At 66.7% G+C, this 57,205-nt stretch carries 51 protein-coding genes (2 of these 51 running past the window's edge); 19 read left to right on the plus strand and 32 right to left on the minus strand.

Annotation, left to right across the window (positions count from 1 at the left end):
* Both AB0N24_RS14300 and AB0N24_RS14305 read left to right on the plus strand, forming a co-directional pair.
* Positions 1-123, plus strand: the final stretch of a protein-coding gene (locus tag AB0N24_RS14300; RefSeq protein ID WP_364125315.1) for an allantoate amidohydrolase. It extends 1,077 nt beyond the left edge of the window; 123 of the gene's 1,200 nt are visible here — the last part of the coding sequence; the start codon falls outside the window, past its left edge; it ends in the stop codon at positions 121-123.
* Positions 120-1,502 (plus strand): formimidoylglutamate deiminase, encoded by a 1,383-nt coding sequence (locus tag AB0N24_RS14305; RefSeq protein WP_364125318.1) that lies wholly within the window; start codon positions 120-122, stop codon positions 1,500-1,502. The genes AB0N24_RS14300 and AB0N24_RS14305 overlap by 4 nt, the downstream gene beginning before the upstream one ends.
* A gap of 49 nt (positions 1,503-1,551) precedes the next feature.
* Here the strand turns inward: AB0N24_RS14305 and atzF are convergent, their stop codons facing one another.
* Genes atzF through AB0N24_RS14330 form a run of 5 tightly spaced genes read right to left on the minus strand, consistent with a single transcriptional unit; the run spans position 1,552 to position 10,290 of the window.
* Positions 1,552-3,420 (minus strand): allophanate hydrolase, encoded by a 1,869-nt coding sequence (atzF, locus tag AB0N24_RS14310; protein WP_364125321.1) that lies wholly within the window; start codon positions 3,418-3,420, stop codon positions 1,552-1,554.
* Positions 3,417-7,136: an urea carboxylase gene (gene uca, locus AB0N24_RS14315; protein ID WP_364125324.1), complete on the minus strand. Its 3,720-nt coding sequence runs from the start codon at positions 7,134-7,136 to the stop codon at positions 3,417-3,419. The genes atzF and uca overlap by 4 nt, the downstream gene beginning before the upstream one ends.
* Positions 7,133-7,825: an urea amidolyase associated protein UAAP2 gene (locus AB0N24_RS14320; protein WP_364125326.1), complete on the minus strand. Its 693-nt coding sequence runs from the start codon at positions 7,823-7,825 to the stop codon at positions 7,133-7,135. The genes uca and AB0N24_RS14320 overlap by 4 nt, the downstream gene beginning before the upstream one ends.
* Positions 7,822-8,724 carry an urea amidolyase associated protein UAAP1 gene (locus AB0N24_RS14325; protein WP_364125683.1) on the minus strand — a complete coding sequence of 301 codons (903 nt, stop codon included), beginning with the start codon at positions 8,722-8,724 and terminating at the stop codon, positions 7,822-7,824. Before AB0N24_RS14325 ends, AB0N24_RS14320 begins: the two co-directional genes overlap by 4 nt.
* Positions 8,725-8,778: 54 nt before the next feature.
* The gene (locus AB0N24_RS14330; protein WP_364125329.1) at positions 8,779-10,290 is read right to left on the minus strand and encodes an amino acid permease; all 1,512 of its coding nucleotides are present in this window, start codon (positions 10,288-10,290) and stop codon (positions 8,779-8,781) included.
* Between the two features lie 240 nt (positions 10,291-10,530).
* Between AB0N24_RS14330 and AB0N24_RS14335 the strand changes: the two genes are divergently transcribed.
* Complete coding sequence (locus tag AB0N24_RS14335; RefSeq protein ID WP_364125332.1) at positions 10,531-11,244, plus strand: helix-turn-helix domain-containing protein; 714 nt, start codon at positions 10,531-10,533, stop codon at positions 11,242-11,244.
* Positions 11,245-11,272: 28 nt separating this feature from the next.
* On the opposite strand, the gene AB0N24_RS14340 is transcribed toward AB0N24_RS14335, so the two are convergent.
* The 10 genes from AB0N24_RS14340 to AB0N24_RS14385 form a co-directional block, all read right to left on the minus strand.
* The gene (locus AB0N24_RS14340; RefSeq protein WP_364125335.1) at positions 11,273-12,028 is read right to left on the minus strand and encodes a cupin domain-containing protein; all 756 of its coding nucleotides are present in this window, start codon (positions 12,026-12,028) and stop codon (positions 11,273-11,275) included.
* A complete protein-coding gene (locus AB0N24_RS14345; RefSeq protein WP_364125338.1) occupies positions 12,025-12,981 on the minus strand; it encodes a PmoA family protein in 957 nt (318 codons plus the stop codon). Before AB0N24_RS14345 ends, AB0N24_RS14340 begins: the two co-directional genes overlap by 4 nt.
* Positions 12,978-14,147 (minus strand): Gfo/Idh/MocA family oxidoreductase, encoded by a 1,170-nt coding sequence (locus tag AB0N24_RS14350; protein ID WP_364125341.1) that lies wholly within the window; start codon positions 14,145-14,147, stop codon positions 12,978-12,980. The genes AB0N24_RS14345 and AB0N24_RS14350 overlap by 4 nt, the downstream gene beginning before the upstream one ends.
* Positions 14,148-14,149: 2 nt before the next feature.
* Positions 14,150-15,463 carry an extracellular solute-binding protein gene (locus AB0N24_RS14355; RefSeq protein ID WP_364125344.1) on the minus strand — a complete coding sequence of 438 codons (1,314 nt, stop codon included), beginning with the start codon at positions 15,461-15,463 and terminating at the stop codon, positions 14,150-14,152.
* A gap of 225 nt (positions 15,464-15,688) precedes the next feature.
* Positions 15,689-16,738 carry a LacI family DNA-binding transcriptional regulator gene (locus AB0N24_RS14360; protein WP_364125347.1) on the minus strand — a complete coding sequence of 350 codons (1,050 nt, stop codon included), beginning with the start codon at positions 16,736-16,738 and terminating at the stop codon, positions 15,689-15,691.
* A gap of 69 nt (positions 16,739-16,807) precedes the next feature.
* Positions 16,808-17,656 (minus strand): PhzF family phenazine biosynthesis protein, encoded by an 849-nt coding sequence (locus AB0N24_RS14365; RefSeq protein WP_364125350.1) that lies wholly within the window; start codon positions 17,654-17,656, stop codon positions 16,808-16,810.
* Positions 17,657-17,878: 222 nt separating this feature from the next.
* Positions 17,879-18,220, minus strand: coding sequence for an oxidoreductase (locus AB0N24_RS14370; protein WP_364125353.1), 342 nt, complete (start codon positions 18,218-18,220; stop codon positions 17,879-17,881).
* 83 nt (positions 18,221-18,303) lie between these two features.
* Positions 18,304-19,722 carry an FAD-binding oxidoreductase gene (locus AB0N24_RS14375; RefSeq protein WP_364125356.1) on the minus strand — a complete coding sequence of 473 codons (1,419 nt, stop codon included), beginning with the start codon at positions 19,720-19,722 and terminating at the stop codon, positions 18,304-18,306.
* Positions 19,723-19,799: 77 nt separating this feature from the next.
* Positions 19,800-20,114, minus strand: coding sequence for an AzlD domain-containing protein (locus AB0N24_RS14380; protein WP_364125360.1), 315 nt, complete (start codon positions 20,112-20,114; stop codon positions 19,800-19,802).
* Positions 20,111-20,812 (minus strand): AzlC family ABC transporter permease, encoded by a 702-nt coding sequence (locus AB0N24_RS14385; protein ID WP_364125363.1) that lies wholly within the window; start codon positions 20,810-20,812, stop codon positions 20,111-20,113. Before AB0N24_RS14385 ends, AB0N24_RS14380 begins: the two co-directional genes overlap by 4 nt.
* A 65-nt stretch (positions 20,813-20,877) precedes the next feature.
* Here AB0N24_RS14385 and AB0N24_RS14390 point away from each other — a divergent pair, with 65 nt between their 5' ends.
* Positions 20,878-21,438: an XRE family transcriptional regulator gene (locus AB0N24_RS14390; RefSeq protein ID WP_364125366.1), complete on the plus strand. Its 561-nt coding sequence runs from the start codon at positions 20,878-20,880 to the stop codon at positions 21,436-21,438.
* On the opposite strand, the gene AB0N24_RS14395 is transcribed toward AB0N24_RS14390, so the two are convergent.
* Together AB0N24_RS14395 and AB0N24_RS14400 are read right to left on the minus strand one after the other, a co-directional pair.
* Positions 21,416-21,586 carry an SMR family transporter gene (locus AB0N24_RS14395; protein ID WP_364125368.1) on the minus strand — a complete coding sequence of 57 codons (171 nt, stop codon included), beginning with the start codon at positions 21,584-21,586 and terminating at the stop codon, positions 21,416-21,418. The genes AB0N24_RS14390 and AB0N24_RS14395 overlap by 23 nt on opposite strands.
* Before the next feature lie 31 nt (positions 21,587-21,617).
* The gene (locus AB0N24_RS14400) at positions 21,618-22,256 is read right to left on the minus strand and encodes an isochorismatase family protein (RefSeq protein ID WP_364125371.1); all 639 of its coding nucleotides are present in this window, start codon (positions 22,254-22,256) and stop codon (positions 21,618-21,620) included.
* Positions 22,257-22,389: 133 nt separating this feature from the next.
* Between AB0N24_RS14400 and AB0N24_RS14405 the strand changes: the two genes are divergently transcribed.
* Complete coding sequence (locus AB0N24_RS14405; protein WP_364125374.1) at positions 22,390-23,355, plus strand: helix-turn-helix domain-containing protein; 966 nt, start codon at positions 22,390-22,392, stop codon at positions 23,353-23,355.
* A 17-nt stretch (positions 23,356-23,372) separates the two neighbouring features.
* On the opposite strand, the gene AB0N24_RS14410 is transcribed toward AB0N24_RS14405, so the two are convergent.
* Together AB0N24_RS14410 and AB0N24_RS14415 are read right to left on the minus strand one after the other, a co-directional pair.
* A complete protein-coding gene (locus tag AB0N24_RS14410; protein WP_364125377.1) occupies positions 23,373-23,747 on the minus strand; it encodes a DoxX family protein in 375 nt (124 codons plus the stop codon).
* A gap of 44 nt (positions 23,748-23,791) precedes the next feature.
* Complete coding sequence (locus tag AB0N24_RS14415) at positions 23,792-24,832, minus strand: LLM class flavin-dependent oxidoreductase (RefSeq protein ID WP_364125380.1); 1,041 nt, start codon at positions 24,830-24,832, stop codon at positions 23,792-23,794.
* 95 nt (positions 24,833-24,927) lie between these two features.
* On the opposite strand from AB0N24_RS14415, the gene AB0N24_RS14420 reads away from it, so the two are divergent.
* Both AB0N24_RS14420 and dtd read left to right on the plus strand, forming a co-directional pair.
* Positions 24,928-25,422 (plus strand): MarR family winged helix-turn-helix transcriptional regulator, encoded by a 495-nt coding sequence (locus tag AB0N24_RS14420; RefSeq protein ID WP_364125383.1) that lies wholly within the window; start codon positions 24,928-24,930, stop codon positions 25,420-25,422.
* A gap of 63 nt (positions 25,423-25,485) precedes the next feature.
* Complete coding sequence (dtd, locus tag AB0N24_RS14425; RefSeq protein ID WP_364125385.1) at positions 25,486-25,938, plus strand: D-aminoacyl-tRNA deacylase; 453 nt, start codon at positions 25,486-25,488, stop codon at positions 25,936-25,938.
* 66 nt (positions 25,939-26,004) lie between these two features.
* On the opposite strand, the gene AB0N24_RS14430 is transcribed toward dtd, so the two are convergent.
* Positions 26,005-26,172, minus strand: a complete 168-nt coding sequence (locus AB0N24_RS14430; RefSeq protein ID WP_364125387.1) for a hypothetical protein — start codon at positions 26,170-26,172, stop codon at positions 26,005-26,007.
* Positions 26,173-26,410: 238 nt separating this feature from the next.
* Here AB0N24_RS14430 and AB0N24_RS14435 point away from each other — a divergent pair, with 238 nt between their 5' ends.
* Genes AB0N24_RS14435 through AB0N24_RS14445 form a run of 3 tightly spaced genes read left to right on the plus strand, consistent with a single transcriptional unit; the run spans position 26,411 to position 30,743 of the window.
* Entirely contained in the window at positions 26,411-26,941 is a 531-nt protein-coding gene (locus tag AB0N24_RS14435) for a LysR family substrate-binding domain-containing protein (protein ID WP_364125686.1), read from the plus strand.
* Between the two features lie 41 nt (positions 26,942-26,982).
* Positions 26,983-28,716, plus strand: coding sequence for an ABC transporter ATP-binding protein (locus tag AB0N24_RS14440; protein WP_364125390.1), 1,734 nt, complete (start codon positions 26,983-26,985; stop codon positions 28,714-28,716).
* A complete protein-coding gene (locus AB0N24_RS14445; protein WP_364125393.1) occupies positions 28,713-30,743 on the plus strand; it encodes an ABC transporter ATP-binding protein in 2,031 nt (676 codons plus the stop codon). The genes AB0N24_RS14440 and AB0N24_RS14445 overlap by 4 nt, the downstream gene beginning before the upstream one ends.
* Before the next feature lie 149 nt (positions 30,744-30,892).
* On the opposite strand, the gene AB0N24_RS14450 is transcribed toward AB0N24_RS14445, so the two are convergent.
* Positions 30,893-31,495: a TetR family transcriptional regulator gene (locus tag AB0N24_RS14450; protein WP_364125396.1), complete on the minus strand. Its 603-nt coding sequence runs from the start codon at positions 31,493-31,495 to the stop codon at positions 30,893-30,895.
* 83 nt (positions 31,496-31,578) lie between these two features.
* Between AB0N24_RS14450 and AB0N24_RS14455 the strand changes: the two genes are divergently transcribed.
* Positions 31,579-32,358: an SDR family NAD(P)-dependent oxidoreductase gene (locus tag AB0N24_RS14455; RefSeq protein WP_364125688.1), complete on the plus strand. Its 780-nt coding sequence runs from the start codon at positions 31,579-31,581 to the stop codon at positions 32,356-32,358.
* Positions 32,359-32,421: 63 nt separating this feature from the next.
* Positions 32,422-32,628 (plus strand): ATP-binding cassette domain-containing protein, encoded by a 207-nt coding sequence (locus tag AB0N24_RS14460; protein WP_364125691.1) that lies wholly within the window; start codon positions 32,422-32,424, stop codon positions 32,626-32,628.
* 4 nt (positions 32,629-32,632) lie between these two features.
* Here AB0N24_RS14460 and AB0N24_RS14465 read toward each other — a convergent pair whose 3' ends face one another.
* Both AB0N24_RS14465 and AB0N24_RS14470 read right to left on the minus strand, forming a co-directional pair.
* On the minus strand, positions 32,633-33,391 hold the full coding sequence (locus tag AB0N24_RS14465) for an SDR family NAD(P)-dependent oxidoreductase (protein WP_364125399.1): 759 nt from the start codon (positions 33,389-33,391) through the stop codon (positions 32,633-32,635).
* The gene (locus AB0N24_RS14470) at positions 33,388-34,791 is read right to left on the minus strand and encodes a DUF6421 family protein (protein WP_364125402.1); all 1,404 of its coding nucleotides are present in this window, start codon (positions 34,789-34,791) and stop codon (positions 33,388-33,390) included. Before AB0N24_RS14470 ends, AB0N24_RS14465 begins: the two co-directional genes overlap by 4 nt.
* Positions 34,792-35,586: 795 nt before the next feature.
* Between AB0N24_RS14470 and AB0N24_RS14475 the strand changes: the two genes are divergently transcribed.
* Both AB0N24_RS14475 and metH read left to right on the plus strand, forming a co-directional pair.
* Positions 35,587-37,143, plus strand: coding sequence for an amino acid permease (locus tag AB0N24_RS14475; RefSeq protein WP_364125405.1), 1,557 nt, complete (start codon positions 35,587-35,589; stop codon positions 37,141-37,143).
* Positions 37,144-37,735: 592 nt separating this feature from the next.
* A complete protein-coding gene (gene metH / locus AB0N24_RS14480) occupies positions 37,736-41,386 on the plus strand; it encodes a methionine synthase (protein ID WP_364125408.1) in 3,651 nt (1,216 codons plus the stop codon).
* On the opposite strand, the gene AB0N24_RS14485 is transcribed toward metH, so the two are convergent.
* The 6 genes from AB0N24_RS14485 to AB0N24_RS14510 form a co-directional block, all read right to left on the minus strand.
* The gene (locus AB0N24_RS14485) at positions 41,376-44,261 is read right to left on the minus strand and encodes an ATP-binding cassette domain-containing protein (RefSeq protein ID WP_364125410.1); all 2,886 of its coding nucleotides are present in this window, start codon (positions 44,259-44,261) and stop codon (positions 41,376-41,378) included. The genes metH and AB0N24_RS14485 overlap by 11 nt on opposite strands.
* On the minus strand, positions 44,258-44,815 hold the full coding sequence (locus AB0N24_RS14490) for a hypothetical protein (RefSeq protein ID WP_364125413.1): 558 nt from the start codon (positions 44,813-44,815) through the stop codon (positions 44,258-44,260). Before AB0N24_RS14490 ends, AB0N24_RS14485 begins: the two co-directional genes overlap by 4 nt.
* Positions 44,816-44,959: 144 nt before the next feature.
* Positions 44,960-46,525: an APC family permease gene (locus tag AB0N24_RS14495; protein WP_364125416.1), complete on the minus strand. Its 1,566-nt coding sequence runs from the start codon at positions 46,523-46,525 to the stop codon at positions 44,960-44,962.
* A 125-nt stretch (positions 46,526-46,650) separates the two neighbouring features.
* Positions 46,651-48,306: a GMC oxidoreductase gene (locus AB0N24_RS14500; RefSeq protein ID WP_364125419.1), complete on the minus strand. Its 1,656-nt coding sequence runs from the start codon at positions 48,304-48,306 to the stop codon at positions 46,651-46,653.
* Positions 48,307-49,845, minus strand: coding sequence for an aldehyde dehydrogenase family protein (locus AB0N24_RS14505; protein ID WP_364125422.1), 1,539 nt, complete (start codon positions 49,843-49,845; stop codon positions 48,307-48,309).
* A 103-nt stretch (positions 49,846-49,948) separates the two neighbouring features.
* Entirely contained in the window at positions 49,949-50,569 is a 621-nt protein-coding gene (locus tag AB0N24_RS14510) for a TetR/AcrR family transcriptional regulator (protein ID WP_364125424.1), read from the minus strand.
* Between the two features lie 238 nt (positions 50,570-50,807).
* Here AB0N24_RS14510 and AB0N24_RS14515 point away from each other — a divergent pair, with 238 nt between their 5' ends.
* Positions 50,808-51,473 carry a GntR family transcriptional regulator gene (locus AB0N24_RS14515; protein ID WP_364125426.1) on the plus strand — a complete coding sequence of 222 codons (666 nt, stop codon included), beginning with the start codon at positions 50,808-50,810 and terminating at the stop codon, positions 51,471-51,473.
* Positions 51,470-52,654: an MFS transporter gene (locus AB0N24_RS14520; protein WP_364125428.1), complete on the plus strand. Its 1,185-nt coding sequence runs from the start codon at positions 51,470-51,472 to the stop codon at positions 52,652-52,654. The genes AB0N24_RS14515 and AB0N24_RS14520 overlap by 4 nt, the downstream gene beginning before the upstream one ends.
* Positions 52,655-52,676: 22 nt before the next feature.
* Here the strand turns inward: AB0N24_RS14520 and AB0N24_RS14525 are convergent, their stop codons facing one another.
* Positions 52,677-53,600, minus strand: a complete 924-nt coding sequence (locus AB0N24_RS14525) for a LysR family transcriptional regulator (RefSeq protein ID WP_364125431.1) — start codon at positions 53,598-53,600, stop codon at positions 52,677-52,679.
* Positions 53,601-53,782: 182 nt separating this feature from the next.
* On the opposite strand from AB0N24_RS14525, the gene AB0N24_RS14530 reads away from it, so the two are divergent.
* Entirely contained in the window at positions 53,783-54,187 is a 405-nt protein-coding gene (locus tag AB0N24_RS14530) for a hypothetical protein (protein WP_364125433.1), read from the plus strand.
* Positions 54,188-54,196: 9 nt separating this feature from the next.
* On the opposite strand, the gene AB0N24_RS14535 is transcribed toward AB0N24_RS14530, so the two are convergent.
* Complete coding sequence (locus AB0N24_RS14535; protein WP_364125694.1) at positions 54,197-54,898, minus strand: SCO1664 family protein; 702 nt, start codon at positions 54,896-54,898, stop codon at positions 54,197-54,199.
* Between the two features lie 42 nt (positions 54,899-54,940).
* A complete protein-coding gene (locus AB0N24_RS14540) occupies positions 54,941-55,612 on the minus strand; it encodes an MSMEG_4193 family putative phosphomutase (protein WP_364125697.1) in 672 nt (223 codons plus the stop codon).
* Positions 55,613-55,732: 120 nt separating this feature from the next.
* Here AB0N24_RS14540 and AB0N24_RS14545 point away from each other — a divergent pair, with 120 nt between their 5' ends.
* The gene (locus tag AB0N24_RS14545) at positions 55,733-57,121 is read left to right on the plus strand and encodes a sigma 54-interacting transcriptional regulator (protein ID WP_364125434.1); all 1,389 of its coding nucleotides are present in this window, start codon (positions 55,733-55,735) and stop codon (positions 57,119-57,121) included.
* A 31-nt stretch (positions 57,122-57,152) separates the two neighbouring features.
* Positions 57,153-57,205: the 5' end (the start) of a VWA domain-containing protein gene (locus AB0N24_RS14550; protein WP_364125437.1), read on the plus strand. It continues 1,951 nt past the right edge of the window; only the first 53 of its 2,004 coding nucleotides appear in the window; the start codon lies at positions 57,153-57,155; its stop codon lies off the right edge, out of view.

Below are 57,205 nucleotides of genomic sequence, written 5' to 3' on the forward strand. Positions count from 1 at the left end.
TCCGCGATGCTCTTCGTCCGCAATCCCAGCGGCATCTCGCATTCGCCGGAGGAGTATGTTGCCGACGAGGACGCCGGCATCGGCGCCGTCGCCCTTGCGGATGTCCTGGAGGGTCTCCTGTGACCGGGCCTGCTGTCACCGGGCTCTGGTGCGAGACGGCTGTTGTGGCTGGCGCCGGTGGCACCGGCGAAGCCGACGGTGGCCCCGCAGTGCGCGCGTCGGTGCGGCTGGACGTGCGGGACGGCCGCATCGAGCGGATCACTTCCGGCGCGGAACCGCAGCCCGGCGACCACATCCTGAAGGGCGTCGTCTTTCCGGCTGCCGCCAACGCCCACTCCCACGCCTTCCACAGGATCCTGCGCGGACGGACACATGACGGACGCGGTGATTTCTGGGTGTGGCGGGAGCAGATGTACCGGAGCGCGGCCGAACTGACGCCGGAAACCTACGAAAAGCTTGCCAGGGCCGTGTTCGCGGAAATGGTGGTCGCCGGCTTCAGCAGCGTGGCCGAGTTCCACTATGTCCACCACCAGCCTGGCGGCGCTCCCTACGCGGAACCGCATGCCATGGAGCTGGCCCTGGCCCGGGCGGCAATGGCGGCCGGGATCCGCCTGACGCTCCTGGACACGCTGTATCTGGCGGGAGGGATCGGTACGCCGCTGAGCCCCGAACAGCAGCGGTTCGGCGACGCCAACGTCCAGGCCTGGCTGGAGAGGCTCTTTTCGCTCCGGAACGAAGTCGCGCAAAGCTTTCCACCGGAGATGGTCGGCGTGGGGGCCGCGCTGCATTCCGTGCGCGGCGTGCCCGCTACGGACTTGGCGGCGGTGGCCGAACAGCTGCCGGCGGATATGCCCCTCCACATCCACCTCAGCGAACAGCCGGCGGAGAACGAGGCCTGCCTGGAGGCCTACGGCGTCACCCCCGCGGGCCTGTTGGAGCGGCACGGCCTGCTGTCCGGGCGGCTCTCGGCCGTCCATGCCACGCACCTGACGTCCGGGGACATCGCCCTGCTCGGCAATGCCGGCGCCACGGTGGTGATGTGCCCGAGTACCGAAGCCGACCTCGCCGACGGGATCGGTCCGGCCCGCGCATTGTCCGACGCCGGAGCCACCATTGCGCTGGGCACGGACCAGCACGCCGTCATCGATCCCTGGATTGAAATGCGCACGCTGGAACACGGGGAACGACTCGGTTCCGGCCAGCGCGGCAGGTTCTCCCCGCAGGAACTGCTGCGGGCCGCTACGGATGGGGCCACCCGCTCCATGGCCACACCTATTGCCGCGTCTGCGCTGGCGGTCGGGGCGGTCTGCGATCTGATGGCCGTGACTCCCGACTCAGCCCGCACTGCCGGTTCCAAGGCAGAGCAGTTCCCGTTCAGTGCCACAGCCAGCGACGTCACCGACGTCGTTATTGCAGGGGAACTGGTGGCCTCCAATGGCGCTCACGTGCGGCTCGGCCAGCCGGGCCGCCTCCTGACGGAAGTGCTGAAGGAGTTTTCCTGAGGGTACGGCCGCCACCGCGAAACCGCGCCTCCGGCGCGAACCTCCGGAGCTAGCGGCGCCCCCGCTGCAGCCCCCGGATGAGGGCATCGCCGGCATCCCGCCAGATGCCCTGGCCGGAGGGCTCGGCGGAGGTGCCGGCCGCGGCCTGGGCAGCCAGCCAGTCCCCGAAGTGCGTGATGTCCCTGCCGTGGGATGCCGCCACCGCATCGCAGGCGAAACCCACCGCCGTCGAACCGTCATTCAGCAGAACCGACCCCAGCAGCATGGGTTCGGGGAGCTCCGCGAGGAAAGACCCCAGCGCAGCCTCGGACAGCAGCCAGCGCTCCGCCGCCAGTTCGGCGCCGTCGTCGGAACGAACGACGCCGGGCTTGGGCGGCTGCGTGTCCAGCGCGACCATCCGGTACCGGGGAGCCAGCGTGACCGGACCATCCCAGAACGCACCGCGCTGTTCCAGTTCGGCCATCAGCGGCTGACCCTTCCGATGGGCTCCCACCACCACGAGCGGCACGGCGGCGGCGCCAGCGGCCGCGGGCCACGGCAGCCGTTTTACGGCGGGGCGGCTTGGGGCTGCACCGGAAGCAAACAGCGCCGGGAGGTCCGGCGTCACCTCAATCCTTCGGGCAATGTCGGCCACGACGCCGTCGTCGAACGTCCGTCCCACCACGGTGAGGCCGAACTGGGCGACTTCACCGCCGCGGGACTCCTCCACTGTGCCGGCCGGCACCGCGACTGCGCACAAATCGAAGAGGTTGCAGAAGTTGGTGTACGTGCCCATTCGCGAGTTGACTCCCACGGGATCCGCGGCCACGTCGGCCAGCGTTGGGTGGAAGGGAGTGGTAGGCACAATCAGGGCATCAAATCCCTCGAGCCGGGACAGGGCTTCCCGTTTCAGCTCCTCCAGCGCCGCAGTGTCGGTTACATATTGGTGGGCGGGCACGCGGCCCGCTGCGCTGATGATTCCGGTGACTGTCGGGTCCAGCCCGACGGTGCCGCTTCCGGACTTGTTGCCCGCAACTGCGGCGTCAATGAATGTTCCGACGGCGCCGTGGCGCTCGGCGACAAGGGCGCCGTCGTAAAGCAGCCGGGCCGCCTGGAGGAAGACATCCAGTTCGATCGGCTCGGCGTCCACGCCGGTGGCGCGCAGCCGTTCGATCTGCGCGCCGAACTGCGCAGCCCATGCGGGAGGGAGCGCCGGTAACGAGGCCGGGTAGGCGATTCGGGGTCGCGACGGTGCCGCCAGCCGTACGTCTGCAGGCCACGTCCGGGATTCCCCGGCCATGATCCCCATGGCCAGTTCGGCAGTGTCGAGGTCGCGGGCCAGGATGGTGGCAGTGTCCCAGGACCGGCACGCCGGAACCATCCCGGCAGTGGAGACGACGTCCAGGGTCGGCTTGATGCCCACGATTCCCTGCAGCCCCGCCGGAACACGCCCGGAGCCGGCTGTGTCCGTGCCGATGGCAATGTCCACGAGCCCCAGGGCGACCGCCACGGCGGACCCTGAGCTGGATCCTCCCGAGATCCGGTCCGGCCGCCGCGAATCGCGGACGGCCCCATACGGGCTCCGGGTCCCCACCAGTCCGGTGGCGAACTGGTCAAGGTTGGTCGAGCCCAGCACCAGGGCGCCCGCCTTGCGCAGGCGTGCAACGGCCACGGCGTCCTCTGCCGGCTCATAGCCGAAACCGGGGCAGGCCGCCGTCGTGCTGATTCCAGCGACGTCCACGTTGTTCTTGACCGCGAGCAGCAGTCCCGCCAGAGGCAGGGAGGCGCCAGCCGCCACGGCCGCGTCGATGCCGGCCGCTTCGGCCAGGAGCTCGTCCCGGCCCCGGACCTTGATCCAGATCTCGGGCCGGTCGACGGCGTCGATTGCGGCGAGCGCCGCCATCACGCGCGCCGTGGTTGCCCCGCTGACGTCACTCATACCGCGCTCCCTTCGAGAACATGTTCGATTTCGTTCAGTTCCGCCGCCGCAAGGACCACCAGGGCCTCGCCGGCCACCACCTGGGTGCCGGCGGACGGCAGTACCCGGCGCACAATGCCGTCGCTCGGCGCGGTGAGGACCGTCTCCATCTTCATGGCTTCGATGGAGACCAGTGGCTGGCCTGCCACCACCTTGTCCCCGGGCGCGACGTCGACCTTCCAGACGCTCGCCGCGAACGGAGACGTGACCAGGGTTCCGCCGTCGGGAACCACCACTTCTTCTGACGGCGGGGCGATGGCGACGGCCTGCTCGGCACGGTCGAACTCGCCGGCGTCCTCCCATGCCTGACGTTCGATGGCGAAGGCCTTTTCCTGCCGCACCCTGAAATCCGCAATAGAATCGCTGTTGCGGGCCAGGAACTCCTCGTGTTCGGCCAGGGAGAACGTACCGTCCTCGATCTCGACGCCCCGGCCGCGGCCGGCCGCCATGTCCGCCCGCAGGTCCAGGAGTTCCTCCGGGCTGACGGGGTACCAGGAGATCCGGTCGAAGAACCTCAGCAGCCACGGCGAGCCGGGCTCGAACGGGGCGGCTGTGGCGTGCCGGGACCAGACCTGGGTGGTGCGGCCGACGAACTGGTAGCCGCCCGGACCCTCCATGCCGTAAATGCACATGTACGCGCCGCCGATGCCCACGGCGTTTTCCGGGGTCCAGGTCCTGGCGGGGTTGTACTTCGTGGTGACCAGGCGGTGCCGCGGGTCCAGCGGCGTGGCCACGGGAGCACCGAGGTAGACGTCGCCCAGCCCGAGCACGAGATAGTCGGCGTTGAAGACGGTGTCGAAGACGTCGTTCACCGAATCCAGGCCGTTGATGCGGCGGATGAACTCGATGTTCCACGGGCACCAGGGGGCGTCGTCGCGCACGCCGGCCATGTACCGTTCGATCGCCTCGCGGGTGGCCGGATCATCCCAGGACAGCGGGAGCCTGACCTTGCGGCTCGGAACAACGAGCTCAGAGCTGGCCGGCAGCTCCGCGTCGATCTCCCGCACGATGCCCAGGAGGCGGGAGGTGGGAAGAACAGACGGGTCAGCCTTGACCTGCAGCGAGCGGATGCCGGGAGTGAGGTCCACGATGCCGGGGATCCGCAGCTTCTCGAGCTCCCGATGCAGGGCGTGGACCCGGGCACGGAGGCCGAGGTCCAGCACCATGTCGCCATACTCCACGAGGAGGTTGTCATCCCCGGAGCGGCGGTAGGTGACGGCCGGCCGGCCATCACCTTCAGGCACCCGGCCCAGCACGCCGTCGTCACCGTCTCCTCTTGGCGCCCCGGAATGTCCGACGGCGGTCGGGGCACCCGGCAAGCTGCCGGCGCCTGCCGTGCTTGCGCCCGGAAGGATCTGCTGCCGGGCCGGTCCGAGCTCCTTGGCGGAAGGCGCCTGGACAGACTTGACCGGAACGAAGCGGACTTTGTCCCCCGGCCTGAGCTGGCCGAGCTTCCAGCGGTCGCCGGTCACTACGGTAACGGGGCAGACGAAGCCGCCCAGGCTGGGGCCGTCGGGGCCGAGCAGGATGGGCGTGTCGCCGGTGAAGTCCAGCGCACCCACCGAGTAGGCAGTGTCGTGAATGTTGGAAGGGTGCAGGCCAGCCTCGCCGCCGTCGTTCCGGGCCCAGCGCGGCTTCGGGCCGATGAGCCGGACGCCGGTCCTGGCCGAGTTGAAGTGCACCTCGTAGGCTGTCGCGAAAAGTTCGTCGATGTCCTCGCGCTGGAAGAATTCCGGGGCGCCGTGCGGCCCTTCCACCACCATGAGCTGCCACTGCGTGGTCAGTGCCGGGCGGCTTTCGACGGGGACAGCTGCGGGTACCGTTTCCGGTGCTTTGTCCGTGACCGTTCGCAGCACGTCCCCGGCCCGCAAGACACGGCCGCCGTGGCCGCCAAACTGACCCAACGTGAAGGTCGAGGCACTGCCGAGATACTCCGGAAGGTCGAGGCCCCCCTCGAATAGCACGTAGCCGCGCAACCCGGCCCCGTCGGCGGAGCCGATGTCCAGCACACCGCCGGCCGGTACCGCGACTGGTTCCCAGGCGGCAACTGCAGAGCCGTTGACTGTGACGGTCACGTCGGCGCCGGTGACGCAGACCGTGGTGGTGTGTGTGAAGCGCAGCGCCGGGCCGGCCACTGTGAATTCCAGGCCGGGCGTGCCCTCAGGGTTGCCTAGTGCCGTGTTGCCGAGGCGGAAGGACAGGTCATCCATGGGTCCGCTTGGCGGCACGCCCACCTGCCAGAGCCCGGTTCTGCCGGGCCAGTCCTGCACGCTGGTCTGCAGGCCGGGGCGCTCCACCGTGATGCGGGGTTCCGGGTCGCCCACGGTGTCCAGGGTTCCGGTGGAGTGTTCCGCGGAACGCACTACTCCCAGCCCGGTGACCGCGCGCAGCATGCCCAGGTTGGTCTCGATGCCGTCGATCCGGGTCTGGGCCAACGCTCTCGCCAAGGAGTCGAAAGCCTCCTCCCGGGTGCCGCCGGAGGTGATGAGCTTGCCCAGCAGGGGGTCGTAGTTGGTGGACACCTCGCTGCCGGTTTCCACCCAGGCGTCAACGCGGACGGCATAGCGTGCTGATTCCTCGCACGGCGGGTACTGGGCGTTGGTGACGGTTCCGGCGCTGGGTTGGAAGTTCCGGGCCGGGTCCTCGGCGTAGATCCGTGCTTCCACCGCGTGGCCCGTTACCGGAAGGCTGTCCGGGACGCCGTCCAGCACGGGCCGCTCCTGGGCCAGGCTCAGCATCCATTCCACGAGATCCACGCCGGTGACGGCCTCGGTTACGGGGTGCTCCACCTGCAGCCGGGCGTTCACTTCGAGGAAGGAGGCCTGTTGGCGGGCCGGGTCGTAGACGAATTCGACAGTTCCTGCGGAGCGGTAGCCCACCGATGCGCACAGGGCCCGTGAACTGCGGTGCAGTTCTTCGCGCAGCCCGGCGGGAAGGTCCGGGGCGGGTGCTTCCTCGAGCACCTTCTGATGGCGGCGCTGGAGCGAGCAGTCGCGGTCTCCCAGGCTCACCACCCGGCCTTCGCCGTCGCCGAAGACCTGCACTTCGACGTGGCGGGCGTGTTCGACGTACCGCTCAGCGAACACCCCGTCGGTGCCGAAACTGGAGCCGGCCAGCCGGGCGACGCGGGCGTAGTTCCCGGCGAGCTCTGCTTCGCTGCGGCACACCGCCATGCCGATGCCGCCGCCCCCGCCGGTGGCTTTGAGCATTAGCGGGAAGCCGATCTCCGAGGCTGCCGCGACGGCGGCGTCGAGGTCCGCGAGCAGTCCCGAGCCGGCGATCATGGGCACTCCGGCGCGCTGGGCGGCGTCGCGGGCGGTGTGCTTGGTGCCGAAGATGCGCAGCTGCTCCGGGGTGGGGCCCACGAACACCAGTCCGGAGGCTTCCACGGCCTCGGCGAACCCCGCGTCCTCGGAGAGGAAGCCGTAGCCGGGGTGGATGGCGCCGGCGCCGGTCGAGGCGGCGGCTGCCAGGATGGCGTCAACCCGGAGGTAGGACTCCTTGGCCGGCGCGGGCCCCAGCAACACGGCTTCATCGGCGAGGCGGACGTGCTTGGCGCCGCGGTCCGCCTCGGAGAACACAGCTACGGTCCGCAGCCCGGCCTTGCGGGCCGATTCGATGATGCGGCAGGCGATTTCGCCGCGGTTGGCTATGAGGAGGGTGTCAAAGCGGTTCATCGGGAAGCCTCCGGACGGGTGACGACCATCCGCACCGGCGTGGGATTGAAGCCGTTGCAGGGGTTGTTGATTTGCGGGCAGTTGGAGACCAGGACCAGGGTGTCCGTCTCGGCTCGGAGGGCCACTCGCTTCCCGGGTGCGGACAGCCCGTCCACAATGCCGAGGGCTCCGTCCGGGTCCACTGGAACGTTCATGAACCAGTTGATGTTGGAGACGAGGTCCGGCTTTCCGAGGCCCCATTTGGAGCCTTCGATGAGGAAGTTCTCCACGCAGGCGTGCTGTTCGTGGGTGTGCTGCCCATAGCGCAGGGTGTTCGATTCCTGCGAACAGGCGCCGCCGACGGTGTCGTGCACTCCCACTTCGTCTGCCATCACTGTCATGAGCGCTTCGCCGCTGTCCGCCCGGAGGGCGGATCCGGTGGTGAGGATGATGGACCGCTGCGAGGCGATGGTGACGGCGGCGGAGTAGCGCGTGCCGACGTCGCCGGCTGCGTAGAGCAGGCAGTCGACGGCCTGGTTGCCTTCGAGGTCAACGATGGTCAGAACGTCGCCGGCGGCAACGACGGCCGACCAGGGACCGCGGGCTTCGACGTATTCGTCCAGGATGACGTGTCCCGGGACCAGGGCGGCGGTCCCTGCGTCCGGTTGGAGCCGGGCGTCGGGCTTGCGGGTGGCGGCGGCGGTGCTCATGCGGAAGTCCTTGCTGCGTAGTCGTTTTCGGTGTTCTGCAGGGCAAGCAGGTGTTCGGGGGCGAGTTGGAATCCCAGGCCGCTTGCTGCCAGGGCCTCAAGGTCCTGGGGTGCCTGCCAGGCGACGATGTCCACGGTGCTCCCGGTGAAGGCGGGGCGGGGGTCCAGGGGGTGGGCGGTGTTGGCCAGTACCAGGACGGCGTCCATGTGCAGCAGCATTTCGACGGCAGTTCCTGCAGCGGAGCTGCCGGTAAAACGGATGCTTCCGTCCGGGTCAACCGTGATGCCCTTGAAGAAGGACACCGATGGCGGCACTTCCCGTTGGCTGATGCCGTGCTTGAGGGCGCCCAGGGTCAGCAGTTCACGGCCGGCGGGGGAGGCGCTGTGCGCGGAGCCTGCACCGTATTTGGCTTGGTTTCCGGCGAGGTTAGTGGTCCCGGTGAGGGCGTCGTGCCGCCCCGAGGAGTCGGCGACCACCGTGGCCATCAGCCGGCCGGCGTCTGACAGCAGCGGGTGGCCCTGCCCCAGGTACGCCTGCCAGGGGACCTTCACGGTGTCGGCGACGTTGATCCGCTCGTAGTGGGCGCCGCTACGGAACAGGGCAGCGTGGACGCAGGAGTCGCCGTCGGTATCCGTCAGGCGGATCCTGGTGCCCCGGGCCAGTTCCAGATGGGTGTACCGGCCAAAGGCGAGCGACTCGGCCCAGGTGAGCGATGCCGCGGCCTCCGCCGACAGTCCGGCCGTCAGGCGTTCCGGGGCTGCTGCCGCGGGCACGTGGATCATGGTGCCGGCCGTTCGTCCGTGCTGCGCACGGGCGTGCGCGCGGGCGCCCGCCGTCGTTGTCGTAGCGGCGGCTGTCTCTGTGGTTTCGAGGGTGTGGGTTTCGAGCGTCTGGGTCATGTCAGTCATTTCTTAGCGGTGTTGGCTGTGGTGGCGGGCATGCGGCGTCGGTGCCTAGGCAGCTGTTACTTCGGAGGTCTTGCGGCTCCGTACCCAGACGCCCAGGAGCAGAACGGCGCCCACCATGAGCGGGGCGGAATACAGCAGGAGCCCGTTTTCGCCGGAGGGGTCATAGACCTCGGGGCGTGGCCAGGCGAGGTTGACCACCATCACCGCGCCGTAAAGGACGGCCAGGAGATTGACCGGGAGTCCCCAGCGTCCCAGCGAGAACAGCCCGGCGGGCATGGTCTGGCCCACCCGGTCCCAGTCACCGCGGAGACGGCTGAGCAGCTGCGGCACGGTGACCAGGAGGTAGGCCAGGTAGACCATGACAATGCAGACGCTGCAGAGGGTGGTGAAGAGCGCCGCGTTGCCGATGTTGATGGCCAGGACGCCGACGGCGAGGGCGCCGATGGCGATGGACGGCCACATCGGAGTGCCGCGCTGCGGGTGGACCGCGGAGAGGAGGGCCGAGGCGGGGAGCTTTCCGTCCCGGGCCATCGAGAACACCAGGCGGGATCCAGCCGTCTGGATGGCCAGGGTGCAGACAAAGATCGCGACGGCGACATCCACCAGCAGGACCTTGCCCCAGAAGGTTCCCAGGACGGCGGTCAGTACGTAAGGCAGGCCCTCCGTGGCGAGGCGTCCGTCGTCGAGGCTGGGTGCGGCCATGAGTGCGGTGATGATCATGAGCCCGCCGCCGATGCCCGAAATGATCAGGGCCGAAAGGATGGTGCGCGGTGCTGTCCTGCGCGGGTTCTTCGTCTCCTCGGAGAGTTCACCGGCGGAGTTGAAACCGACCATGACATAGGCGGCCATGAGGCCGGAGACGAGGAAGGCGCCCACGGCACCGAGGTCCGAGCCGGTCACCACGCTGATGTCCGCGACGACGTCGGGTCCGCGCTGGGCGGCGGAAACAAGGGCGAGGATGACGGCGGCGACGCCGACGATCTCGCAGGTCACTCCGATGGAGTTGATGTGGGACATGAGCCTGACGCCGAGGCAATTGATCACGGTGGTTAGCACCAGGAGGGCGGCACCGAGGACCACGGCGTTGGCGGCACCGGTGACGGTGGTGAGTGCAGGGTCGCCGCCCACCAGCTGGAAGCCGTCCCAGAGCTGGGGAAGGACCACCTGCAGCGCGATGGCGGCAGCGGCCGCCGTGACCACCTGGGCGATGGCCATGAACCAGCCGGCGAACCAGCCCACCACTTCGCCTCCCATGCGGCGCGCCCACTGGTAGACGGCTCCGGAGAGAGGGTATCGGGCGGCGAGTTCGGCGAAGTTGAGGGCCACGAGCAGTTGGCCGACCAGCACGACGGGCCAGGTCCAGAAGAACGCCGGGCCGGCGAAGGAGTAGCCGAAAGCGAAGAGCTGAAAGATGGTGGTGAGGATGGAGACGAACGAAAATCCTGCGGCGAAGGAAGCATAGCGGCCAAGTTTGCGGTGCAATGACGGCTGGTAGCCGAGCGACGTCAGGTCTGCATCGTCTGCGTGGGCGGACGCCGTCGAAATGGTGGAAGTCATCGGTTTCTCCGTGTCTGGAACGGGGGCTGGTGACCACATTTGGGTAGCCGCTTGATGGCTCCTCCGAAATACCGGTCACTTGATAGTTTTCCAGTGAAGTGTCCCGGTTCCGTTTCGCCGATGTAAAAGCTGGATGACGCGGTATTTCGGTCCGGTAAATAAAAACTCACCACTTTGCCGCGCCGGTCGGAGGTGCGTGCGGCGGCGACTCGGCACCCTGCGCCGGTGTAAGAATGTGGGGTGACTTCAGCCGGACCGGGACGACCCCGCAAACAGCAGCCAGTGCGCCCAGGCGCCACCGCCCGGGACGAAATCCTCGATGCGGCGGCCGAGCTCTTCACCAGCCAGGGCTTTGCGAACACCTCCACCAGGGCCATCGCCGACGCCGTGGGAATCCGCCAGTCATCTCTCTACCACCACTTCGGCACCAAAGATGAGATCCTGGGCGAACTGCTCATGGGCACTGTGGCCGGCGGCCTGGACTTCGCGAGGGCCGTCCACGCGGCCCAAGGACCGGCAGGCGCCGTGACAGCGGCCGCTGCGCTGCACGCCGTCGCGCTCTATGACGGAGGCCTGCTGTGCAGTGCCCGCTGGAACCTCGGCATTCTCTACCACCTGCCCGAGGCGCGTGCGGAACGTTTTGAGCCGTTCATGGCGGACAGGCGGGAACTCCGGCAGCTGTACCGTAACCTTGGCCAGAGGGTCGAGGAGCTTAGTCCAGCGGCCAACGGCACCGGCAGGGCGCCCCTGGGTGAACTGGCATTCCGCCTGGTTGAGTCCCTGATCAACCTTCGCGCCGACGGGCTCGCGGACGAGGATTCAGCTTCCCAGACGGCCGACGCCGGCATCGTGCTGGCAGGACTCTCAACTGAACTGGACGAGGTCCGGGCACTAAGCAGGGACTTGATCGCGGTACATGGCCGTGAGCTCGCTGCACCGGACATCGCTGGCTGAGCCGGCGCCACGGCCAGTCCAGTCAAGGCTAGGCCGCCCCGCCCGCCCGCCAGGTCTGGAGCCGGCCGCACATGCCGTAAGGGCGCTCGCCAATGCCCTCACCACCCTGGGGTTCGGCCCGGGCCACCGATGCCCGGGACAGGTGCGGGGCCGCGCCGTCCGCCAGGTCCGCCAGCCACTGTTCGGCCGTGCGGGTCTCGGCCTGCACCGTATCGGCCCAGAGCTTCCTCCATTCCGGGACCCGCTCCCGAACCAGCTCGGCGGCGGCCTGGTGGAAGCCGTGCAGGGCAGAAGGGCCCTGGTGTTCGACGGCGGCACGCAGCTCCGCGTAACCGGCCAGCGCGGCGTCCCGCCGCGCCAGCGCCGCCATCGCCCGGGTTTCCTCACTGGTCTCCGGGTAGGGCAGGGTTGCCAGGCGCCGGTACAGGTCGTGGTCCCGGAGGACCTCCGGGACAAACGTGAGGACGGCGTCCCCCGCTTCCGGCAGCCCGGCATTCTGCATCACCACCAGCAGATCCAAGTCCCCGTGGTTGATCAGCCGGTGCACCGTTCCGGGGCTGAACCACAGCAGGTCCCCGGCCTTCAGCCCATGCGTTTCGAAGCCGGCGCTGCTGAGGGTCTCCACCTGGCCGCTCCCGTCGATCACCAGGTAGGCCTCGGTGGAAGCCGTATGCACGTGGGGTGAACCGCCGCAGGTGCCGTCGGCCGCTGCCCAGTTGTACACCGCCAGCCGCGTGAGTGCCGTCCCGCCCGGGAAGAACGGGAGGTCCCGCGCCGAACTCACCGCCGGGCCCCCGCCCGGATCGTCACTGCTGCCAGCTTCCGGAGCGCTTCTCCGCCTTCCGCCGTCAGAGCCGTGAGCCGCTCCGGGGTCGAGTCGCCGTCGGCCGCAACGAAGGAGTACCGGTTGGTCAGCGTCGCACCGTTGGTGAAGGGGACTTCCGCGCTGAAGAACGGTGCCGGACCCATGCAGGCAAACGGTTCGGTGCGCGTGAACCATTCGGGCGGGTGCTGCTCGTTGCGTGCATCGTCCACCATGACCACGGTGGAGAGGTTGCCGGTTCCGTCGTGCTGGCCCACGAAGGCGAGCCAGGGTCCGCGCCGGCCGCGAAGCTCCTCCCCGGAGGCGCCGTCGGGACCCAAGATCCTGCCGCCGGTGAAGTCGCGCGGGCCGCGCCAGAACAGCCCGCCGTAGCCGGCATTGTCCCGGCCTTCGGTGGTGGGCGACCCGATGCGGATGTCCACTCCGGACACATTCGTCATGGCAGTCTCGAAGGCTATGACCCAGGAGCCGCCGTCGGGGTTTTCGGAGATTTCAAAGGTGCGGATTTCATCCACCACGTGCTGGCCGGACTGTGTGATCCAGGCGAGCGAGTGGGAGAAGCGGAACCGCCCGTCCACCAAGCCGGCGTCGAGAATCTCCTGATGCTGCATGGAGCCGTTGTTGGGCAGCCACTGGTAGTCCTGGCCGCGACGGTAGCTGGGTCCACCCCAGAAGTTCTCGTCCCCGAAATGCGGCAGGGACCAGGCCAGGCCCTTGTGCCAGGTGTGATCGTGCGGGCGGAAAACGCTCAGCGAGTCCCCGGCCAGGGTGCGGAGCGGGTGGAAGCCCGGCCGCGGCGACTCCCGCTGCGCGTCGTCGGGCAGGAACGTGTAGCTGGTGACCTCGGCGCCGCCGATCCGGATGATGACTGCCTTGCCGTCGTTGTTCCAGCTGATTCCGTTTATGCCGCTCATGCGTGTGCACTCTCCTTCTGTGCCGGGGTCTCCTCTGACGCAGCCCGCGTCCACGGCTCCATGTGGCCGTCCATCCGGGTGAAGAACGCATGCCCTTCGCCGATTTCGTTCCTGCTGATGGTCTTACCGGTCACGCTCGAGGCGTAGATGGCGGCGGCCAGCTCCATGGTCGGATATGCCTCGGCCAGGGACACCGGCGGAACCTGCCCGGCCGCGAGCCGGGCCAGGATCACCGAGTACTGCGCGCTGTGCCCGCTGGGAATGTTGGCCTCGGTGGCCTGCCACAGTTCGGACAGCTCCTCTGAGCCGGGGGCGGGAGTGAGGGTCCAGTGGCCGTTGTCGTAGCCGTAGAGGTGTTCCAGTTCAAGGGTGGCCCGTTCGAAGTCGAGCCGCAGCTGGGACGTCTCGCGCGGGGAGATCACGGAATTCATCACCGTGGCGATGGCGCCGGATTCAAACCGGACCACCGCGGCGGACACGTCCTCGGTGTCCGTGTTGCGGGCCAGCTTGGACGCGAACGCGGACACTTCCTGCCACGGTCCCCACAGGTTCAGGAGCAGGTCGAACTGGTGGATGCCGTGGCCCATGGTGGGGCCGCCGCCTTCTACGTCCCACAGTCCGCGCCACGGGACGTCGAAGTAGGCCTGGTCCCGGAACCACAGGGTGTTGCACGTGCCCACCAGCGGCCGGCCCAGCGCTCCCGTTTCGGACAGTTCAAGGACGCGGCGTGCACCAGACCCGAAGCGGTGCTGGAAGACGCAGCTCACGGTTCCGCGGGACGCGGCCTCGGCCGCCATCAGTGCGCGCATCTGCTCGAGGGACAGCGCCGGCGGTTTCTCCACCACCACGTGCAGGTCAAGACCCAGCGCCTCGACGGCCAGGCCCATGTGGCTGGCCGGTGGCGTGCACACCACTACCAAGTCCAGCCCGCCACCGGCCGAACGCAGGTCTGCCTCGGACTGCAGGTCAGCTGCGATCCGGGGGATGTTCCATTTTGCGGCAAAGGCCTCGGCCCGGGACGGATCCAGGTCCACGGCCACTGCCAGCTCCACATTGTCCCGGCCGGACAGTGCTTCAGCATGGGCGTTGGCGATTCCCCCGGTTCCGATGATTCCTACGCGCAACGGTGCGCCGGTTGCTGTCATGGGTTGTGCTTCCTGCTTCATGGTCACTTTCTGATGGCTGACTGGAGTTCGGTGATGACCGCCCGGGCGGCCGTGGCCGGCGTCGTGCGTTCAAACAGGACGTCCGAGGTGTGGCGGGCCAGGATCTCCTGGATGGCGCTGCCGCCGGAGGGCGTGATGGGCGGGGCCTCGGTCACCTCGTCCGCGATGGAGTCGACGAAGTCGACGGCGGCCTTGTCCGTCGGAGTGATTTTGTCCGCGATGGCGTCCCGCACCTTGGTGTTGGCGGGGATGCCGCGTTCGGTCAGCAGGACGTCGCCCGCGGCCTGGCTGTTGGCCAGGAAGTTCAGGAAATTCTCGGCCGCCTCGGGGTGCTTGGTCCGTGACGAAACGGACCAGAACATGGACGGCTTGTAGTAGGCGCCGCGCTGTTCGGCCTGCGATTCGCCGGGCAGCCGGAGGAGCGTCAGGTTCTGGCCGCTGCTCTTGTACGCGGTGAGCTGGGTGTTGAAGATGCCGGCGAACGCCTGCTTGCCCTGGGCGAGCGTGCTCTGGTTCAGCGAGGCGGACGCGTTTTCGATGATCTCCGACGGCTTCGGGGCAGCCCCGGAGGTGGAAAGCTCCACGAGGTTTTCCCAGAACGATTCGAGCGTTTCGGGCTTGATCACCACGTTGCTGTTCTCGTCGTAGAGCCGGTCGCCGTGCTGGCGTGCCCAGATGTAGAGGTCGGTGTCGTTGTAGCCCACCCCGGTGCCGGTGACACCACGGGATTTTTCGCTGACCTGCTGGCTGAGTTTGCGGTAGTCGTCCCAGCTCCAGGTCTTGTCGTCCGGCATTTCGACGCCGGCGCTCTTCAGCAGTGCAGGATTGGCGGCGATGGAAAACGTGGCGATGCCCGTTACCAGCCCGAACATTTCCCCGTTGACGTCCCCGGTCTTGAGTGCGGTGGGGTCGATGTCAGAAGTCTGCAGGCCCTTGAGCTTGTTGAGGTCCAGCAGCGCACCGCGGTCCCCGTACTCCCGGACATATTTCTCGTCCATCTGGATGATGTCCGGGGCATCGTTGGCGGCCACCTGGGTGGCCAGTTTGTCCCAGTAGCCGTTCCAGTCACCGTATTCGGGCTTGATCTTGATGTTCGGATTCTCGGCTTCGAAGGCTTCGATGACCTTCTGGGTGGCTTTCTGCCGGGCATCGCCGCCCCACCAGGTGAAGCGCAGGGTGACCGTCCCGCCGTCGTCCGCGGCGTTGGTGCCTGTCCCGCCGCAGGCGGTCAGGGACAGCGCCGCGGCGATGAGGATGGCGGCGACCTTCGCGCCTTTGAAGCGGCGCGGGGTTTTCGCTTGGTTTGCGGATTTCATCGTCGAAACCTTTCGTCTTGGTGGATCCCGGCGTCGTTGGCGGAATCGGGTGGTGTATGCACATACAAAAGTGATCGATAACAAAGAAGTATGTTATCGATCACTATTTAAGTCAACGGCCCATTTTTTGAAGCCGACGACGGCGGGTCGGCTGTCCGGCGGTTGCGTCGCCGACGGCGGCGGGCTGGGTGAGCGGGCCCGCCGGGGCTGTTCGGAGGCCGGCTGCTAGCGGCGGGCCGGGCCTGTGGATTCGCGGATCACGAGGTCCATTAGCGGCAGCTTCTCGTCCTCCGCGGAGCCCTTGGGAGACTCCTTGCCCTGCACCACCGTCACCAGCTCGGTCATGGCCAGACGGCCCAGAGCCTCCAGGTCCATGCTCACGGTGGAGAGCGACGGCACCAGGAAGCGGGACTCGGGGAGGTCGTCCCAGCCGAACACGCTGATGTCCTCCGGGACTCTGAAGCCGCGTTCATGCAGGGCGCGCATCAGGCCGATGGCCATCTGGTCGTTGCCGGTGAACACCGCCGTCACGCCGGACTCCACCGGCAGGTTTAGCCCGGCGTCGTGGCCGGACTCGGCAGACCAGTCACCCTGGTATTCGCCCGCCGACGTGAGGCCGAGCTGTTCGACGGCCTCGAGGTAGGCGGCCCGCCTGTTCCTCGCGGATGGCCACTGCTCGGGGCCGGCCACGTGGAAGAATTTCCGGTGCCCCAGCGCTGCGAGGTGTTCCACGATCCGTGCGGCGGCGGCGCCGTCGGCCAGGGTGCCGCGGGCGCGCATCCGGTCGTCGTATTCGCCTGCGACCACCACGGGAAGTCCGGAGTGGGCGGCGTCCAGATGCTTCTGCATGCTACCGAGCGGGACGAAGGACAGCACACCGGCGAGCTGTTCGCTGCCGAGCAGGCTGAGGAGCCGGTTGGACCGGGTGGCCGCGGAGCCTTCCAGCGCGATGACGTCAACCAGGAAGCCTGCCTCGTGGGCTGCGGCGGCGGCACCGTTCAGCATCCGCACGGGGACGTACTGCGTGGCCTCCGGAACGATGATGACGATCCGGTAGACGCGCCGGGTCCGGAGGGACCTCGCCGCCATGTTGGGGCTGTAGTTGAGCTCCTCGATGGCTCTTTGGACCTTGGCAACAGTGGCCGCTTTGAGCCCTCCGTTGCCCCGGAGGTGCCGCGACACGGTCTGGTGTGAAACGCCGGCGAGCCGAGCCACCTCGTAGATGGTGGCCGGCTTGACCGGTCCCTGTCCATCCACGGTTTCGTCGGTTTCCACGGTGATTCCTTTGCAGTGTGCTGGCCAAGTTGGCTTGCTGTCAGGATAGCCGCGACCCGGCCGCCGTCCTCACAGCGAAACGCGGCCGCTCACCACGGTCCGGCTGGTCCCGCCGACCCAGATACTTTCGTCCTCGATGGTGACAGTCACTAGGCCGCCGCGTCCCAGGACGGTGCCTTGCTGGACGGTGTAATTGCCGTCCACTACTCCTTCGCTGAGGAGCCACTGCGCCAGCCCGGCGTTGAGGCTGCCGGTTACCGGGTCCTCGGGAACGCTGCAACCTGGCACGAACGCGCGGACCTCATAGTCCGCCGGACCGCCTTCGGCGTAGGCCCCGATGACGCCCGTGTTCAACGGGCCCATCACGGCGAAATCGGGCTCAAGCTCCAGAACCTGCTCGGCTGATTCCAGCCGGATTCCTATCCAGCCCGGGCCGTTGTCCACCCAGTTGCTGCCAAGGACCTGGGCGGCGTCGATGCCCAGGCTGGCGATGGCCTGTTCCAATAGCGCCGGTTCAACCGGGCCGGACCGGAAGAGCGGCGGTGCCGCGAAGGCCAGATCGCTACCGGTGCGGCGGATTTTCACCAGCCCTGCCTCACATTCCTGCACCAGCACCCCGTCGCGGCGTGCCTGGCCGCCCTTGTCCAGCCAGGCGTGGGCAGAGCCCAGCGTGGGATGCCCGGCAAACGGCAGTTCGGACGCCGGGGTAAAGATCCTCAGCTTGTAGTCCGCCTCCGGGTGGGTCGGCTTCTGCAGGAACGTGGTCTCCGACAGGTTGGTCCAGTTCGCGAAGCTCTGCATCTGTTCAGTGGACAGGCCTTCGGCGTCATGGACGACGGCGACCGGGTTGCCTGCCTTGGGCCCCGGGGCAAAGACGTCGACCTGGGAGAAGGGATATTCGTTCACAACGGTGGGCATGCTGGTCCGTCTCTGGATTTCGGGAAACTCCGCCGGGAGTACTTACCCGTCCACGGTAGGTGGCCGCGAAGCGGGCACACCATAGCCAATTCCGGAAAGTGGCCTTGTTCAGCCTTCGCCGAGCAGCCCGTCCCAGGACCACAGCGGGATGCGCAGCCCGTCGGGCACGTCGTCCGGGGAACGCTGGTACCGGGACATTGTGGTGTTCGTCGCCCAGGCGAATTAGTCGTGCAGCACTTTGCGGAGGGCGTTGTCGGCGGTGAGCCCGACGTCCGTCAGGGCTTGGTCGAAGCAGGCGGTTGCCCGCCGGTCCATCTCGTCGTGCGGACCGTTGCCGCTGTGGATCCGCACTACTGATGTCTCGTCGCCGTAGGAGCCCGAATAGTCCGGCGGGCCGCCCAAAGCCTCAGCCCAATAGGCAGCAAGCCGCATGCTGTGGTCGGTATGGAATCCGTGGCTGAAGGCATGGCTGACCACATCGTCGGCCATGACCCTGGCATGCCAGGCGTTGGCCAGGGCTAGGAAAAAGTCGGCACCGCCGGCCGCCTCATATACCGTCTGCATGCTGCAACGATGACACTCCGCACCCAAGCATGGAAGGTTCGGCATCCGGAATTCAACGGATGCCCCGGAACACGTGATGTTGGCTATACGCTCGGGCGGATGTTCTGGTTCGACCTGAATAGGTTGGTGGGGTCGTAAGCGGCTTTGACGGCGGCAAGACGATCATAGTTCGCCCCGTACGCGTCCCTGACCCTGCCCTCGCCTTCTTCACCCAAATCATTGACGTATACTCCGCCCGCCGCGAATGGCCGCATCGCCTCGAAGAAGGCTCGCGCCCAGCCAACGTTTCGCTCGGTCTCGGCCGGGTCCGCCCACTGTGCCAGGATGAGGAGTTCGCTCTGGCTCCGACGATGTGGAAATGCCGTGGCCGACGGGTCAACCCGGGCGGCCATTCCGTGGATTTGCTGCATACCGATGGCACTGTCCGGCGACGGCATTTCAGTCGCAAATTGCAGCAGGGTGTCGATGGCGCCGTCGGTGAGATCGGTGACGAAACGCGACTTCCAATAATGGTACCGACCGGACGGAAAGCCAGCATCATGCGCGCACTGGAGTGCGGAGTACGCTGTGGACGCGATTGAGTCGACAGTTGGGCCGAGGTCCCGGAGCGGACGGAGCGCCATGTCAGCTTCATGGTGCTCGCCGCTCCAGCAGACACCGACGCCGAAGACCGGGCGCCCCGATTCGTCACGCCCCAGACTCGCCGACATGGAGAGCCCGTCGGGACAGCCAGCGGCGAAACCGGGGTAGAACTGGAGGACCTCCCTCGTACGCTCGGCCGGGAACGAGAAACCACCGGCCAGCACAGGGCCGACAGGATGCAGCCGGTAAGTAAACGAGGTAACCGCGCCAAAGTTTCCTCCGCCTCCCCGGATCGCCCAGTAGAGGTCGGTGTCCCCTTCGGGGCTTGCCGTCACCAGGTTGCCGTCGGCCGTCACGATCTTGGCTGAGATCACGTTGTCGCACGCGAGCCCGTGCTTGCCGTTCAGCCAGCCGATCCCGCCGCCGAGGGTTAGGCCGGCGATACCGGTAACAGATACGACGCCCAGAGGTGTGGCAAGGCCAAATTGCTGGGTGGCGTAGTCGAGATCCGCCAGCAGCGCCCCGGCGCCAGCAACCGCGACGCGGCGTTTGGCATCTACCTGAACCCGGCTCATGCTTGAGCAGTCCAGCATGAGACCGCCGTCGCTGACGGCGCTTCCCGCCACGTTGTGACCGCCGCCTTTGATGGAGACTGGAAGGTTGTTTGCCCGGGCGAAAGTCACCGTACGCTGGACATCCTCGGCGCCGGCGGCGCGGACAATCGCGGCCGGCCGGCGGTCGATCATTGCATTGAAGACCTTCCTGGCATCGTCGTAAGGGTGATCTCCGGGACGGAACAGCGGGCCACGGAGGGTCGCGCTTAAGTCATCCAGGCGGGCTGGGTCCAGAGACGGGGAAGGGGTTTGGATCGCCACGAACGTCACCTTTCTGGATCCGGACGCCATCGTTCCGAAGGACATGCCGTCTCAGCGTGATCTCCCAACGTGCCATGAGCGTACGCCCCCTGCCCAGCCTGTCAATGGTCCGCGGACCGTCCTCAGCCCAGGCCCGCGAACCTGAGTCCGGCGGTCACTACGACGGCGGCACCGACAATTACCAGGAACGGCGCCTTGATCCAGCTGAGGACGGCGGCCACCGCCGCGCCGCCGATCAGCGCCCCGCCGGCCAGTTCGCCGTCGTGAAAGGTGCCGGACCGGGCGGCAACCGCCGCCAGCAGCACCACGGACGCCACCTCCAGAGTCCGCTGCAGGGCCGGGGACGGCTTCCACCGCTTGCGCAACAGCGGCCCGGTGGCCCGGAAGGCGTAGGTTCCTACGGCCAGGACGGCGATTGCCGCCAGAAGTTCAGTCATGAGGTCAGATCCGGTTCGGTTGTGGCGGGACGCCAGGGACGGGCGACGGCGACGGCGGCCAGGGAGAGCAGTTCCGGCAGTCCGGCGGGAAGGAACGACGCCGTTGCAACAGTGATTGCCGCGCCCAGCACGACCGCGGTGGTCAGGACAGCGCCGCCCGCCCGGGCCTTCGGAATGACCAGGGCGAGGATCATGGCGGGGAAGACGGCGTCGAGTCCCCAGCGGTCCAGGTCGCCGAGGAAGGCGCCGAGCCAGGTTCCCAGGGCTGTCCCGAGGGGCCAGACCAGGACAATGCCCACGCCGCACGCCCAGAATCCTAGGCGGCGCATGGCCGGGCTGCTTCCGGCGAGGGCAAAGGACGTGGATTCATCGTTTGTGGCGTGTGCGCCGAGGACGGAGGGGAGGCCGTGGCCCATGAGCGGGGCCACCTGAAAGCCGAAGGGAATGTGCCGGGCATTGACCAGCAATCCGGCCGCGGCCGCCAGCCATGGGCTGCCCCCGACTCCGATGATGGCAACGAACATCATCTCCGACGCGCCGGCCACCACTGCCACAGACAGAAGAACCGGGATCCACCAGGGCAGGCCGTAACCGATGGCCAGGGCGCCGTAGGAGATTCCGAGGATTCCTCCGGCCAGGCAGACCACCGCCACGGAGCGCAGGAGCGAATGCAGCTCTGTTCGGTTTATCGTATCCATGTTCAATAGAATGAACGCGTACACTGGTGACTGTCAAGCCGAACGATCGACCGATGGAGCGAACAGTGACCGAGCAGAGCAAAGCCCCGCTCAAGGCGATCGCGGCGGCCATCAAGCGTCACCGCGAGGCCGCCGGCCTGTCACTGACGGAAGCAGCCCGCCGCGCCCAGATTGCGAAGTCCACCCTGTCCCAGCTGGAATCCGGCGTCGGCAATCCCAGTGTTGAGACCCTGTGGGCGCTCGCGCTTGCTTTGGATGTTTCCTTCACAGACCTGGTGGATCCGCCGCGGGCCGGCGTGGTGATCATGCGGGTTGGTGAGGGCGAGCCGGTGCGCTCGGAGCACTCCGACTACGCCATCACGCTTTTGGCCCACGCCCCTGCCGGCTCGCGGCGGGACCTGTACAAGCTGGCGGCGGAGCCCGGGCCCGCCAGGGAGTCGGAACCGCACACGCCCGGGACGATTGAGCACGTCATTCTCACCGCCGGCTCCGCGAAGGTCGGCCCGTCAGGGTCCCCGGCCACGCTTCAGGCCGGTGATTACATCAGCTACCCCGGCGACGCGCCGCACATCTTCGAAGCGCTTGAGGCCGGGACGACGGCGATCATGATCCACGAACACCGCTAGGAGCGCGCAGCCCTGCGAGGAAACCGAAGGAAGCGGTGTAGCCGAGGACAACAACAATGAAGAAGGCAGGATCATCCAGGGCAGCCTTCAAGGAAAGGGACGCAGTCACCTCACTGAGGATCGCGCCGGCCAGAAGAATCCACTTCATTCAATAAGTCCTTGAGAGTTGTTGGTCTTGGTTATGCCTGGGGGACCAGCCGGGAGCCGGCCACCGCTGAGCTGCCGAGGTCACTCCGGGTCAGAGCCTGCCGGCTGTCCAGCGCCTCGGTCCATGCAGCAGTATCCGCCACGGCTGCCCAGTTCGAGTTCAGCAACGTCAGGAGTGTCGTGTGGACCGTCTTTGCGTCGGCGAAGCCTGCGTCGTTGGCGAGGTTGATCGCCCCGGTCGCATCTGAGAGAACCTCGGTGCTGAAGCCAAGGAACTCTGCCTCCACGGCTGAGGCGAGCACGCAGTTGTTGGTCATGTAGCCCGCCAGGGTGACCGTGTCGACGTCGTGCTGGCGCAGCCAGGCAGCGAGATCCGTATCGGCGTACACGGACCCGTACTGTTTGACCACCGACTTCCAGGCGGCGGTTTTGCGGCGTTCAATTTCCGGGTGCAGGTCGAACTCCGGCGTGCCGGGCGCAAAGACCGGCGCACCAACACCGGCGGAGTGCTGAATTACGGCGATGGGAATGCCCGCGGCAGTGGCAGCGTCCACTGCCCGCGCAATTGTGGGCAGCGACTCCTGGTGGGGCGGGTACTGGATCTCGAGCGGGCCGCCGAAGTACTGCTGCTGCACGTCGATGAGGATGAGGGCGCGGCGCGGGTTGGTCATGTTCTTGGTTCTCCTGATGGGTTGGGCCGCCTTCTGGCGACTTCTCCAGTCTTCCTGCTGCCGACGAAGGCCAACAGTGGCACGAAGGCGGATATACGATGGAATCGGGCCAATCTCCAGGAAGAGGTGCAGGATGAGGATCGCGGTCTACGCCTTCGACGGGGCAACCATGTTTCACCTTGCCGTTCCGCAGATGGTTTTTGACGAGGTGGCCCGCCAGGGCCTTGCCGGGTGGGAGACGGTCCTCTTTTCGGACCGGGCAGGCGAGATAACAACCGCTGAGGGGTATCGGCTGGGGGGAGTGAAGGGGCCCGAGGCCGCGGACAAGGCGGACATTGTGGTGGTGCCGTCGTGGTTCGACGACGGGCGCATGCTTGGTGATTCGCTGCGGCGTGTGCTCCAAGGGGCGCATGTCCGGGGCGTGCCGATTTTGGGGTTGTGCCTAGGCGCGATCCCGGTGGCGGACGCGGGGCTGCTCGCGGGGCGCCGGGCCGTCACGCATTGGCAGGCGTTCGATTCCCTTGCGGTGCGGCACCCCGATGTCCCGTTGGACCAGTCTGTGCTGTATATCGACCATGGTGACGTCCTGACATCGGCCGGCACCGCTTCTGCGCTGGACGCCTGCCTGCACGTGGTGCGCTCCCGGCTGGGGGCGGAAGCGGCGAACCAGGTGGCGCGCAGCCTGGTCATTGCTCCACACCGCGAGGGCGGTCAGGCGCAGTACATTGAGCGGCCCGTCCCGCCGAGCTCCACTGATGACCCGATCTCGCGGCTGCTTGAATGGGCCCTGGGCCGTCTGGGCGAACCCCTCACCATTGACCGGCTCGCGGTCCAGGCGCATTTGAGCCGCCGCACCTTTGTCCGTGCTTTCCGGGCAGCAACGGGGACGACGCCGGCAGCCTGGATCCGCGCCCGCCGCCTCGACGCCGCCCGGCGGCTGCTCGAGACCACCGACCTGCCGGTGGACCAGATCTCTGCCGACTGCGGATTCGGAAATACCGTCACGCTGCGCCAGAACTTCGCTGCCGCCTTTTCCACGACACCCACGGAATACCGTCGGCGCTTTGACACCCGGGTTGGTGCAGCCACTTCGCCCTAACCTTGAATGCGTAACAATCAGAAGCCGTACGGTCCGAATCGGGCGATGGCTACACCGGCGGCGAGGATGCCCAGGATTGCGTTGATGAGGACGCTGGGCTTTTCGCCGCGTCGGGCGTGCGTAATCGCAGCACCGACCATGAGGACGGCGAGCCCTGCGGCAGCCAGGGGAACCAGTACGGTAGCGATGTTGAGAAGCGCAGGGAGGACAAGCCCCAGCGCCGCGAGGACTTCCAAGCTGCCGATGCCCTTGACGGTACCGTCGGAGAAGTCCTCGGCCCATCCCTGGCCGGCGGCGGCCAACTTTGCCTTGGGCTGGGCGATTTTCATGGTTCCGGCGGCAAGGAAAAGAAGTGCCAAAACTGCTGTGACGATCCAGAGGGTGATGTTCATGGTGTTGTTCTTTCTCGGGGAATGATTGTTACTTGGGAGGGGTGTTATGCGCCTGCTGCGTGGCCGCTGTCAGCGAGGATTTCGCGGACCAGGGGAACCACTGTGCTGCCATAGAGTTCCACGGCTTTCAGCCGGGCGCTGATGGGCTGGGCTCCGGAGGTGAAGATAAGGTCAAAGCGCCCAATGTCCAGGGCTGCAACCGCGCGGGCGATCTTCTTGGCTACCGTTTCCGGGGAACCGATGTACATGGAGCCGTGCTCAATTTCCGCTTCAAAGTCTTCGCGGCGGACCGGCGGCCACCCCCGGAGTGCTCCGATGCGGTCCCGGACCACTTTGTAATGTGGCCAGAAGACCTCCTTGGCCTCGTTGTCGGTGTCTGCAATGAAGCCGGGGGAGTGCATCCCCACGGGCCAGGCCGTCGTTCCGAATTCTGCAGATGCCCGCTTGTAGAGGCCGATAAAGGGTGTAAACCGCTCCGGCTGGCCGCCGATGATGGCGAGCATCAGGGGGAATCCGTATTTCGCAGTCCGGACTACTGACTCGGGTGTACCTCCAACGCCTACCCAGGTCTTAAGGCCGTTTTCCGTCTTCGGGTACACATCGGCGTCGACCAATGGTGCCCGCATGGTGCCGTTCCAGGTGACCGGTTTCTCCTTGAGGAGTTGTGCGAAGAGTTCGATCTTCTCCTCAAACAGGACGTTGTAGTCCTTGAGGTCGTAGCCGAAGAGCGGAAAGGACTCCGTGAAGGATCCCCTTCCGAGAATGACTTCGGCACGCCCGTTGGACAGGGCGTCCACAGTGGCAAACCGCTGGAAAACCCGCACCGGATCGTCGGAACTGAGGACCGTTACGCCCGATCCCAAGCGGATCCGGGAAGTCACCGTAGCCATGCCGGCCAGTACCGTCTCCGGTGTTGACACCGAATACTCGGGGCGGTGGTGTTCTCCCACCGTGAAGACGTCCACGCCGAGCTGATCGGCAATGACGGCCTCGTCCACCAGCTGCCGGATGGCCCTGGCATGGCTGACGGGTACGCCGGCGTCGTCCAGGGGGACATCGCCAAAGGTATCCAAACCAAAGATCATGATCGCATCGCCTTCGTAATTGATATGTCAATTACTTAATTGACGCGTCAATCATCACCCGATATGGTTGACATGTCAAGCAAGGAGAAAATGACATGGAGCAGAGCAGCACGACCGGACGGCGGAGCCCCACTGCGGACGAGTTGGGCATCTGGCGCGCGTACGTGGAGACGAGCGAGGATATCCGCCAGGCGATGGCGGGAGGACTGCAGGCCACCTCAGGCATTTCCCCGGGTGACTACGCGGTTCTTCTGGCGCTGAGCGAGGCGGAAGAACACAGGATGAGGTCATCGGCGCTAGCTGAGGGCATCGGTTGGGAGCGGAGCAGGCTCTCCCATCATCTCGGGCGCATGGAAAGCCGCGGTCTCATCGACCGGAAAAAGTCCGGCCATGACAGCCGCGGGGCAGTGGTAGAACTGACTGATGAAGGCGCACGCATTTTCCGGGCATCGTCCGCCCCGCATCTTCGCCTTATTCGCCAGTTATTTATCGAGGCACTGACTCCGGAAGACATGGAAGACCTTGGCAGGATTGTGGGCAAGTTGCGGCAACACCTGAAAGAGGAAGTCGGCCTGACGGCCTCAAGCTGAGAGTTGGGGGCCGCACGCCTGACCCGCGCATAACCCGATGCCGGACTCCGTTAGGGTTGATCCGTGCGAGCCATCCTTCAGCGGGTCACCCAAGCCGAGGTCACCGTCGACGGCGAAACGGTGGGGTCAGTTAACCGCCCTGGACTCGTTGTCCTGGCCGGCGCCACCCACACGGACACCTTGGCCGATGCGGCGGCCCTTGCCGCCAAGATCTGGAACCTGCGGATCCTTGACGGCGAGAGGTCGTGTGCCGAGCAGAACGGCCCCCTGCTCGTGGTCAGCCAGTTCACGCTGTACGCGGACACGCGGCGGGGAAGGCGCCCGTCCTGGTCGGATGCGGCGCCAGCGGATACCAGCGAGCCCTTGATTGAACACCTGGTCGCTTCCCTGCGCGGCCTTGGGGCGGAGGTTTCCACCGGGCGGTTCGGGGCCATGATGCAACTGTCCCTGGTCAATGACGGACCGTTCACGATCAGCCTCGACACCGACGATTTTTCAGCTCCCCGCCGCGGCTGACATACCCATGCAGCCCAGCCCGATGGCAGAGACCTCCAGGCCGTTGGTACCAAGACTCCGCTTGTCCTAGAACATCGCGTCGATTTCCTTCGCCAGTTCCCTTGGGTGGTCAAGGAAGCCCATATGTCCGCCGGGCACCGTCCGGCGGGCCACTCCGGCAGCGGAAGCTATCCACTCTGCCGCCTCTACGAAGAACGGTGCGGTCTGTTCCGCGCTGAGAACCGCCAGCGGCACGCTCATTCCTGACAAGGCCTTCGGTTCGGGCCGCCAGGAGGCAAAAGCTCCGAACTCCGCTTCCAGCAGGACCCTGGCGTTTGGTCCGGAGTCCGTCGAGAAAGTCCGGCGGCAGCAGCGGGGCGGCGTCCCCTGCAGCGAACCGGACGAAGGCCTCGGCTCCGCCGGCAAGTCCACCAGCCTCCACGCCTGCCGCGATCACTGGCTGGACCGTAGCCATGGCGTCGTCGACGAACGGATCGGTGTGCTGACCCTGGAGACGGAGTCGATGGGGGTTGCGCTTCCGTCCGGTAGTCCGCTGGCAAAGCTGTCTGCCATCAGCCCCTCGGATCTGAGTGGTGAGGCCTTGATCTGGCTGCAGCGCGACGGCGACCCCGACGTTCGCGAGCGGGTACTGGGTTTGCTGGTGGACGGCGGGATGGTTCCGGGCCCGCACCGCTGGTCGCCGAGCATTGCCACCACCATGAGCCTGGTGGCCGCCGGCCCGGGAGTGTCCTTCAAAACACCGCATCAGGTGGTGCCGGGTGATCCGCCCGGAGTCGTGTGGCGCCCGTTTGCCGGGGTGTCACTTCCCATGCCCACGGTGCTGGTCTGGCTCCGGAACGGGGCCTCGCCGCTGACCACCCAGCTGGTGGCCCACGGCCGGCGGTACGTGGCGAAAAAACGTAAGGCAGCGCAGCCCTGCGGGGCGGTAAATACGCTCTGCGAGAACCGGCCGAAATTCTCCCCCAACAGCCCGCTGAACTCCCAGCCTCCGGACGTAAACTGACCTTCGCATCACGTTCCGTAAGCCCTGGACCAGGAGCCGCCATGCTCTGGAAACTGCTCGTTGAATACCTGAGGCCGCAGCGGCGGCTGCTGCTCGCCGTCGTGATTTTCCAGCTGGCGCAGTCCATCGCGTCCCTGTACCTGCCCACCCTCAATGCGGACATCATCGATGAGGGCGTGGCCAAGGGGGACACCGGCGTCATCCTCAGCCTGGGCGGCCTGATGCTGGGAATCACGCTGCTGCAGATCGCCTGCGCCGTGGTCGCCGTGTACTTCGGGGCCAAGGCCGCGATGAGTGTGGGCCGGGACCTGCGCGGCGCCATCTTCTCCCGCGTCGGGGAGTTCTCCGAGCAGGAAGTGACACGGTTCGGGGCGCCCAGCCTGATCACCCGGTCCACCAACGACGTCCAGCAGGTGCAGCAGCTGGTGCTGATGTCGGCCACCATGATGGTGGCCGCGCCCATGCTGAGCATCGGCGGCGTGATCATGGCCGTCCGGCAGGACGTGCAACTGTCCTGGCTTATCGCCGTCGCCGTGCCCGCCCTCCTGATCGGGGTGGGGCTCATCATCATCCGGATGGTGCCGCTGTTCCGGAAGATGCAGAAGCGGATTGACACCGTGAACCGGGTGCTCCGCGAGCAGCTCACCGGCATCCGGGTGGTGCGCGCCTTCGTCCGCGAGGACATCGAAACGGCCCGCTTTGCACGCGCCAACGAGGACGTCACGGACACCGCACTGCGGGCTGGCCGGCTGATGGCGCTCGCGTTCCCGGTGGTGATGCTGGTCCTGAACGTCTCCAGCGTGGCGGTGATCTGGTTCGGCTCGTTCCGGATCCAGGACGGCTCCATGCAGGTGGGCACGCTCATCGCCTTCCTCAGCTACCTGATGCAGATCCTGATGTCCGTCATGATGGCCACCTTCATGGCCGTGATGATCCCGCGCGCCGCCGTCTCGGCGGACCGGATCGGCGAGGTGCTGCGCACCGAGTCCAGTGTCCGGCCACCGGCCAGCCCGGTGAGCAGCGCCGTCCGCCGCGGGGAACTGGAAATGCTCGACGCCGGATTCGCCTACCCGGGTGCCGACCAGCCCGTCCTCTCCGGGATCAGCTTCACGGCCAGGGCAGGGCAGACGACGGCGATCATCGGCAGCACCGGCGCGGGCAAGACCACGCTGGTGAACCTTATGCCGCGGCTGTTCGACGCCACCACCGGCTCGGTGCGGATCGACGGCGTGGACGTGCGCGAGCTGCACCCGGACCTGCTCTGGGGCCACATCGGCCTGGTGCCGCAGAAGCCCTACCTGTTCAGCGGCACCGTCCGCAGCAACCTGCTGTACGGCAAGCCGGACGCCACCGAGGAGGAGCTCTGGGACGCCCTGGGCATCGCGCAGGCGCGCGACTTCGTCGAGGACATGGAGGGCGCCCTGGATGCGCCCATCTCCCAGGGCGGAACCAACGTCTCCGGCGGCCAGCGGCAGCGGCTCGCCATCGCCCGGGCACTGGTGAAACGGCCCGAGCTGTACATCTTTGACGACTCGTTCTCCTCGCTGGACACCGGCACCGACGCCCGGCTCCGCCAGGCCCTCAAACGCAGCACCGCCGGCGCCACGTTGGTGATCATCGCCCAGCGGGTCTCCAGCATCGCGGACGCGGACCAGATATTAGTGCTCGACGATGGCAGGATCGTGGGGCGGGGAACGCACGGTGAGCTGCTGGAGACATCGGAGACGTACCGGGAGATCGTCTCGTCCCAGCTGGCAGCGGAGGAGACGGTATGAGCACCCGGAACCGGCCGGCTTCCAACACAGCTGCCCCCGGCGGAACCGCACCCGGCTCTAAAGCCGGGACTGCCGACGTCGTACGCATTCCCCGCCCGGGGCGTGGACCGGGCCAGGGCGGACCGTTCGGCGGGATGAACATCCCGGCGGAGAAGGCGATGAGCTTCGGGCCGTCGGCGAAACGGCTGTTGGGCACGCTCCGGCCGGAGCGGTCGTGGCTGCTGCTGGTGCTGGTCATGGGCATCGCCAGCGTGGCGCTCTCGGTGATCGGGCCGCGGCTGCTGGGGGAGGGCACCAACCTGATCTTCGCCGGCGTGGTGTCGCGGGAGCTTCCCGCCGGGGTGAGCAAGGAGCAGCTGATCGCGCAGCTGCGGGCTGCGGGGGAGAACCAGAAGGCGGACATGCTGACGCCCATGGCGCTGACGCCCGGCGCGGGGATCGACTTCGCGGCGCTGTCCAGCGTGCTGATGTGGGCGCTGGTGCTGTACGTGCTGGCGTCGGCGTTTATGTGGGTGCAGGCGTATGTGCTGAACGGGGTGGTGCAGCGGACGGTGTTCGGGCTGCGCGGGGACATCGAGGCGAAGATCAACCGGCTGCCGCTGCGGTATTTCGACTCCATCCAGCGCGGCGAGCTGCTGAGCCGGGTGACGAACGATGTGGACAACATCTCGCAGAGCCTGCAGCAGTCCATCAGCCAGGCGGTCACGTCGGTGCTGACCGTGGTAGGCGTGCTGGTGATGATGGTGATCCTCTCGCCCACGCTGGCACTGATCGCGCTGGTGACGGTGCCGCTGACGCTGGGGATCACGGCGCTGATCGCCAAGCGCTCGCAGAAGCTGTTCGTGGCGCAGTGGAAGCACACGGGGGAGCTGAACGGGCAGATCGAGGAGACGTACACCGGGCATGCGCTGGTGAAGGTGTTCGGCCGGCAGCGCGAGGTGGAGGAGCGGTTCCGGCAGAAGAACGTGGAGCTGTATGACGCGAGCTTCGGCGCACAGTTCATTTCCGGGCTGATCATGCCGGCCATGACGTTCATCGGGAACCTGGTGTACGTGGGGATCGCGGTGGTGGGCGGCCTGCAGGTGGCGACCGGTGCGATGCAGCTGGGTGACGTGCAGGCGTTCATCCAGTACTCGCGCCAGTTCACCATGCCGCTGGCGCAGCTGGGGTCCATGGCCAACCTGCTGCAGTCCGGGGTGGCGTCCGCCGAGCGGGTGTTCGAGCTGCTGGATACGGATGAGCAGTCGCCGGATCCTTCTCCTGGTTCTTCGCCCGACGGCGGGCGGGGGCGGCTGGTGTTCGAGAACGTCTCGTTCTCCTATTCGCCGGACAAGCCGCTGATCTCTTCTCTCAGTCTCGTGGCCGAGCCCGGGCAGACGGTGGCGATTGTCGGCCCGACCGGGGCGGGCAAGACGACGCTGGTGAACCTGATGATGCGGTTCTACGAGATTGATGCGGGGCGGATAACGCTCGACGGCGTGGACGTCACCGCGATGACGCGGTACGAGCTGCGCTCGCGGCTGGGCATGGTGCTGCAGGATACATGGCTGTTCGGCGGATCGATCCGGGACAACATCGCGTACGGCCGGCCTTCAGCTTCGGAGGACGAGATCCTGGAGGCCGCGCGGGCGACGTACGTGGACCGGTTCGTGCATTCGCTGCCGGAGGGCTACGACACCGTGTTGGAGGACGAAGGCTCCAACGTGTCCGCCGGCGAGAAGCAGCTGCTCACGATTGCGCGCGCGTTCCTTGCACGGCCGTCGGTGCTGATCCTGGACGAGGCGACTTCTTCCGTGGATACGCGGACCGAGGTGCTGGTGCAGAAGGCGATGAGTGCCTTGAGGTCCGACCGGACGAGCTTCGTGATCGCGCACCGCCTGTCCACGATCCGCGATGCCGACCTCATCCTGGTGATGGAGGCCGGCCAGATCGTGGAGCAGGGGACGCATGCTTCGTTGTTGGAGGCGGGTGGGGCTTATGCGCGGCTGTACGAGGCGCAGTTCGCGGCTCCGGTGGCGGAGGTCTGAGGGAAGACAAAATTTCCTATGCCGACTTCGAGATGGAGACGGGTATCAGTCTCCGCGCGGCTCAACTTTACGTAAGGTGAAATATCGGCCGTCGTAGAGTTTCTGACTGCGGCCCCAGTCGAAGCGACTGCGCCGATTAGCAATCCCTGTCACTCCGGCACCCGCAGCACCTCAACAGCAGCCACCAAATAAGACACCGGATCCTGATCCGTCCCCGCCGCCCACCGCATCCAGGCCTCAAACGTCGCGCCCATGAACGCGGCGCACAGATACCCGGCAACGTCCTCGCTAACACCCGCCGAAACCAAGTAGGCCCGGGCCCGCTCGCGCTGCGGCGCCAGGGACTCGTAGCTCCGGCTGGCCAGCTCGGGATGCTCGGCAATCAGCCGCAGCCGCCCGCGGGTCACCGCCAAGTCAGGAATAACAGCAGCCCCGGCGAGAGCCGCCTCGCGCAGCCCCGCCAGGACGTCGCCGCCGGCCCCGCCCCCAACGCGGGCTGACTCCAGGACCCGACCCGACGCCTCGACCACCGGGTCCATGCCGCCCCAGACAAGCTCGGCCTTGTTCGAGAAGTAGCGGTACAGGCTCTTGCGTCCGATCCCCGCCGCGCGCGCGATGTCCTCCATGGAGGTCTGCTCGTAGCCGCGCTCGGCGAAAAGTCGCAGCGCAATGGCAGCGACGGCGTCGGGATCAATCGTCACCGGGCGCCCGGTGGGGCGCGGAACGGCAGTCGTCACATCTTCCGAAGGCATCCCACCAGTATTCACCCTTACATAATGACACAGAGTGTCATAAGGTGGATCGCATCACCCTCAGCAACGTCTGGAAGGACATCATGGGCAACGAAGCTTCATGGCAGGAAGCCACCACCAACGGCCGCTTCGCCGGCAAAACCGTCATCGTCACCGGCGCCGCCTCCGGCATCGGCCAGGCCACCGCCCTGCGCATCGCCAAGGAAGGCGGCCGCGTCATCGCCGCTGACATCAGCAAGGAACGCCTGGACGCCTTGGTGGAAGAAAATAAAGGACTGGACCTGGTCCCGGTGGCCGGCGACATCTCCACCGAAGAGACCGTGGCCGCCGTCCTCGCTGCTGCCGGCGGACGGGTGGACGCACTGGCCAACGTCGCCGGCATCATGGACAACTTCGCCCCCATCCACGAAGTGGACGACGAGCTCTGGGACCGTGTCTTCCGGATCAACGTCACCGCCCTGATGCGCCTTACCCGCGCCGTGGTGCCGCTGATGCTCGACGCCGGGACCGGCTCCGTGGTCAACGTCGCCTCCGAGGCCGGCCTGCGCGGTTCCGCCGCCGGCGCGGCCTACACCGCGTCCAAGCACGCAGTCGTCGGCCTGACGAAGAACTCGGCCGTGATGTACGGACCCAAGGGCCTGCGCTTCAACGCCGTGGCCCCCGGCCCTACCATCACCAACATCGTGGCCAACTGGGGATCCCAGCTCGCGGCCGAACGACTCGGCCCGCTAATGCAGGCCACCGTCCCCACACCCGCCACCGCGGCGCAGCTCGCCGCCTCCATCACGTTCCTGCTCAGCGACGACGGCACCAACGTCAACGGCGCCATCCTCGCCTCCGACGGCGGCTGGTCGGCTCTGTAGGGGAGCGGCGCCAAACGCACACGGACGACGGCGGGAGGTCCCGCCGTCGTCCGCTCACCGTCGCTGCGTACAGCGGATGCTCACGTCGAAGAGGCTCCCACCGGGGCCGGCAAGACCACGCTGGTGAACCTGATGATGCGGTTTTACGAGATTGATGCCGGGCGGATATCGCTCGACGGCGTGGATGTCACCTCGGTAGCCCGGTATGCCGGGTCGTGCAGGCGTCCCGCCAGTCCCTGCGCGAGACGCCTGCTTTGGTATCAAGGCTGACGCTTTATACCGGTGCGCCGACGAGGTGGCCGGCCGTGAGGGGCAGGCGCCGCCCGTTGATCTGTTCTGCCTCCAGGTGGAAGATCCGCTGTACAGCGTCGGCAAGGACACTGACATCGGTGAAGCCCGGAAATTTCCGTTCCGGCTGGGCTGCGCGCATCCGGTCATCGACCAGGGCCTTCACGACGAAGACCAGGGCGGCTGAATGTTGGGCGGAGAGGGGGCTTTCATTTCCTCCCTGCACCTGCCGGAATCCGTCGGCCACGGCCAGGGTCCATGCCTCGGCGGCGGACTTGACGGCGGCATAGGCGGCGCCGTCCGCTGTCGGCGAGGAAGCGGACTGCGCGGAAACAACGGCCAGACGACCCACAGGGGAGCCAGCCAAGTCATCGTAAAACGCGCGGCTGGTGTTCCTCAGGGTGGTGAGGACACTGGTGTGCAGGAAGTCCCAGTCTTCATCCGTCTGGCCCTTAAGGCCTGTGCCGCCTCGCCACCCTCCTACAAGATGGATAAGGCCGTCCACGGGACCCAGATCGGTCCGGACAGACGCCGCCAAGTCCTCAACGGCTTGCAGGTCCGCGAGGTTGCAGACATAGCCCGTAACGTTGTCGTACGCTACCGAGAGCTCCTGCACTCGGTCCTCAAGAATGTCCACGGCGGCTACGCGTGCCCCTGCTTGCGACAGGGTGCGGACTACTGCGACGCCGGCTGCGCTTGTCGAACCGGCGACGACGACCCTACGCCCCGAGAGGTCCTGGCTCATGCGCCCGCCTCGCCCTCAGTCTTGACAGGGCTCTTACCGGTGATTCCTGCAGTTGAGTCAATAAGAGGGCGCATCTTCTTCTCCAGTGCTTCGTAGAACATCGACAGGGGGAATTCGTCATCAAGGATCTGGTCCGTCAGATCCCGGGGCGGGCCGTCGAGCCGAAGGGCCTCCGGTCCCTTGGCCCACACGGAGGCGGGGTGGGGGGTGAGGGTTTCCGAGACGAGCTCGTAGGCAGCCAGCCAGTGTGCGGTCTTCGGCCGGTCGATTGAACGCCAGTAGAGTTCCTCGATGCGGAGACCCAGCTCGACGACCACGCCGGGGACGTCCTTCCAGTCGATGCTCAACTTGCCATCGGTCCAGTGCAGGACCCGGTGCTGGTGCATCCATGCGAACAGCAATTGGCCGCCCACGGCGTCGTAGTTACGGACCCGGTTCCCGGTAATCGCGAAGCGGAAGATGCGGTCGAAGATCACGGCGTACTGGACCAGCTTGGCGTGCTTGCGGGCGTCCTCGGAAGCCGTTTCGTCCCGCTCGATGAGGACTGATTCGCGGAAGGCGGTCAGGTCGCAGCGGAGCTCTTCCAGGGAGTACAGGAAATAGGGCATCCGCTGCTTGATCATGAAGGGGTCAAAGGGCAGGTCACCGCGCATGTGGGTCCGGTCATGGATCAGATCCCACATCACGAAGGTCTTCTCCGTGAGGTGCTGGTCGTCGATGAATTCCGCGGCGTCAGCCGGCAGGTCCAGGGAAGTGATGTCGGCAGCAGCTTTTAGGACGCGACGGAACCGGGCAGCTTCGCGGTCCGCGAAAATGCCTCCCCAAGTGAAGGAATGGGTGCTCCGGACCGCTACGCTCTCGGGGAAGAGAACTGCGGAGTTCGTGTCATAGCCGGGCGTGAAATCGACGAAGCTGATGGGGACGAACAGCTTGTTGGAGTAGTTTGCGGCCTCCAGCTCAGCCACGAATGAAGGCCAAATGACCTCGATGAGGACGGCCTCGAAGTAGCGGTTGGTGCTGCCGTTCTGCGTGTACATGGGGAACACAACCAGGTGCGGTAGCCCGTCGATGCGCCACTGCTCGGGGTGGAAGGCTACCAATGAGTCGAGGAAATCCGGTACGACGAAGCCCTCGGACGCCCACCGCTGGATGTCCTGCACGAGCAGTTCAAGGTAGTCCCTGTCGTGGTGGAGGTGGGGGCGCAGATCGTTGATTGAGTCAGTAATGATGCCGACATTCTGGCGGGCCTGGTCATGGTCAGCGGGTTCCGGAACGGAACCGTCCTGCACTTGAACCTGCTGCAGCCCGATGACGGCTGCCTTCAGAGCCTGCCATGCGGGGAGCGCCTTGATGTCGTCTGCCCGGGTGGTTGTCACCGCCGGGTTTGCGATTACAGACATGCTCGTTCCTTCCGTTGAGGGGATTCCTGAAGAAGCTAGCAGTGCGTAAGCATCCGTGAAGGATTCTTCCCGCATGAATAAGAAATACTTTTGCTCGGTGCCCGCTCTTCTGGGCAATGCCTGCGTTTGACCTTAGGGTCGGGTGTCTTTAGGCCATCCCAGAACGGGCGCGTCACGATTGAATAAGCAGCGCTATCGGGACGATCCGAGGTTCAGTTCCTGCCATTCGTGCCATCAGTGGCTGGCCTTGGCCGTAAGGCCGGACCGGCGCCGCTGCGGTCGCTGGTTCAAATTCCCGCTGATACCTAACGCCAACTGGCTGCCATAGCAGATCATCAGGGTTGCTTAACCACAGGACGGCATTAGATCAGCAACTCTTGCGCTCAGATTGGACTGCCACGGCTTATGCGTAAGGACTTGACCTGTCGGACGTGCAACATTCGCCGCGCCAAATGTCGCTTCCGTTGCCTGTGTTAGCTTGATCACCATCCTTCCGGCCCGAGGGCTTCGGAAGGCCCAAATTCACCGCAGCTACCTTTTCGGAGGCACCATGGGACTTGGCTCCCACACGCAATTAAGTGATCGGGCAATTGCTACCGACACCCCTGAAACCGGTCTTTGCTCCGGTTCAGGACTGTTTCTTAGCTCGGGGTCCACAACCACGCAGGCAGCACCGCGCGGGGACGCGATGGCCTATCTGCTCGACACGGCAGTCGCAGAAGCCTGCACCGGTCGAGCCGCTAGTGGCACCCGGAACCCCACCCGGCCCGCAACGATATCCAAGGGTGGTGCTGCATGACACCACCGAGCGGAACTCTCGCAGAAACCAAGCCCGATGGAGCAGAGGGGTCTTCCCTTGCGATAGCGGCAGATCACGCTTCCGGCGAATCCACCAACGAACTCAAGCGCGGGCTAAACCCCCGCCACCTGCAGATGATCGCCATCGGCGGTGCGATCGGTACCGGGCTGTTTGTGGCCTCGGGCAGCACCATTTCCCAGGCGGGTCCCGGCGGTGCGCTGGCAGGCTACGCGCTGGTCGGGCTGATGGTATTCCTGCTGATGCAGTCACTGGGCGAGATGTCGGCCAAAATACCGGTTGCCGGTTCGTTCCAGTCCTTTGCCACCCGTTTCGTCTCCCCGTCCTTTGGGTTCGCGATCGGCTGGAACTATTGGTTCAACTGGGCCATCACGGTGGCCGCAGAGCTGGTCGCGGCCGGAATCATCATGGACTTCTGGTTCCCGGGGGTCCCAGGATGGGTGTGGGCGGGGATCTTCCTGCTGGTTCTGACCGGGCTCAATGCCCTCTCGGCCAAGGCCTTTGGTGAGTCGGAGTTCTGGCTCTCACTGATCAAGGTCAGCGCAGTGGTGCTCTTCCTGATCGCCGGCGTGCTGATGATTTTCGGCATCCTCGGGGATAACTCTCCGGGACTGAGCAACTGGGAAAACCGCGATGACGTGTTCCACGGGGGTTGGGTCTCGATCATCTCGGTCTTCATGGTTGCCGGGTTCTCCTTCCAGGGCACCGAGCTCGTAGGAGTCGCCGCCGGCGAAGCGAAGGACCCGCGCCGCGAGGTGCCGAAGGCCATCCGCACTGTCTTCTGGCGCATCATGCTTTTCTACATTGGCGCCATCTTTATCATCGGCTGCCTCATCCCGTTCACCGATCCGAGCCTGCTGGCCTCCGGTGAGTCCGATATTGCATCATCGCCCTTTACCCTGGTCTTCTCTCGCGCCGGAATCGCCTTCGCTGCGGCCTTGATGAACGCCGTGATCCTGACCGCAATCCTGTCCGCGGGCAACTCCGGACTATATGCCTCCACTCGGATGCTTTACGCAATGGCCCATGATGGCATGGCCCCGAAGATCTTCGGCCGACCCAACGCGCGTGGTGTACCGATCGCGGCGTTGCTCGCGACGGCGGCCGTGGGACTCTTCGGGTTCCTCTCCGCGATCGTGGGGCAGGGTGCAGCCTATTCCTGGCTGCTGAACATGTCGGGCCTATGCGGCTTCATCGTCTGGGCGGGAATCGCGGTCTCCCACTACCGTTTCAGGCGCGGCTTCCTGGCCCAGGGAAACAAAGTCAGCGACCTGCCGTACAAGGCATCTCTGTTCCCCATTGGCCCACTGCTGGCCTTCGCCCTGCTCATACTGGTCATCGCGGGACAGAACTACGAGGCTGTGCTTGCCGGACGGTCCGTGGAGGTGCTTTCCTCCTACATCGGGTTGCCGGTCTTCATCGTTCTATGGCTGGGTCACCGCTACATCACCAAGTCCAAAGTAGTGCCGCTGCTCGAGATGGATCTCACGGCACCTAAGGACGTCGAGGACGAACTTAGGGGCGCCACCCGGTAACCATGCTCCTCGGGCTACCCCACGCATTGCGGAGACCGCGGTAGTTGAGGGGTCAGGAACGGCTAGTACGGGGGATCTAGCAGAGAGAGGGAAGCCGGGTGCGAATTGCACCCGGCTTCGCTCTTTCCCCAGGTCAATAACGACCGTTTCTGACCCGCGCCTGGCAAACCTCCGAAAAGCGCAGCCCAGCTCGCCGTCTCCATCACCTCCTGATCAGCGACGACGGCACCAACATCAACGGCGCCATCCTCGACTCCGACGGCGGCTTGTCAGTGCTTTAGGGGCCCGGATAGACACGCCAGGGGCCAACGCACTGCCGGTTCAAGGCCAGCCCTCCGGGCCTACTGGGATGACGCTGGGAGGCCTATCTCTGACCTGTCGTAGCCCGAGCGAAAGGAACGGCGATGTTCACTTTGCAGATCAGCTATCTAGTCCGGGAGTACGAGGCTTTCAAGAAGGTGTTCGACACAGATCCTGCAGGCCGCTGCCGGATGAGAAGTGGGCGACGGCGGGACCTCCCGCCGGCGCCCACCCCCGTCGTAGTACACAGAAACACAGCCCAATGTTCGTGCCCCGCCCGTAGTCTGTTCATATGCCTCGTTTTGCGCTTGATATTGAGTCCGTCCCCCGCCCAGTCCGTTCGCAGGAGCTCCTGGATGCGGTGAATCACCGGGTCGTCATCGCCGATGGGGCGATGGGCACCATGCTGCAGGGCCGGGAGCTGTCCCTTGAGGACGACTTCCTGGGGCTGGAAGGCTGCAACGAGATCCTCAACGCCACGCGTCCCGATGTCCTAGCGGACATCCACGACGCGTACTTCGCCACGGGCATCGACGCCGTCGAAACCAACACCTTCGGCGCCAACTGGTCCAACCTCTCCGACTACGGCATCGACGACCGGATCGAAGAGCTCGCGCGCAAGGGTGCGGAGATCGCCCGCGAGCGCGCCGAAGCGGCGGAAAAAACAGACGGCCGCATGCGGTGGGTCCTGGGCTCGATGGGGCCGGGCACCAAGCTCCCCAGCCTCGGCCACACCACCTACGACTACCTCAAGCAGACCTTCGCCCTGCAGGCCGAGGGCCTCATCGACGGGGGAGCGGACGCCTTCCTCATCGAAACCAGCCAGGACCTCCTGCAGACCAAAGCCGCAGTCAACGGCTGCAAGCAGGCGATCGTAACCCGCGGCATCCGGCTCCCGATCTTCGTCGAGGTGACCGTCGAAACCACCGGAACCATGCTGATGGGTTCCGAGATCGGCGCGGCGCTCACCGCCCTCGAGCCGCTCGGCGTCGACGCCATCGGCCTGAACTGTGCCACCGGGCCGGATGAGATGAGCGAGCACCTACGCCACCTCGCCAAGCAGTCCTCCGTGGCCATCGCCTGCATGCCCAACGCCGGCCTTCCGGTCCTTGGCCCCAACGGCGCGCACTACCCGCTCTCACCCACCGAACTCGCCACCGCGCACGAGCAGTTCGTGCGCGAATTCGGCCTGGGCCTCGTGGGCGGATGTTGCGGTACGACGCCGGAACACATGGCCGCCGTCGTCGAGCGACTTGCGCCCCTCCGCACCGTCGCCGCCGTCACCAGCGGCGGGAGGGGCGCCGACGGCAGCCGCGTTCCCACCGAGCGTGAAGCAGGCATCGCTTCCCTCTACCATCATGTGAATTTCGACCAGGAGTCCGCCTACCTCGCCATTGGCGAGCGCACCAACGCGAACGGTTCGAAGGCGTTCCGTCAGGCAATGCTCGAAGAACGCTGGGACGACTGCGTCGATATCGCCCGCGAGCAGGTCCGCGTTGGCGCGCACCTGCTCGACGTCTGCATTGACTATGTGGGGCGCGACGGCGTGGCCGACATGAAGGAGATCGTCTCGCGTTTCGCGTCGGCCTCCACGCTCCCTCTGGTCATGGACTCCACCGAACCGGCCGTACTTCAGGCCGGGCTCGAACACATCGGCGGCCGTCCGGTGGTCAACTCCGTCAACTACGAGGACGGCGACGGCCCGGACAGCCGGTTCGCCCGCATCATGCCGCTCGTCAAGGAACACGGCACCGCCGTGATCGCCCTGACCATCGACGAGCACGGCCAGGCGCGCACCACCGAGGGCAAGGTGGCCATCGCATCGCGCCTCGTCGACGCCCTGGTGGGCGAATGGGGGATGCGCGTCGAGGACATCATCGTTGACGCCCTGACCTTCCCCATCGCCACCGGTCAGGAAGAAACCCGCCGGGACGCCATCGAAACGATCGAGGCCATCCGCCAGATCACAGCGAAGTACCCCGGCATCAACACAACCCTCGGCGTCTCCAACGTGTCCTTCGGCCTGAACCCGGCAGCGCGCATGGCCCTGAACTCGGTGTTCCTGCACGAGGCTGTGCAGGCCGGCCTGACCAGCGGCATCATCGACGCGGCCAAAATCGTTCCGCTCGCTTCACTGCCGGAGGAACAGCGCAAGGTGGCCTTGGACCTCGTCTGGGACCGCCGCGAATACGACGCCGACGGCAACCTCACGTACGACCCGCTGGCCAGCATGCTGGACCTGTTTGCCGGCGTCGACACCGCAGCGCTGAAGGACCAGCGCGCCGCGGAACTTGCGGCGCTGCCCACCGGCGAACGCCTCGCGCGCCGCATCATCGACGGCGAAGGAAAGGGCCTTGAAGAGGACCTGGACCTCGCACGCAGCGAAGGCATGACCCCGCTGGCCATCATCAACGACCAGCTGCTCGAGGGCATGAAGGTTGTGGGCGAACGCTTCGGCGCCGGCGAGATGCAGCTGCCGTTCGTGCTGCAGTCCGCCGAGGTGATGAAGACCGCGGTGGCACTGCTCGAGCCGCACATGGAGAAGTCGGATTCCTCGGGCAAGGGCACCATGGTGATCGCCACCGTGCGCGGCGACGTGCACGACATCGGCAAGAACCTGGTGGACATCATCCTCACCAACAACGGCTACAAGGTGATCAACCTCGGCATCAAGCAGCCGATCGCCGACATCATCGCCGCGGCCGAGGAGCACAACGCCGACGTGATCGGCATGTCCGGGCTGCTCGTGAAGTCCACCGTGGTGATGAAGGAAAACCTTGCGGAACTGCAGTCCCGCGGGCTCGCCAAGCGGTGGCCGATCATCCTCGGCGGCGCGGCGCTGACCCGCGCCTACGTCGAGCAGGACCTGGCGGGACAGTTCGAGGGAGAGGTCCGCTACGCGAAGGACGCCTTCGAGGGCCTGTCGCTCATGGAGCCGCTGGTGCAGGTGGCCCGCGGCGCCGACCCCGCTGAGGTGGGCCTGCCCGCGCTGAGGAAGCGGATCCATAAGGGAGGCCCGAAGTTCAAGGTGACCGAGCCGGAGGCAATGCCCGGCCGTTCCGACGTCGCCGCCGACAACCGCGTGCCTTCGCCGCCGTTCTGGGGCACCCGCATCGTGCGCGGCGTCTCGCTCCACGACTTCGGTGCCTTCCTCGACGAACGCGCCACCTTCATGGGGCAGTGGGGGCTTAAGCCCGGCCGCGGCGAGGACGGCGCCTCCTACGAGGAACTGGTGGAACGCGAGGGCCGGCCGCGCCTGCGGTACTGGATGGACCGTATCCTCGGCGAGGGAATGCTCGACGCGTCCGTCGCGTACGGCTACTTCCCGGTGGTCTCCGAGGGGGAACAGGTGGTGGTGCTGCACCACGGGGAGGACCGCGACGGCGTCCTCGGCACCGCGGGCCTGCTCGCCCCCGACGGCGGATCAGGCGGTCCGCTCGGCACCGAGCGGCTGCGTTTCGACTTCCCCCGCCAGCGCCGCGACCGGCACCTGTGCCTCGCCGACTTCGTGCGCTCGCGCGAATCGGGGCAGATCGACGTGCTGCCGGTGCAGCTGGTCACCGCCGGCGGCAATGTGGATCAGGTGACTGCCAAGCTCTTCGCTGGCGACCACTACCGCGACTACTACGAGCTCAACGGCTTGGTCATGCAGCTCACCGAGGCGCTCGCGGAGTTCTGGCACGCACGCATCCGCTCGGAGCTGGGTTTCGCAGCCGAGGAGCCCAAGGACAAGGCCGGCCTGTTCAAGCTCGACTACCGCGGTGCGCGGTTCTCGCTCGGCTACCCCGCGTGCCCGGACATGGAGGACCGCCGCAAGGTGGTGGAACTGCTGCACCCCGAGCGGATGGGCGTGGTCCTGAGCGATGAGCTGATGCTGCACCCCGAACAGTCCACCGACGCGTTCGTGTTCCACCACCCGGAGGCGAAGTACTTCAAGGTGTGAGTTGGTGCTGGTTCTTGGCCTGGGCGGCGTGGGCCTGCCCGGCTTGCCCGCCCACGCCGGAGACCGGCTTCACCCGCCGGAACGCGGCGAGTATGGCCCGCCCCACCAAAGCGATTCCGACGATGGTGGTAATGGCACGCAGGGTGTCCCAGCCCGCCGTCGACGTCACCAGCGAGTAGAGCAGGAAGCTGCTGAGGTTGGTGCCCAGCGGCGCGCCGGCAACGTAGGAGATGCCGGTGCCGGCACCGACCGCGAAGGGCCAGAACCACAGATTGGTCAGCAGGCCGAACAGGTAGGACGCCAGGGCGCCGTAGCCGCCCAGCATCCACAGCTCGGCTTTGCCCCGCACCCGGCGGGGGAGCAGGCCGGCCCCGGCACCCACCCACGCGCAGGCGAAAATCTGGAACGGTGTCCAGGGCCCGATGCCACCCCATAAGGCGCTTGAGATGGCGATGGTGGCGGCTCCGAGGAGCATGCCGAAACGGGCACCGAAGGCCCGGCCGGCCAGGATCAGCAGGATGAAGACGGCCTCCACGCCTCCGACGCCGGTGCTGGCCACCCGCACCGCGGAACCTACGGCGGCCAGGACGCCGAGCAACGCCACCGTGTGCGCGGAGCGGACCGAACCGTCCATGGACACGACGACGGCGACGGCGGCGAGCGGCGCAATGGCCAGCGCCGCGTAGGGGAGGGCCGCGGCGGCATCCTCCGGAAGGGCCGCGGCAAGCAGCGGCCAGCAGAAGGCGCCGAGAGCCAGAAGGTTTGCAGCTGCGAGAATTGCGAGCTCGACGCCCCGCGGCATCCGGACGCGGCGCTGTCTTGCCGCGGCTTGAGTGTCTGGTTGTTCGTCGATGACCCTTGGTTTTGGTCCGGCATTTCGGTGCCGGTAAAGCGCGGGGGGCGGTTCCGGCGTGTTGGCTGGCACGGAAGAAGGCGCGACGCCGTCACGCATCGGGAGGATCCGGGCGCCGAGGCCGTGGGCAAAGTCGAGGTCGTGCGTGGCGATAAGGACCGCAGCGCCGGAGTCCGCTGCCGCCCGCAGCGCCGCCGAGACTGCTGTGCGGGCAGCCGGATCGAGTCCGCGGGTGGGCTCATCGATCAGGAGTACCTGGGGGCTGTCCATGGTCTGCAGCGCGATGGCTAGGATCCTGCGCTCGCCGGCAGAGAGGTCCCGGGGATGCTCCTGTCCAATGGGAATCCGGACGTCTCCCCGCAACCGGGCCAGGCGTGACGCCGCAGGCACCGCGGGAAGCTGGTCATTGCCCGGGCGATGCCGGTTTGAGCGGCGCCGGCCTGAGCGACGAGCGCGCGCCTGGCGCCGATCGGCCGCGCGGAGCTCTGCTGCGACGGTATCCCGTGTGAAGAGGTCGTCCGAGGCGTCCGGGACGAGGGCGACGCGGCCGCCGTCGACCGTGTATTCACCGGGCGTTCCTTCACCAACCGTTCCTTCACCGAGGGCCAGCGCCACCAGGAGGGACGACTTTCCTGCCCCGTTCGGCCCCACGAGGGCCACCACTTCTCCGCGGTGCAGGGTCAGGGATGCGTCGCGCACGAGCGGCGTGCCCTTGCGGTGCACCGAGAGGTTGGCCGCCGTCAGAACGGGCACGGGCTCCGCTGGCTGTGCCGGCGTTGGACGGGCACCAGCAGGGGCCGAAGGTGCGGTCGGCGCGGCACCCGGCACAAGGGCGTCGCCGTCGATGGTCCACCACGCGTCAGCAACCGGTACGAGCGGCTGCGCCCGGTGCTCCGCCACGATGACGCAGACACCGTCGTCGCGGGCGAGGGCGTTGAGAACAGCGATGACGTGCCAGCGTGCTGCGGTGTCCAGGTCGGCCAAGGGCTCATCAACCAGGAGCAGGGCCGGATGCTCCACCACCGCGGCGGCGATGGCAACGAGCGTCGCCTCACCTGCCGAGAGGGTGCTGATATTCCGGTCCAGCAGCGCCGACACTCCGATATGCTCCGCGACCTCCAGCACCCGGGCCTTGGCGGTACCGGATGCCATGCCGCGCAGCTCCAGTGCGAGCGAGATTTCGTCCCGGACCCGGGTGGAGGCGAAGGCGGCACGGGGATTCTGCAGTACGACGCCGATGAGGCGGGCGGTATCGCGCGGCGGCGTGGTGGCGCGGTCCGCTCCGGCGACGCGCACGGTGCCGGAAATTTCTCCCCCGTCAACGTGTGAGAGGAGGCCGGCGATACCCCGCAGGATGGTGGACTTGCCGGAGCCCGTGGGCCCGGTGATGACCGTTATGGACCCGCTCGACGGCGTGAACCCTGCGGCGCGCACCCGCGCGTCACCGATGCGGAATTCTGCGTCCCGGACGAGGACCGGCGCTTCGGTACCCTGGCCGGGCTGGTGTGCTGCCCGGCTCCCGAAGCCGCGCAGCTCCAGGGCTGCGGCAACGCGGCCCGCGTGTTCAAGGGTGCGCTCGAGCACGGGCACCAGGGCGCGGGGCCCGAACCGTTCGCCCCGCAACCGAAAGGCCAGGCGTACGGAGGTCACGGCGTCCGCGAGCGCCGGAAGTGCCGCCCAGGCCACCACAAGCGTCCTGGCCAGGCCCTGCATCGGGCCGCCGCGGGCCAGGTGAACGAAGCCGCGCGCCACGTCCACAAACGCGTTGAGCAGGCCGAAACCGAGGATCATCCCGGCAATCGGCAGGGCGGACAGGACCGCCGTCCACAGCCCGGGCGCCGTGACCGGGCCGAGAAGGACCACGTGGGCGTACGGGGCAGGCAGCGGCACCGCCGGCAGGTTGAGCAGAACCGGTCCGCCAAGGTCCGCCCCGTTGAAAAGGATGCGGTAGATGACCCGCGCCGCGATGAATATGGCGGCGAGAGCCGCCCCTGCGCGTAGCGGCGCGGGTCGAAAGGTCATGCCGCGGGTGCGGCCGGTGCGCCGTCGACCGTGAAGAGCAGTTCCACGCTCTCTCCGGGGTTCAGCTTCAGGGTGGCGAGGCCTTCCTGGGCGTATGCCCAGTCACCGGAGGCCGGCTTGACCCAGAGTGCCCAGTAGGCGAAGGCGGCGGGCATCTTGCTGCATTCTTCCCGGTATGTTCCGCCCTTGTGGGTGATGTCGAAGTCCGCGGCGGGCACGCCGTTCACGCGGCACGCCAGCTCCTTGGGATAGTCGGGAGTGCCCTCGGTTTTCACCTTTGCCTCGTCGAGCACCTTGGATGCAAGCGTGGGCCCGTCCACGGGCACGCAAACGGAGGTATCGGCGGCAGCCTGCTTCAGGGAGCCCGAATCGACGATGACCTTCACGCCGGCGCAGGGCCCGGAGGCGGTGCTGGCGGAAGCCGTTGCCGGGGAGGCCGGTGCAGAGGTGGTTGGCTGGGTGGCGGCCGGCGTGGAACAGGCGGCGAGGGTAAACAGGAGACCGGCGGCGGCGAGGGAGCTCGCGGCGGCGGTGCGGATCTTAGTCAAAGTCACGAGTCAAGGGTAGGACGTCGCGTGCCCTGATCAGGATGCTGTCGCGTTGTGTGACGTTGGTTCACTCATATGCGAGGGGCCACTGACGCAAAAGGGCCGACGGCGGCGCTCAGGTGAGTGCCGCCGTCGACCCTTCCTGGGGCGTTATTTAGCTTCCGACGCCGCCACCAGCGCATCCTCCGGGGCTTCGTACTGCGCGGCACGCGACGACGGATGTGCTGCGACTGCCGCGGCGTGCTCGGCCAGCACGCCGGTCTGGTGGCGGATCTTCAGGCGGTAGAGCAGGGTCCCGCCAATGATCACGGCCCCCACGAAGAGGACGCCTCCCCACTGCAGGTACCACTCGAATGGCGGCACGGAGTTGTAGATCTCAGGCCGGGGCCAGACCAGGTTGAGCGTCATGGCACCGCCCCACAGCACTGCGAGGATGTTGACCGGCATGCCCCACTTGCCCAGGGAGAAGCCCGGCTCGGTGTCGTCATCCGCCAGCGGCCACTTCTTCAGCAGCCGCTTGCGCAGCAGGGGAACTGTGACCAGGAGGTAGGACAGGTAGATCAGGACGATGCTGATGCTGGACAGGATGGTGAAGATGGCCGGCTGCATGACGTTGACCAGCAGCGGGATGACGGCCATGACGCCGATCACGATCGCGGCGATCTTGGGGGTCCTCCGGACCGGGTCCACCTTGCTGAGCTGCCGGCTGAACGGCAGGTTGTTGTCCCGGGCCATGGCGAACATCATGCGGATCGCGGCGGCGTGGACAGCCAGGGTGCACACCACCACGGCCACCACGATGCATGCCAGGAAGGCCTTGCCGAAAGGCCCGCCGAGGACGGAGAGCACGATGTACTGGAGGCCGCCGTCGGCAGCTCCCACCTGGGGGTCGGTCAGGTCCGGTGCGGCAAGGATGCCGAAGAGCAGGATCAGCCCGCCCAGCAGGAACGAGGCCGTGACGGCGCGCAGGATAGCCTTGGGGGCCGTGCGCTTGGGGTCCTTCGTTTCCTCCCCGAGCGAACTGGCGGTGTCGAAGCCGTACATAACGTAGCCGGACGCCATGGCGCCGATCAGGAAGACGCCGAAGAAGCCGAGGTCGTGCCCTTCGCCGAAGCCGGCGGTGTCGAAGAAGACCTCCGGGCCCCGCACCACATGCCAGCCCAGTGCGAGGATCAGCAGGACGGCAGCGGTCAGCTCCACAAAGACGCCGATGCTGTTGATCCTGGTCATCAGCTTCACGCCGAATGCGTTGATGAGGGTGGAGATGGTGATCATGATGGTGGCCAGCACCACGCCGTTCATGGCGAAGTCGTAGGGGCCTGTGCCGTCACCGACGAACTGGAAGCCGGACCAGAGCTGCGGCAGGGTGAGCTGCAGGGCCAGTGCCACGGACCCCAGCGCCATGATGGAGGAGAGCAGAAGCAGCCAGCCCGCCAGCCAGGACGTGGTCCCCGACGCGAGCCGCTTGGCCCAGTTGTAGACCGAGCCCGCCACGGGGTAGCGGCCGGCCAGCTCGGCAAAGCACAGCGCCACCATCAGCTGGCCGACGAACACGATGGGCCAGGACCAGGCGTACGCCGGGCCGGCCATGGAAAAACCAAAGTAGAACAGTTGGAAGACGCCGGTGAGGATGGAGATGTAGCTGACGCCCGCGGCGAAGCTGGCAAACTTGCCGATGCTCCGGTCCAGGGTCTGGGTATAGCCAAATTCGTCCATGCCGCTTGAATCAATACTCTTGCTGGGTTCCAAAATGTGAACTCCTATGTCAGAAAAGTACGCTCGATGCACCCCGCGGCCGCCATTGGACGCGGGCGAAATCAATAGCCTCCGGAACTTGCCTCTCAGGCGAAGGACGGGCTGAGCTCCTCCTCGTTCCTCGAAGTGCCGATCTTTGCAGCGCCGCCGGTGTGGCCGGCGCAGATGAGATCGGCGCAGCGCTCGCCGATCATCATGACGGTGATGTTGGGGTTGACGGTGACGTGTTCAGGCATCACGGAGGCATCCGCCACACGCAGGCCGGTGACGCCCTTGACCCGCAGCTCGGGATCCAGCGGTGACATTACGTCGTCGGCCGGACCCAGCCGGACCGTGCCCACCGGGTGGTACACCGTGTTGTGGGTTTTGCGGATGTAGTCCCGCAGCTCCTCGTCCGTCTGCGCCTCGACGCCCGGCGAGAGCTCGCGGCCGGTCCATTCGGCCATGGCGGGCTGGGCGGCGATTTCGCGGGCCTTGCGGATGCCGGCCACCATGACCCGCATGTCGTGGCCTTCGGGATCCGTGAAGTAGCGCGGATCCACCAGGGGCTTGTCGCGGAAATCGCGGCTGCGCAGCCTGACGGTGCCTCGGGAGCGGGCGTGCGTGACGTTCGGGGTGAGGGAAAAGCCGTTCTCGGTGGTGGGGTACCCGTGCCGCAGGGTGTTCATGTCGAACGGGACGGAACCGTAGTGCATCATCAGGTCCGGGCGGTCCAGGCCGTCCTCGGTGGGGGTGAAGATGCCGATCTCCCACCACTGGGTGGAGGTCTGCACCATGGGCTGCCTGGCCTCGAACTGGACCACGCCTTCGGGGTGGTCCTGCAGGTTCTCGCCCACGCCGGGGGAGTCCACCAGGACCTCGATGCCGTGCGCAGCGAGGTGGGCTGCCGGGCCGATGCCGGAGAGCATGAGCAGCTTGGGGGAGTCGATGGCGCCGGTGGACAGGATGACCTCGCGGCGCGCGGAGAGCCGGTGGGTCCGGCCGAATGCGGAGTCCACCACGTCCACGCCGGTGCAGCGCTTGTCGGCGTCGAACACCAGCTGGCGGGCGCGGAGGCCAGTCAACAGGGTGAAGTTTTCGCGGTCGATGATCGGGTGGATGTAGGAGACCGAGCTGGAGGCCCGGGTGCCGTCCGCGCGGCGGTTGATCTGGAAGAAGTTGGCGCCGTTGATCACGGTGGTGCCGGTGTTGAACTTCGCACGGGGAATGCCCGTCTGTTCGCAGGCGTCCAGGAGTGCGACGCCGGCAGGATCCACCGGGGGCACGTTCATCAGGTGCACCGGGCCTGAGTCACCGTGGTGCGGCGCGTCCGGCCCTGCATCCTCATTGGTTTCCAGCCGCTTGTAGAGCGGCCAGGCGGCGTCGGCGTTCCAGCCGGTGGCGCCGTACGTGGATTCCCACTCGTCGATGTCCTCGCGGGGTGCCCAGAAGGCGATGCAGGAGTTGTGGCTCGAGCAGCCGCCCATCACCTTGGCGCGGGCGTGGCGCATAAATGAGTTGCCGTTTTCCTGCGGTTCCACCGGGTAGTCCCAGTCGTAGCCGGATTCGAGCAGCTCCATCCATCGGTCCAGCTGCAGGATCTCGGGCAGGTTGCGGTCATCCGGGCCGGCCTCCACGAGGGCCACGGTCACGTCTGGATCCTCGCTCAGCCGGGCCGCAACGGCGGCACCCGCGGATCCGCCGCCGATGACGACGTAGTCGAACCCGCGGTCCGTGAGGTCCTCGATGTTGTCGTAATGCATCTAGTTCTCCTTGCTGTGGTCAGCAAACCAGCCGGTTACCTGCGGGCTGGTGTTCTGGTAGATGTGCTTGGCTTCCTGGTATTCGGCCAGGCCCGTGGGGCCCAGCTCGCGGCCAACGCCGGACTGGCCGAAGCCGCCCCACTCGGCCTGGGGGAGGTAGGGGTGGTAATCGTTGATCCAGATGGTGCCGTGCCGCAGCCGCGATGCCACGCGCTGCGCCTTGCCGGCATCCTGCGTCCAGACCGCGCCGGCCAAACCGTAGACGGTGTCGTTGGCGGTGGCCACCGCTTCGTCCTCGGTGCGGAACGTTTCCACGGTGACCACCGGGCCGAACGCCTCGTCCACCACCACCGACATTCCCCGCTGGACGCGGTCCAGGATGGTCGGCTGGTAGTAGAACCCGCCGTCGTACTTTTCTCCTTGCGGCGCCGCCCCGCCGGTCCGCAGCCGCGCACCCTCCTGGATGCCGCGCTGGACATAGGCGTGGACTTTGTCGCGGTGGGCCGCGGAAATCAGCGGCCCGGTTTCGGCGTCGTCGTCAAAGGGCCCGCCCAGTCGGATGCCCTGCGCGCGGCGGACCAGTTCGTCGACGAAGCGTTCGGCGATGGATTCCTCCACCACCAGCCGTGCCCCGGCGGAGCAGACCTGCCCGGAGTGGACGAAGGCGCCGTTCAGGGCGTTGTCGACAGCGGCGTCGAAGTCCGCGTCCGCGAACACCACGTTGGGGTTCTTGCCGCCAAGCTCCAGCGCCACCTTCTTGACGGTGCCGGCGGCGGCCGACGCGATGCGCTTGCCCGTTTCCAGGCCGCCGGTGAAGGAGACGAGGTCGACGTCGGGATGTTCGGAGAGCGGTGCGCCCGCCTCAGCGCCGGCCCCGGTCACGAGGTTGGCGACGCCGTCCGGCAGGCCGAGGTCCTGCAGCAGCTGCATGGCCAGGATGGCTGTTGACGGGGTCAGCTCGGAGGGCTTGAGGACGAAGGTGCAGCCGGCGGCCAGTGCGGGCGCGATCTTCCATGCCGCCTGGAGCAAGGGGTAGTTCCACGGGGTGATCAGGCCGCAGACGCCCACGGGTTCATAGACGATTTTGCTGACGACGGCGGCGTTCCCGGCGTCGACCATACGGCCCGCCTGCTGCCCGGCGAGCCTGCCGAAGTACTCGAAGCAGGCGGCAATGTCGTCCACGTCGATCCGGCTTTCGACCATGCGCTTGCCGGTGTCCAGCGACTCTGCGCGGGCGAACTTTTCCCGGCGTTCGCGCAGCCCGGCGGCGACCTTGAGCAGGAAGGTGCCGCGCTCAGGTGCCGGGACGGAGGACCAGGCGCCGGAGTCGAAAGCTGCACGGGCTGCGGCAATGGCGCGTTCGGCGTCCTCCCGACCGGCCTCGGACACGGTGGCCACCAGCTCACCGTCGGCGGGGTTGCGGATTGCGCGCACAGCGCCGGAGGAGGCTGGCTCCCAGGCACCGTTGATGAACAGGGTGGATGCTGTCCCGGTTTTCGCGATTCGAACGACGTCATGGGCTGATGTGGCGTAAGTCATACGAAGGACAGTAACGCAGATTGAACGAGTGTTCAATACTTTTTTGAACACTCGTTCAATGCTACGGGGGGTGCTTCACTTGCCCGGTGCCGGCGGTTGAGGGCTAGTGCAGCCCCTGGTCCTGGGCGGTGTGGTCCTGAAGTGGAGCGAAGGCGATTTGCTCCGTGCGGGCGATGCTTCGCTGGATGGAGGCCTCGTCAATGCCGAGAAGCGCCGTCAGCCACATGCCGTTTTGGATGACAACAATGTCCGCCGCCCGCCCCCGGCAGGCCTCCCACGAAAGAGCGGGCTGGGCGTTGGAAACCAGCGCGGCAAGGCCGTCGAGATAGCGGTCGAAAGCCTCGGCATTGATCTGCGCGTAGCCCTCGTCCGCCCGGGCGAGGGCCCAGAGGTGCAGGCGCAGGGACAGGTAACGGGTGGTCAGCAGGTCGGCGGCCGCCACTCGCCGCAGGGCCTTGCGCAGCTGCTCCTGCGGGTCCGACGTCGGGTCGGACGCCACCAGCAAAAGGTCGTGCTCGTCGACCCGGCGCAGGGCGGCCCGTATCAGGCTCGTCTTGTCGTCGTAGTAGTAGTTCACCAGACCGAGCGCAACGCCGGCTTCGCGGGCCACGGCCCGCATGCTCACACCCGAAATCCCATGGCGGGACAGCAGGTCCAGCGCAGCCTCGAGAATGCGCGACTGCCTGTCCATCTGTTCGCCGGAGTTCACGGCATTGGTCCCCATCTGGCCAGACTATTGCTAAACCTGCACCGAGCGCACTTTCGGGGGCGCCGCATGACCACGGCGGACGACGGCGGGACGTCCCGCCGTCGTCCATTCCATCAGGGGATTTCGACTAGAACCGGTTTGTACCGCGGATCTTCCGGGGGCGGCCAGTGGCGACGTCGATGCAGTGACTCCAAGCGCGCGCTCGTGTACTTGTATAGATGTATACAAGTATGATGGAGCCGGAGGTCATCACATGGCAGATTCACCGTCCCGGAACACCGGGGCACATGTCGTCTACAAGGAACTGAAGCGGCAGATCCTGAGCCTTGAGCTGAAGCCCGGGGCACGCATCTACGAACCGGCGATGGCCGAGGCCCTGCAGGTGAGCCGTACGCCGCTGCGCGAGGCCATCCGACGGCTCATTTCGGAGAATCTGCTGGAACAGCAACCCACCGGGGGCGTGCTGGTGCCGGCCTTGGATGAGGCAGCAATTTCCGAGCTGTACGAGGTGCGCGCGGCCATGGAATCGCTCATGGCGCGGCAGGCCTGTGTGAAGGCGACGGCGGCGGACATCGAAACCCTCAACGGAATCCTTGAGCGCAACGCCGCCCTGGTGCAGTTTGCCGACGAAGCGATGAAGCAGGGCATGGCCCTGCACGCAAAAATCGCCGGGATTGCCGGGAATTCCTGGGCCCTGCGGTTCCATGACCAGATCTCCAGCCAGATGGAGCGGTACCGCCACTTCACCAACAGCACGCAGGAACGGCGGGACCAGGCCCTGGCACAGCACCGGATCCTGGTGGATGCCGTGGCTGCCGGCAAGCCCGAAAAAGCCGCCAAGCTCGCCTTCGACCACGTCATGGGGGCCCGGGACGCGGCGGTGCGTGCCATCACGGGCAGCAACCTCGTCACCTCATGATTGGTGAACTCGGACGCCGCTCGGTCGCAGCGCTCCTCACGCATTCCGCCCTGATCCAGGCAGTAACCTTCCTGGTCCGTCCGGCTGCCACCTACCGGGCGCTCGAACTGGACGTTCCCGGCTTCGCACTGGGTCTCCTCGCCGCCAGCTACGCCGTCTTTCCCCTGTTGCTCGCCGTCCCCACGGGCGGACTGGTGGACCGCCTGGGTGAGCGCCGGCTGATGGCGATCGGGTCCGGCGTCGTTCTTGCCTGCTCGGTTTTCCTGCTGCTGTGGGGATCGTCGATCGTGTCCCTGGTGATCGGAACCGCGTTCCTCGGTGCCGGCCAGCTTGCCTGCGTGGTGGGGCAGCAGGCGGTGGTGGCCAACAACGCTGCCTCCTCCAGGATGGACTCTGCCTTCGGCTACCTGACCTTCGCGGCATCGCTCGGACAGGCCCTGGGGCCGTTGGCGATTTCCCTGGTGGGAGGCGCGTCGGTCCGCCCCGACACCCAGGCGATCTTCTTCCTCTCCGCCTGCATGAGCCTGGTGCTTTTCGTGACCACTTTCGGCGTCTCGGCCAAAGTCAGTGGCGGCAAACGGAAAGCGGTTGTGGGCGACGGTAATGGCGGCAAAGGCGGTGTCGTTTCGCTGCTGAAGACACCCGGCGTGGCACGCGCTTTGGCCACCAGTGCCACCGTGCTGGCCGTAGTGGACCTGACCATGGTCTACCTCCCGGCGCTCGGCTCCGAGCGCGGGCTGACTGCGGCGACGGTGGGTCTGATGCTCACCACCCGCGCCGTGTTTTCCATGGTTTCCCGGCTCTTGTTGGGCCAGATGGCCCGGAAGCTGGGGCGCATGCGGTTGCTGGTGCTCAGCCTGGCGTTGTCCACAGCAGCCCTGTCCGCGGCCGCAATTCCCATGCCGGCCTGGCTGCTGTTTGTGGTCATGGCTGTGCTGGGTTTGGGGCTCGGGATCGGCCAGCCCCTCACCATGTCCTGGCTTTCAGCGCAGGCTCCGGCGGGGCAGCGCGGCCGGGCGCTGGCCCTGCGGCTGGCCGGCAACAGGGTAGGCCAGGTGGTCCTGCCCAGCGCCATCGGCGTCGTCGCGGCAGGGCTCGGTGCAGGAGGAGTTTTCCTGGCATCGGCAGTGGTGGTGGGCGGGACGCTGGTGCTGCTGCGCGGCGTGCGCCTGGACGGTTAGGTCTCCTCCCGAACACGGCCGTTCAGGACGCCGAGCGCGTGTCGAACGCCGCAGCCGATTCCCGTAGAAGGCGCGCGACTGTGTCCACCGGCATGCTGGCTGACCGCCGCCGGTCGAACCGACGCAGGACGATGCGTCGGGTTCCGAGCCCGGGGACGTCCAGGACATCCACCCCGTCATGGCTGACGCCGCTCAACGCCAAGGTGGGAACGATCGCAATACCCTCGCCTGCGGCGACGAGCGCGAGAGCGGTCAACGTTTCCTGGTACTGGTGAGCAGTATCCATCTGGGCACCCGTTGACTGACGGAGCCGGCCGAGCACCGCAGCGTTGGCGGCTGTGGGCTCGACGCCCAGCCACGGAAGTGGCAGCCGGGCAAGGTCGATGTTCTCGGTGGTGAGCAGGGCACCCGAGGGAACCACCAGCTTCCAAGGCTCGTCAAGCAGTGGTTCCTCGGTCATTCCGGCGGAGAGCGAACGCTGCGCGGCCGTCGTCGAATCGAGCTCGACCACGACGGCGTCGAGCTGGCGCTGGCGGAGCAGGCGCATCAGTGCCGGAAAATCATCCTCGACGATCCGGATCTGCAATTGCGGGTACTGGGTGCGCCACTCGGGCAGGCGCGGGATCACCACCGTCCGAACAAAGCTGGTGAATCCGCCCACGCGCACGACTCCTGCAATTTTGGCCCCGCCCTCGATACGGGCGCGAGCAACGCTGAGTGCACGTTCAATCTCCTCCCCGGCTTCCGCTACTGCCAGGCCTGCGGGTGTCAAAACTGAGCCTTTGGGTGTGCGCACTACCAAAGCGTGGCCCGTCTCCTCTTCCAATTTGTTGAGCTGCTGTGACACGGCTGAGGCCGTAATTCCCAGCTCGTCAGCCGCGGCGAGCACCCCGCCCGTGCGGGCAATCGCAAGAAGAACGCGCAGCCTGCGCGGATCGATATCCATGTTAAGTAGTTCTAAACCATGCCTTCAGTGGAATGCAATTGCTCTAAAGGTGCGTCGTACTCATAATTACTGTTGAAACGACAGGCTACGGGGACATCCGGGCCTTCCAAAACACACACACAGCCCGCGATCTACACTCCGCCCAGCGGATGGCAGCAGGGCGCAACTTCTGAAAGGACATCATGGAACTGCTGTGGGAAATCGCGGGTTGGTCGGGGGCAGTTCTGATCCTGTCGGCATACCTGTCTGTCTCCATGGGTTGGTGGAAGGCCGGCAAGCGCTTCCAGGTGGCCAACCTCATCGGTGCGTGTGCCTTCATCATCAATGGTGCGGTCCACCAAGCGTGGCCCTCAGTGGTTACGAACATTGCCTGGTGCCTTATTTCCGCCATCGCGATTCTTCGCATGCGGGCCACGCAGGAGTCGCCGGTGGCCGTGGAGGCGCCGCAGGTGCAGTTTCCCGGCGTCCCCGACACAACTGGCCAAATCGCTGTTGTCGAGGCAATTACTTATGCCGTCCATGGCGACGTCGCCGGCCGCGCGGCTGAGTGCCAGGCAAGCCTGCGTGAAACGCCCAAGGCGGCCTAGAAGCGCGCTCTATACGAGCGGCCACGGGTAGCGCATGCCGGTGCGGTCAACCGGCAGCACCCCTGCGCGGAGCAGGCGCTGCACGCGGCGCTGCAAAGCGGTGACCTCTTCGACGTCGAGGAGCCCGGCCACCTCGGGAGGCGCGGCGTCTGCCAGCGGAGCGATGTCCTCAAGCAAGGCGTCCGGGATGGATTCACCGGCGAAATCCCAAATGACGGTGCGCAGTTTGAAAGCTGCCGAGAAGCACAGCCCGTGGTCGATGCCCCACACCCGGCCGTCATCGCCGCGCAGCACGTGCCCGCTTTTGCGGTCGGTGTTGTTGGTGACGTAGTCGAACAGGGCGATGCAGGCCAGCACGCGATGGGTCTCGGGGGCGCCAGCGAACAGGGTGAAGTAATGCTCTTGGAAGTCGCACTCGATGAACCACTGCAGTGAACCGACCCCCAACGGAGCCTCCTCCCGGATCACCGTCGGCGGCACAAGGCCCCACCCCAGCGACTCGCTGAGCAGGTAGGCTGCGCGCTCCCGCCGGTAGAGGCCTGGCTCGAAGTCGGACAGGGGCCGTTCCCCGGCCTCGGGCTTGTAGACCGCGTACGCGGCGTCGTCCGCCCGGGAGACCTCGACGAGGAACGTCTCGTTGCTGCTGCGCGGGATGCGCCCGATCAGCTCGACGCTGCCCTGCGTGAGCAGCGTCAGCTCCCGGCCGGACACCGTCGGCCCCGTTTCACCGGCTGTGCCACCGTAAGTCCCCACTCACTTTCCCCTCAGCCCGCTCAGCGGTTCCGACGTCGAATTCACCATCAGCACGGCGGGCCCCTGACCCTCCACGAACGAGATGGCCGACACCGAAGCCGGGCTGATGACGATCCGCTGGAAGAGGTCCAGGGGCGTGCCCAGGGCGTGGGCGACGGCGGCCTTGATGGGATCGGCGTGGGAGAAACACACCACCACGCCCCCAACGTGGGCGGCTCGCAGTGCCTCCAGCGATCCGACAATCCGCGCCTGCATTTCCGTGAAACTCTCACCATTCGGGAAACGGAAGGTCGACGGGCTGTGCTGGACCGTCTGCCACTCCGGCAGGGCGGCTACGTCCGCCAGGGCAGCCCCCGTCCAGTCGCCGAAATCGCATTCCAGCAGCCCGTCGTCGTGCTTCACGTCCTGTCCTGTCCGGGCCGCCGTCGGGTCCGCCGTCTCGCAGGCGCGCTCCAGCGGCGAGGAATAGACGGCGTCGACCGGAAGGTCCGCGAGGCGCTCCGCGACCCGGTCAGCCTGGGCGCGGCCGTGGTCTGAAAGATGCAGCCCCGGTGCCCGCCCCGGCAGCACCCTGCCGGTCGTCGGCGTCTGCCCATGGCGCACCAAAAGGAGGAGCGTTCCCGGCGGACCCGGCGGCGGCCCCGATGGTGGAGCCGGCGACGCCGGCGTCATGGCTGCAGTCATCAGAATCTAAGCGTAGCGGCAGGGGTCCCCGCCCGAGCTTGCGAGGGATGGGGAAGTCGCGGAGCGCTAGGGGGTGCCATGGCCCCGCGCGAGGTCTACCGTAGAGGAGTGAGTGATCGCCCCGATATCTTCACTGTTGGTGAACTGCGTGCCTCCGGCCACGTGCACAAGGACCTGCGCCGCGAAATCCGCGACAACCTGCTTGCAGCGCTCGCGGCCGGCCGCGATCCCTGGCCCGGGATGTACGGTTTCAGCCGGACCGTCCTGCCCCAGCTCGAGCGGGCCCTTCTGGCCGGGCACGACGTCGTCCTGCTCGGCGAACGGGGGCAGGGCAAGACCCGGCTGCTGCGCACCCTGGCCGGGCTGCTGGACGAGTGGTCGCCGGTGATCGAGGAATCGGAACTCAACGAACACCCGTACGAACCCATCACGGAGCACTCCCGTGCGCGCGTCCTCACCGAGGGGGACCGGCTGCGGGTGGCGTGGCGCCACCGCTCCGAACGGTACGTCGAAAAGCTCGCGACGCCGGATACCTCCGTCGCCGACCTGATCGGCGACATCGACCCGATGCGGGTGGCCGAGGGCCGCCGGCTCGGCGACCCGGAAACCATCCACTACGGCCTGGTCCCGCGCTCCAACCGCGGAATCATCGCCATCAACGAGCTGCCCGACCTCGCCGAGCGCATCCAGGTCTCGATGCTCAACGTGATGGAGGAACGCGACATCCAGATCCGCGGCTATGTGCTGCGGCTGCCGCTGGACGTTCTCGTCGTCGCGTCCGCCAACCCGGAGGATTACACGAACCGCGGCCGGATCATCACGCCACTGCGGGACCGCTTCGGCGCCGAGATCCGCACCCACTACCCGATAGAGCTCGACGACGAGGTGGCCGTCATCCGGCAGGAGGGCCAGCTGGTGGCCGGCGTCCCGCCCGTCATCCTGGAGATCCTGGCCCGCTACACCCGGGCGCTGCGGCAGTCCCCGGCGATCAACCAGACCTCCGGGGTTTCCGCGCGGTTCGCCATTGCGGGTGCCGAAACCGTCGCCGCGGCCGCCCTTCGCCGGGCCAGTGTGCGCGGCGAGGACGAGGCCGTGGCCCGGATCATCGACCTGGACGCGGCGGTGGAAGTCCTCGCGGGCAAGATTGAGTTCGAGTCCGGTGAGGAAGGACGTGAACAGGACATCCTGGACCATCTCCTGCGTATGGCCACCGCGGAGGCCGTGCGGGCGCACTTCCATGGCATCGACATGGGGGAACTCGTGGCCGCGCTCGACGGCCACACCACAGTGACCACCGGGGAACTGGTCACCGCGCGGGAGTTCCTGCAGAACCTCCCCTCCCTCAACGGCTCCGGCCTTTACGACGAAATCAGTGAGCGCCTGGGTGCGACGAACGACGGGCAGCGGGCCGCCGCCGTCGAACTGGCATTGGAAGGCCTTTACCTCGCCCGGCGGATCGCCAAGGAGTCCGACGACGAGGCGACGATTTACGGCTAACAAGCCGCTCAGCCACGCTAGAGGAGGGCCCATGAGCGTGCACAACCGGTCCAGGTACAGCCGGTACAAGGGCGGACCTGACCC

This window comes from Arthrobacter sp. NPDC093128 (assembly GCF_040683875.1).
Taxonomy (GTDB): domain Bacteria; phylum Actinomycetota; class Actinomycetes; order Actinomycetales; family Micrococcaceae; genus Arthrobacter.

Coding starts and splice junctions, on each gene's coding strand:
- AB0N24_RS14345 (WP_364125338.1), bottom strand. CDS start 12,981: ATGAGCGGCATAAACGGAATCAGCTGGAACAACGACGGCAAGGCAGTC.
- AB0N24_RS14455 (WP_364125688.1), top strand. CDS start 31,579: ATGGGCAACGAAGCTTCATGGCAGGAAGCCACCACCAACGGCCGCTTC.
- AB0N24_RS14325 (WP_364125683.1), bottom strand. CDS start 8,724: ATGACCCAGACGCTCGAAACCCACACCCTCGAAACCACAGAGACAGCC.
- AB0N24_RS14450 (WP_364125396.1), bottom strand. CDS start 31,495: ATGCCTTCGGAAGATGTGACGACTGCCGTTCCGCGCCCCACCGGGCGC.
- uca (WP_364125324.1), bottom strand. CDS start 7,136: ATGAACCGCTTTGACACCCTCCTCATAGCCAACCGCGGCGAAATCGCC.
- AB0N24_RS14415 (WP_364125380.1), bottom strand. CDS start 24,832: ATGATCTTTGGTTTGGATACCTTTGGCGATGTCCCCCTGGACGACGCC.
- AB0N24_RS14500 (WP_364125419.1), bottom strand. CDS start 48,306: ATGCATTACGACAACATCGAGGACCTCACGGACCGCGGGTTCGACTAC.
- AB0N24_RS14515 (WP_364125426.1), top strand. CDS start 50,808: ATGGCAGATTCACCGTCCCGGAACACCGGGGCACATGTCGTCTACAAG.
- AB0N24_RS14525 (WP_364125431.1), bottom strand. CDS start 53,600: ATGGATATCGATCCGCGCAGGCTGCGCGTTCTTCTTGCGATTGCCCGC.
- AB0N24_RS14530 (WP_364125433.1), top strand. CDS start 53,783: ATGGAACTGCTGTGGGAAATCGCGGGTTGGTCGGGGGCAGTTCTGATC.
- AB0N24_RS14385 (WP_364125363.1), bottom strand. CDS start 20,812: ATGGATACGATAAACCGAACAGAGCTGCATTCGCTCCTGCGCTCCGTG.
- AB0N24_RS14365 (WP_364125350.1), bottom strand. CDS start 17,656: ATGCCCACCGTTGTGAACGAATATCCCTTCTCCCAGGTCGACGTCTTT.
- AB0N24_RS14330 (WP_364125329.1), bottom strand. CDS start 10,290: ATGACTTCCACCATTTCGACGGCGTCCGCCCACGCAGACGATGCAGAC.
- AB0N24_RS14320 (WP_364125326.1), bottom strand. CDS start 7,825: ATGAGCACCGCCGCCGCCACCCGCAAGCCCGACGCCCGGCTCCAACCG.
- AB0N24_RS14380 (WP_364125360.1), bottom strand. CDS start 20,114: ATGACTGAACTTCTGGCGGCAATCGCCGTCCTGGCCGTAGGAACCTAC.
- AB0N24_RS14410 (WP_364125377.1), bottom strand. CDS start 23,747: ATGAACATCACCCTCTGGATCGTCACAGCAGTTTTGGCACTTCTTTTC.
- AB0N24_RS14475 (WP_364125405.1), top strand. CDS start 35,587: ATGACACCACCGAGCGGAACTCTCGCAGAAACCAAGCCCGATGGAGCA.
- metH (WP_364125408.1), top strand. CDS start 37,736: ATGCCTCGTTTTGCGCTTGATATTGAGTCCGTCCCCCGCCCAGTCCGT.
- AB0N24_RS14520 (WP_364125428.1), top strand. CDS start 51,470: ATGATTGGTGAACTCGGACGCCGCTCGGTCGCAGCGCTCCTCACGCAT.
- AB0N24_RS14470 (WP_364125402.1), bottom strand. CDS start 34,791: ATGTCTGTAATCGCAAACCCGGCGGTGACAACCACCCGGGCAGACGAC.
- AB0N24_RS14370 (WP_364125353.1), bottom strand. CDS start 18,220: ATGCAGACGGTATATGAGGCGGCCGGCGGTGCCGACTTTTTCCTAGCC.
- AB0N24_RS14440 (WP_364125390.1), top strand. CDS start 26,983: ATGCTCTGGAAACTGCTCGTTGAATACCTGAGGCCGCAGCGGCGGCTG.
- AB0N24_RS14540 (WP_364125697.1), bottom strand. CDS start 55,612: ATGACGCCGGCGTCGCCGGCTCCACCATCGGGGCCGCCGCCGGGTCCG.
- AB0N24_RS14445 (WP_364125393.1), top strand. CDS start 28,713: ATGAGCACCCGGAACCGGCCGGCTTCCAACACAGCTGCCCCCGGCGGA.
- AB0N24_RS14400 (WP_364125371.1), bottom strand. CDS start 22,256: ATGACCAACCCGCGCCGCGCCCTCATCCTCATCGACGTGCAGCAGCAG.
- AB0N24_RS14420 (WP_364125383.1), top strand. CDS start 24,928: ATGGAGCAGAGCAGCACGACCGGACGGCGGAGCCCCACTGCGGACGAG.
- AB0N24_RS14510 (WP_364125424.1), bottom strand. CDS start 50,569: ATGGGGACCAATGCCGTGAACTCCGGCGAACAGATGGACAGGCAGTCG.
- AB0N24_RS14395 (WP_364125368.1), bottom strand. CDS start 21,586: ATGAAGTGGATTCTTCTGGCCGGCGCGATCCTCAGTGAGGTGACTGCG.
- AB0N24_RS14505 (WP_364125422.1), bottom strand. CDS start 49,845: ATGACTTACGCCACATCAGCCCATGACGTCGTTCGAATCGCGAAAACC.
- AB0N24_RS14405 (WP_364125374.1), top strand. CDS start 22,390: ATGAGGATCGCGGTCTACGCCTTCGACGGGGCAACCATGTTTCACCTT.
- AB0N24_RS14485 (WP_364125410.1), bottom strand. CDS start 44,261: ATGACCTTTCGACCCGCGCCGCTACGCGCAGGGGCGGCTCTCGCCGCC.
- atzF (WP_364125321.1), bottom strand. CDS start 3,420: ATGAGTGACGTCAGCGGGGCAACCACGGCGCGCGTGATGGCGGCGCTC.
- AB0N24_RS14495 (WP_364125416.1), bottom strand. CDS start 46,525: ATGGACGAATTTGGCTATACCCAGACCCTGGACCGGAGCATCGGCAAG.
- AB0N24_RS14350 (WP_364125341.1), bottom strand. CDS start 14,147: ATGAAGCAGGAAGCACAACCCATGACAGCAACCGGCGCACCGTTGCGC.
- AB0N24_RS14355 (WP_364125344.1), bottom strand. CDS start 15,463: ATGAAATCCGCAAACCAAGCGAAAACCCCGCGCCGCTTCAAAGGCGCG.
- AB0N24_RS14465 (WP_364125399.1), bottom strand. CDS start 33,391: ATGAGCCAGGACCTCTCGGGGCGTAGGGTCGTCGTCGCCGGTTCGACA.
- AB0N24_RS14375 (WP_364125356.1), bottom strand. CDS start 19,722: ATGTCCTTCGGAACGATGGCGTCCGGATCCAGAAAGGTGACGTTCGTG.